We start from the raw sequence: 56,151 nt of genomic DNA, 5'->3' as shown, positions 1-56,151 counted from the left end.
TCGACCGGCCTGTATCTGTAGCGCCGCACCTGTCGCCGGCTGTGGCCGAGGGGCTCCCCCGTCGGCGGTGATCCGTGTCACCGCCGGCGGGGGAGCCTTTTGCTAGCCTCGGGGGAACCCGACGAGACGCGCCGTACCGGGTCAGGACAAGACGACGCACCCCTGTTGAAGCTCTTTCACGGAGGTGCCGTCATGGCATGGATCCTGCTCCTCGTCGCCGGCCTGCTGGAGGTCGGCTGGTCGATCGGGATGAAGTTCACCGACGGGTTCACCCGGCTGTGGCCCAGTGTGGCCACCGGCGCCGGCATCGTCGCCAGCATGGTGCTGCTCTCCTACGCGGCCCGCACTCTGCCGATCGGCACCGCCTACGGCGTCTGGGTCGGTATCGGCGCGGCCGGTGCGGCGGTGGTCGGCATGCTCGTCCTCGGCGAACCGGCGACCGCCGCGCGGATCTTCTTCATTTGCCTGCTGCTGGTGGCGGTCGTCGGGCTGAAGGCCACGTCCGGCCACTGACGGCGCCTCCGCCCACCGGTCGCAGAGCACCGGCCGCAGTCCGGTTACCCGCCCCAGCGCTGGGTCAGTTCGTCGGCGTCCGGCGGGGCCACCGTCGGGAACTCCTCGGTGGGTTCGGTGGTGGGGGGCACGTCGGTGGGGAGCGGGGGCAGGGTCGGCACGCCGGTCGGGCCGGTGGGGGCGCCGGTTCCCGTCGGCGCCCCGCTGCCGGTCGCGGTGGGGCTGCCGGACGGGCCGGTGCTCGGGGACGCCGAACCGCTGGGCGACGCCGACGCGTCGGCGGACGGCGCGGCGGACGGGCTCGGCTCGGCGCCGTCCTGGAGTCGCAGGTCGAAGTCGCGGACGGGGCGGCCGGCCAGCGCCGCCGCGGTGTAGTCGGCCCAGATCCGGGCGGGGAAGTCGCCGCCGTTGACGCGGTCCAGGCCGGCCGCGCCGTAGAGCGGTTCCTGGACCGCGGTCTGCGGGTGCTGGCCCAGCACGGCCACGACGGTGGCCAGTTCGGGGGTGTAGCCGGCGAACCAGGCGGCCTTGTCCTGCTCCGCGGTGCCGGTCTTGCCGGCCGCCGGGCGCCCGGCGGCCTGGGCGGCGGTGCCGGTGCCGCCGTCGACGACGCTGCGCAGGATGTGGGTGGTGGTGTCGGCGGCGGCCCGCCCGACGGCGGTGGTCTGCTCGCGCTTCGGCAGGTCGATCTCCTCACCGGCCTTGGTGACCCGGTCGACCAGGGTGTACGGGAGCTGCCGGCCGTGCCGCGCCAGGGTCGCGTAGACCTCGGTCATGTCCAGCACGCTGGGGGTCGCGGTGCCCAGGGCGATGGCGCCCCGGGAGGCGGCGAGGCCGGGGGCGTCGGCGGGGACCCCGAGGGCGACCGCCGTCTTGCGGACGGTGCCCGGGCCGACGTCGATGCCCATCTGGGCGTAGACCGCGTTGACGGACTTGTCGGTGGCCTCGGTGACGGTGAGCGGGCCGTAGGAGCGGTCGTCCTCGTTGGCGGGGGCGAAGCCGGTGGGCCGGCCGTGACTGACCGTCATCCGCTTGTTCGTGCCGTCGTAGAGGGTGCGGGGGGTGATCGGGGCGCCGTCCTGGGTGACGGAGTGGTGCTCGACGGCGGCGGCGAAGACCAGCGGCTTGAAGGTGGAGCCGACCTGGTAGTCGCGCCGGGTGGCGCTGTTGACGTACTGCTTGGCGTAGTCGATGCCGCCGTAGAGGGCGACGACCCGGCCGGTGGCGGGGTCGATGGAGGCGCCGCCGGCCCGGACGGCGCGGTCCACCGCGCGGGTGTCGTCGAGCCGGTCCATCAGCTGGGTGCGGACGGACTGCACGAAGGCGTTCTGCCGCTTGCGGTCGATGGTGGTGGTGATGCGGTAGCCGCCGGCCCGGAGGGTGTTCTCGTCGACGACGTCGTGCTGGGTGAGGTAGTCCCGGACCGCTTCGACGAGATAGCCGCGCTGCCCGGAGAGGCCGGCGGAGGCGCGGGCCTGGACGAGGGCGGGGAAGGTCATCGCGGTGCGCTCGGCGCGGCTCAGCCACTTCTGTTCGACCATGCCGTCCAGCACGTAGTTCCAGCGGGCCACGGCGCGCGGGCGGTTCTCGGGGTGGGCGGTGATGTCGTACGCGCTGGGGGCGTTGAGGAGCGCGGCGAGGTAGGCGCCCTCGGCGGTGGTGAGGTCGCCGACGTTCTTGCCGTAGTACGCCTGGGCGGCGGCCTGGATGCCGTAGGCGTTGCGGCCGTAGTAGCTGGTGTTGAGGTAGCCCTGGAGGATCTCGTCCTTGGACTCCTCGCGGTCCAGCTTGATGGCGATGAAGAACTCCTTGGCCTTGCGGGTGAGGGTCTGTTCCTGGCCGAGGTAGTAGTTCTTGACGTACTGCTGGGTGATGGTGGAGCCGGACTGTCTGCCCTTGCCGGTGACGGTGTTCCAGGCGGCCCGCAGCATTGCGGCCGGGTCGACCGCGGACTCGTCGGCGAAGTCCCGGTCCTCGGCGGCCAGTACGGCCCGCTGGACGGTCCTGGGCACCTGCCCGAGCGGGACGTTCTCGCGGTTGACGTCGCCGTCGCGGGCCAGTTCGGTGCCGTCGGAGTAGAGGTAGACGTTGCTCTGCGCCTTCGCGGCGCTGTTGGCGGGCGGGATGCCGACGAGGAGGTAACCGGCGGTCAGCCCGCCCACGATCAGCAGCAGGAGGAGCAGTACGCCGCCCACCACCGTCCGCCAGGTCGGCAGGAGCCGGCGCCAGCCCGTGCGCCGGGGACGGGCGACGGCTGCCTCGTCGGTCTCGTCGGTCTCGTCGGTCTCGGCGTGCTCGCTGCCCGTGCCGTCGTGCCGCGCGTCGTCGCTCATGTCTGTGTGACTCCTCGGCCACCGCCGGAGGTTGTACCGCGGCGGAGCGGTGTCGTGTCAGGACCGGTGTGGTTGCCGGGCGGGTGCGGTACCGGGCTGCGGGTCGCACGGACCGCGGTGCGGGGCGGCGGTGCGGTGTGCCGTGCGGGGTTTCCTGCGCTATGCCGGAAAAGTCAGCTGATGCCCGAGAGGAAACTTTCGCATCATCCGTCCCGTTCACCGGGGGTGGCACGCACCCGCGTCCGCCCGTCGAGCGGCCGAATGGCACCCCTGCCTCACCCGGACGAGTGATAAATCGATGGTGCCCACCGCGGGCGGACCCTAGGCTCCGATGCCCGCCGTCCGCACCGCCCCGGACGGACCGGCCCGGACGGAGCGACCACGCACGGACCGGCCACGAGCGGATCGACCACGATCGGGGGGAGCAGGGCGTGTTGTACGTCGCGGTGGCGGCCGGCAGTTTCCGGCGGTACGCCACCTACCGCGCCGCCACCGTCGCCGGCATCGTCACCAACACCGTCTTCGGCTTCATCATCGCCTACACCTACCTCGCCCTGTGGGACCAGCGGCCGCACCTGGGCGGCTACGGACCGGCGCAGGCGCTGACCTTCGTCTGGGCCGGGCAGGCCCTGCTGGCCGTCGCGCTGATCGCCACCGGCGGCCTGGACGAGCTCCAGGAGCGGATCCGCAGCGGCGACATCGCGGTGGACCTCTACCGGCCCGCCGACCTCCAGCTGTGGTGGCTCGCCGCGGACCTGGGCCGGGCCGGCCTCCAACTGCTCGGCCGCGGCGTCGCACCGCTCGCGATCGGCGCCCTGGCCTTCCCGCTCGCGCTCCCCGGCGACCCGCTGACCTGGGGCTGGTTCCTGCTGTCGGCGCTGCTGGGCGTCGTCGTCAGCTTCGCGCTGCGCTACCTCGTCGCGCTGTCGGCGTTCTGGCTGCTGGACAGCTCGGGACTGGCCATGGTCAGCGGGCTGTCCTGCATGTTCTTCTCCGGGATGGTGCTGCCGCTGCGGGTCTTCCCCGGCGGGCTGGCCGACGCCGCCCAGCTGCTGCCGTGGGCGGCGCTGCTCCAGGTACCGGCCGACGTCCTGATCGGCGCCCGGACCGGCTCGGCGCTGCTGCGCGGGCTGGCGTTCCAGGCGGCCTGGGCGGCGGCACTGCTGGCCCTGGGGCGGCTGGTGCAGTCCGCCGCCACCCGCAAGGTGGTGGTCCAGGGTGGCTAGGGACGGCGACCTCGGTGCACCGGACGGCCGGCTGCGCGCCCTCGGGCACGGGATGTACGCGTACGGGCTGATCGCCTGGATGTGGGTGCGCTCCACGCTCGCCTACCGGACGTCGTTCGCCCTGATGACGCTCGGCAACTTCGCCGGCAGCGCACTGGACTTCGCCGCGATCCTGCTGATGTTCTCCCGCGTCCGCGCGCTCGGCGGCTTCACCCTCCCCGAGGTCGCCTTCCTCTACGGCACCTGCAGCCTCGCGCTGGGACTCGCGGACCTGGTCGTCGGCAACGTGGAGCGGCTGGGCGCCCGGATCCGCGACGGCACCCTCGACACCCTGCTGCTGCGCCCCGCCCCGGTCTACGCCCAGATCGCCGCGGACCGTTTCGCGCTGCGCCGGCTGGGCCGCACCACCCAGGGGCTGCTGGTGCTGCTGTGGTCGGCCGGTCGGATCGAGGTGGACTGGACGCCGGGCCGGGTCCTGATGGTGCCGCTGATGGCGGTGTGCGGCGCGGTGATCTTCGGCGCGGTCTACACCGCCGGGGCGGCCTTCCAGTTCTGGGCGCAGGACGCCGCCGAACTCCAGAACTCCCTCACCTACGGCGGCAACGCCCTGCTCCAGTACCCGCCGACGGTGTTCGCCCGCGACCTCGTCCGCGGCGTCACCTTCATCGTCCCGCTGGCCTTCGTCAACTGGCTGCCCGCCCTGTGGCTGCTCGGCCGCCCCTACCCCCTCGGCCTGCCGGCCTGGACGGCCTTCCTGGGCCCCGCGGTGGCCGCGCTGATGGTCGCCGGCGCCGCACTGGCCTGGCGGCACGGTGTCCGCGCCTACCGCAGCACCGGCAGCTGACCCCACGACACGAAGCAAGCACCACAACACGAAGCAAGCACTACGACACCAAGCCATCGGAGACATGAGGGAGTTGAGGCCATGGACGCGGTGGGCGGAGATCCGCTGATCGAGCTGGCGGACGTCGAGAAGGTCTTCACCGTCCGCCGCCGGGCGGGCCGCTGGCGCCGGACCCGGCACCAGGTCCGCGCCGTCGACGGCCTCACCTTCCAGGTGCCGCGCGGTGAGATGGTCGGCTACATCGGGCCCAACGGCGCCGGGAAGTCCACCACCATCAAGATGCTCACCGGCATCCTGGTGCCCAGCGGCGGCCGGCTGCGGGTCGCCGGCATCGACCCCTCCCGGGAGCGCACCCGCCTCGCCCGCCGCATCGGCGTGGTCTTCGGGCAGCGCACCACCCTGTGGTGGGACCTGCCGCTGAAGGACTCCTACGAGCTGGTGCGCCGGATGTACCGCGTCCCGGCCGCCGTCTTCCGTACCAACCTCGACCGCTGCGTCGAACTCCTCGACCTCGCGCCCCTGTTGGAGGTGCCGGTCCGTCAGCTCTCGCTCGGCCAGCGGATGCGCGGCGACATCGCCGCCGCGCTGCTGCACGACCCCGACGTGCTCTACCTCGACGAGCCGACCATCGGCCTGGACGTCGTCAGCAAGGCCAAGGTCCGCTCGTTCCTGCGCGAGGTCAACGCCGAACGCGGGGTCACGGTCCTGCTGACCACCCACGACCTCACCGACATCGAGCAGTTGTGCCGCCGGGTGATGGTCATCGACCACGGCCGGCTGGTCTTCGACGGGGACCTGGCCGGGCTGCGGGCCGCCGCGGACGGCGAGCGCACCCTGGTGGTGGACCTGGCCGAGGAACTCCCGCCCATCGAGGGCGTGCCCGGCGCCCGCACGGTGAAGGTGGAGGGCCCGCGGCAGTGGCTGGCGTTCCCCGCGGAGCGCAGCGCGGCACCCGTGGTGGCGGCGGTCGCCGCCCGCTACCCGCTGGTGGACCTCGCGGTGCGCGAACCCGACATCGAGACCCTGATCGCCGAGCTCTACGCGGGCGGCGGCACGGCCCGCTCCGCCCCCGGCACCGCCGCCGGGCCGGACCCGCATCGGACGCCGCCGCTCCGCCCCTGATCCCCACGGACAGGCCCTAATCTGTCCGTATGACTGACGAACGGCTCCCCCAGCTGCGCGCCTCCGACGCCGACCGCGAGCGGGTGACCGAGATCCTGCGGGACGCCCTCGCCGAGGGCCGGCTGGACATGGCGGAGTTCGACGAGCGGTTCGACGCCACCCACAAGGCCCGCACCTACGGGGAACTGGAGCGGCTCACCGCCGACCTGCCGGCGGCCGCGCCCGCCGCGCCCCCGCTGTCGCTCCGCAAGGAGCCGGCGCCGGACGGCGCGGTGACGGCCTGGTCCGCGCGGATCCGCGAGGGCGCCCAGGGCTCCACGACGGGCATCGCCGTCATGGGCGGCTTCGAGCGCAGGGGCCGGTGGACGATCGGGCGCCGGTTCACCGCGATCTGCCTCATGGGCGGCGGCGAACTCGACCTGCGCGAGGCCGACTTCGCCGACCGGGAGGTCCGGATCGACGTCTGGGCGGTGATGGGCGGGGTCAATGTCGTCGTGCCGCCGGGCGTCGAGGTCGAGGTGCGCGGGCTGGGCATCATGGGCGGCTTCGACTCCCGGGAGGACGGGGTGCCGGGCGAGCCCGGGGCGCCCCGGGTGATCGTCTCGGGGCTGGCCCTGATGGGCGGCGTCGGCGTGGAACGCAAGCTGCCCAAGGAGGAGCAGCGGCGCCTGAAGGCCGAGCGCAAGGAAGAGCGGCGGCGGCTCAAGGAGGAGCGCCGGCAGGGCCGCGAACTGGACTGACCGGGGCCGCGGGCTCAGAGCGCGGCGGGCGCGGTCTGCCGCAGGCCGTCCACGTCCACCGCGTCGGCCATCGCGCGGTAGCCGGCGTCGCTGGGGTGCAGATGGTCACCGGAGTCGTACGCCGGCAGCAGCCGCAGCGGGTGCGCCGGATCGCGCAGCGCCCGGTCGAAGTCGACGACGTCGTCGTAGACGGCGCCGGAGCGGATCAGGTGGTTGACCCGTTCGCGTACCGCGTTGAGCCGTCGGGAGTAGCCGCGGTGCCCACCGAAGGGCGTGAGGGTGCTGCCGGTGACCCGCAGCCCGCGTTCGTGCGCCCGCCGCACCACCTCCCGCATGCCCGCCACGACCTTCCGCGGGTCGAGCTGACGCGGTGCCTTGAACAGGTCGTTCACGCCGATCTCGACCACCACCGCCTGCACGCCCGTACGGGACAGCACGTCACGGTCCAGACGCGAGAGCAGGCTGGGCCCGTTGGTGGGGGCGAGGCGGCTGCTGTCGGTGAGCAGGCGGTTGCCGCTGAGGCCGGTGTTGAGGACGCCGTAGCGGGGGGCGCCCGGCTCGTCGCGCAGCCGGGCCGCGAGGAAGTCCGTCCAGCGGTGGTTGGCGCCGGGCGTGGAGGTGATGCCGTCGGTGATCGAGTCGCCGATCGCCACCACCGCGCCGCGTGCCTTGGTGGTCAGCACGTCCACGCCGGTCAGATAGCGCCAGTACGGGCTCTGCTCCGTATAGGCGGTGCCCGCGGAGTCCTCGGTGCGGTCGCCGCGCGCCAGGTAGGACGTCTGCCGGGCGTACGGGTGGTAGGTGGCCGGTCCCGAGGGGGCCGGGGAGTACGTGGTGACCAGCAGGTCGGCGTTGCCGGGCACGGCCAGCCGGACCGGGTCGCTGGTGAGCTCGCCGCCGATCGGGAGCGTCACCGACGGCTTGCCGCCGAAGGTCAGCCGGCGCATGCTGCCGGCCGTGGCGATCGGGCTGCCGCTGCCGGCCGACAGGGCCAGCGAGGCGTGGCTGAGCGGCAGCGGGCGGGTGCCGTAGAGGTTGGAGAGCCGGATCCGGGCGCTGGAGCCGCCGACGCTGGTGTGGACGACGTTCCGGATCGACATCTGCGCGTAGCCGTCCTTGGTGCCGGGCTCCGCCGACGCGACGGCCGCCGACCAGGTGCCGACCCACTGCCCGGAGACCGCCGGCGCCGCCGAGGTCCGCGGCTCCCGCGGCGGGCCGCCCGGGAGGCCGGGGGTGCCGTCGAAACCGGCGAATATCGCCGCCGAGATCAGCACCACCACCGCCGCCAGGCCGGCGAGCAGGGTGTATCCCACGCGTCTGGTCATGCCGGAGGGGTCTCCAGGGGGCTGGCGGAGCTGCGCGCTCCGGGCGGACTGGGGGCACTCCCACCCGGCGGTGGCCGGGGAGGGCGGCGGGCCGCGGACGCCCGGTGAACAGCGTCGCAGCGGTCCGGCCGGTGGTCCATGATCCCACGTACCCCCCACCGGCCGCCCGGCGCCCTGCTCCGCACCGGGTGTCCCGGACGCCGGGAACTCGTGGCGGGTTCCAGGAGTAGGGCACTGTGGGACACATACGGGCGTACGGCCGGTACGGTCGGCGGGGGACACGGCGGGAGCGGTGGAGCGGATGGACGACACGACGACCGAGGGGGCGCGGGCCGTGGAGCCGGTGCCCGCGGCGGGCGGCGCGGGCGGCCGCACGGTGCCCGGCGGCTTCCGCTACAGCGCCGCCGACGCCGAGAAGCGGCAGGCCGTCCGCCGGATGAAGGCCCTGGCCACCGGGCTGCTGGTGGCCGTCGCTGCGGTCTACGCCCTGGCGAAGTGGGCCGGCGCGGCCGGCGCCGGCGGCTGGACGGGCTTCGTGGCGGCGGCCGCCGAGGCGGGCATGGTCGGCGCGCTGGCCGACTGGTTCGCGGTCACCGCGCTGTTCAAGCGGCCCATGGGACTGCCGATCCCGCACACCGCGATCATCCCCACCAAGAAGGACCAGCTCGGGCAGAGCCTCGGCGACTTCGTGGGGGAGAACTTCCTCTCCGGCGAGGTGGTCCGCCGTCGGCTGCGCTCGGTCGGCATCGGCGCCCGGCTCGGCCGCTGGCTCGCCGAACCGCACAACGCCGACCGGGTCACCGCCGAACTGTCCACCGCGCTGCGCGGCGCGCTGACCGTACTGCGCGACTCCGACGTCCAGGCGGTGGTCGGCGAGGCCATCACCCGCCGCGCGGACGCCCAGGAGGTCGCGCCCGGCATCGGCGCCCTGCTGGAGAAGATCGTCGCCGAGGGCGGCCACACCCGGGTCGTGGACCTGGTTTGCGCCCGCGCCCACGACTGGCTGGTCGACCACGGGGACGCGGTGCTCGCCGCGGTCTCCGGCGGCGCCCCCGGCTGGACCCCCCGGTTCGTCGACCGCAGAGTGGGCGACCGCGTCTACAAGGAACTCCTGCGCTTCGTCACCGAGATGCGCGACATGCCCGACCACCCGGCGCGCGGCGCGGTGGACCGCTTCCTGACCGACTTCGCCGGCGACCTGCGCGCCGACCCGGGCACCCGCGAGAAGGTCGAACGGCTCAAGTCCGAGGTGCTGGGCCGCGGCGAGGTCCAGGACCTGATCGCCTCCGCCTGGGGCGCGGTCCGCGCGATGATCGTGGCCGCCGCCGAGGACGAACGGAGCGAGCTGCGGCTGCGGGTACGCGCCGCACTGCTCTCCCTGGGCGGCCGGCTGGCCACCGACGCCCGGCTCCGCGACAAGGTCGACGGCTGGCTGGAGGGCGCCGCGGTCTACGTCGTGACGACGTACCAGGGCGAGATCACCGCCCTGATCACCGACACCGTCGCCGGCTGGGACGCCGAACACACCTCCCGCAAGATCGAGGCCCACATCGGCCGCGACCTGCAGTTCATCCGCATCAATGGCACGGTGGTGGGGGCGCTGGCGGGCTTGTGCATCTATGCGGTGTCCCGGGCGGTAGGCGGCTGAAGCCGCCGGTTTTCCCCACGTAGTTGGCTTCCCCGCCGTAGGGGTTCGCCTTGCTTGCGCCCGACGGCGCTTGTCTTTTGCGCCTGGCGGCGTCGCTTGTTGTCCGCTGCGCGGGGCTGTTGGGTGCGGTGACGGGCCTGCGGGGGTGGTGTGCCGGACTGCTTCGCTTTACGTCCGGCACACCACCCCCTCCGGCCCGTCCCCTCCCGTTGGGGGGTTGGATTTCAGGTGAGTTGGGGCTCATGTCTGGTGGGCCGGTGCCGGCTCTGGACGGATGGGTGACCGCAATTGTCGGGCGACCGGCACGGGACCACTCAGGCCAGCCCCCACTCACCGTCTCTATGACCACCCACGGGAGGGGACGGGTCGGAGGGGCAGGGGGTGTGTCCGGACGTAAAGCGAAGCAGTCCGGACACACCCCCTGCCCCGGAGGCCCGGCACCGCGGCCGATAAGCCCCGCGCAGCGGACCGGCCCCGCGCAGCGGACAACAAGCGAGCGCCGCCAGGCGCTACAAGGCGAACCCCTACGGCGGGAAAGCCGACTACGTGGGAGCCCAGCCAAGTGCAACGACTAGGCTCGGCCGACGTGCGAAAACCGACCTACGGCGGGAAAGCCGAAAACGTGGGGCGCAGGCGAAGCGCAGCGCTCTGGCTGCTGGTCCCCTACGCGTTGTTCCTGCTCGCGTTGCCGGCCGTCAACCGCGTCACCCCGACCGTGCTCGGCCTGCCGTTCCTCTTCTTCTGGATGCTGCTCGCGATCCTGCTGACCCCGGTGTCGGTGTGGTTGGCGCGCCGCGGCGACCTCCGGCGCGGTCACGGCCGGAGCGGCGACGAAGCGACCGGGGGCGGCGCGTGAACGCCACCGTCGCCACCGCGATCTTCGCCGCGTTCATGCTGCTGACTGTCGTCCTGGGGCTGCTCGCGGTCCGCGGCAGAGGGGCGTCGGAGGGGCGGCCGGGCGGGCTCGCCGAATGGTCGGTGGGCGGGCGCAGCCTGGGCACCGTCTTCATCTGGGTGCTGATGGCCGGCGAGAGCTACACCAGCTTCAGCTACCTCGGCGCGGCCGGCTGGGGCTACAACTTCGGCGCCCCGGTGCTCTACGTCGTGGCCTACATGTCCTGCGGCTACGCCGTCGGCTATGTCGTCGGCCCGATGCTGTGGGCCTACGCCCGCCGGCACGACCTGGTCGGCATCACCGACATCGTCGCCCACCGCTACCGCCGGCCCTGGCTCGGCGCCGCCGTCGCCGTCCTCGCCACCGTCTGCCTGCTGCCCTACATCCAGCTCCAGATCACCGGCATGGGCGTGGTCGTCTCGACCCTCTCCTACGGCACGATCAGCCTCAACTGGGCCTATTTCATCGGCTTCGCGGTGACCACCGGCTTCGTCGTCGTCAGCGGACTGCGCGGCAGCGCCTGGGTGTCGGTCCTCAAGGACATCCTGGTCGTCGTCACCCTCGGCTTCCTCGCGGTGTACGTCCCGCTGCACTACTTCGGCGGCTACGGCCCCTTCCTGGACCGCGTCGTCGCCGAGAAGCCGCAGTGGCTGACCTTCCCCGGCCACGCCTCCAACGGCCTGGGCCAGACGTGGTTCGTCACCACCACCGTGATCAACTCCCTGACGGTGGTGATCTTCCCGACGACCGTGGCCGGCTACCTGGGCGCCCGCAACGCCGACGCGCTCCGCCGCAACGCGATGTACCTGCCCTTCTACAACGTCCTGTTGTTCGTGCCGATGCTGCTGGGACTGGCGGCGCTGTTCGTCGTCCCGGGCCTGACCGGCGCCGATTCCAACCTCGCGCTGTTCAAACTCGTCGTGGACTCCCTGCCGGCCTGGGCGGTGGGCGTGATCGGGGCGGCCGCGGCGCTCTCGTCGATCGTGCCGATGGCGGTCTTCATGCTGGTCATCGGCACGATGTGGGGGAGGAGCGTGCTCGGCGCGGTGCCGCGCCTGGCGTCCCGTCAGAAACTCTGGTCGCAGGTGGTCGTGGTGGTCGCCGGGGCCCTCGCGCTGGTGCTCACCTACACCGCGCCCAACACCCTCGTCCGGCTCTCCCTGATCTCCTACGAGGGCATGGCCCAGCTGGTGCCGATGCTGCTCCTGGGGCTGGTGTGGCGGCGGTTGACGATGTACGCGGCGGTGAGCGGCCTGGCGGCCGGCTTCACCGTGGTGTGCGTTCTGGTCTTCGGCGGCCACGATCCCGTCTGGGGTGTGAACGCCGGCATCGTCGGCCTCGCGGTGAACGTGGCAGTGGCCCTGGCGGTCACCTGGCTCGGCCCGCGCGAACGCGGAGACGACCGCCCGGATGCCGAAGTGCTCGCGCTGGACGACGAGTTCCCCCGGGTCGGGGACGCGACCGGTGCCGGTGCCGGGGCCGGGACGGCGGAGGCGAGCGGCCCCCGGTAGGGCCCGCGCCACCCATCGGCCGCAGCCGGCTGCGGTTCACCGCAATGCGTCGCTGAGCACTGCCGTCTACTGCCGTCTATTGCCGTTCACCGTCTGGAGTGAATCCTCGAACTGGTTGTCGCGGGCGGTCGCGGGTGCGGTTACTCTGGAACGGACGGTCGGACCGGCATCGGGCCGCCGACCGAGAGCAACGAGAGTGACGAGAGCAACGCACGCGCGGGGGAGCGCGGAAGGGGGGAGCCGGATGTACCGCATCGTCGATGCCTGGCGGCTCTACACCAGCGCGCTGTTCTTCCTGCTCGTCGGACTCCTGCTCGCCCAGAGCGGTCTGACGACGTCCCTCGCCGCCGCCGCGACCACCGCCGCGGTGCTGCTGCTGTGCAGCGCCCTCGCCCTGGCCGCCACCGCCCGCCCGGTCCCACCGGGCCGCATACGCACGGCCATCCGCGACCGCGAGCGCCGTACGGCCTTCCTGCCGCAACGCGACCCGGACGCCGCCGGCCGGCCGCGCCCGCGAGCACCGGGCCGCGCCCTCCCGGCGGCCGCGTAGCCGCTCCGGCGCACCCCCGACGCCCGACTGCTCTCCGGCACCTGCCCTGGCCGGCCCTCACCCTGCCCCGGCCCGTGCCCTGACCGGCGACGTCCCCCTCCCGACCTGTCCCACCGCTGCGCCGGTGCGTGCCCGCGCGGCTCGTCACGCCGTCTCTCCATTCCGGCACGACGAGACCCGTGGAGGGCTCACCCATGTCCGTTTTCGACATCCTCGGCGAGGCGCTGACGCGCGGCGCCCAGCTCATCGAACCGCTCTTCGGCACCGCGGCCACCGCCGCCGCCATCGTCCTGTTCACCCTCGGCGTCCGCGCCGCCCTGCATCCGCTCGCCCGCGCGGCGGCCCGCGGCGAGAAGGCCCGCGCCGCCCTCGCCCCCCAGATCGCCGCCCTCCAGCGCAAGTACGGCGGTGACCGGGAGCGCCTCCAGCAGGCGATGAGCGACCTCTACGCGAAGTCCGGCTCCTCACCGCTGGCCGGCTGCCTGCCGAGCCTGCTCCAGATCCCGGTCTTCTTCGTGATGTACCACCTCTTCTCCACCGGCAGCGGCACCCTGCTGAACCACACGCTGCTGGGCGCGCCGCTCGGCGGCACCTGGCGCCGGGCCCTCGCCGACGGCGGGATGGCCGGCCCTCAGGGCCTGGTCTACCTCGCGCTCTTCGCCCTGATCGCGGCCGTCGCCACCTGGAACTACCGCCGCGCCCGGGCAGCGGCGGCCGCCGTCCCGACCCCCGCCGCGGGTACCGCGGCCCCGGGCCTGGGCGCCCTCGGCAAGCTGATGCCGCTGCTCTCGTTCGGCACGCTGATCACAGTCGCGGTGGTCCCGCTGGCGGCCGGCCTCTACATGGTGACGACCACGACCTGGACGGCCTGCGAACGCGCCCTCCTCCACCGCAACCGGAAGCCCGCGGCCGACGGCGACCCGGCGGCAGCCGGCAAGACGACCACCGCCCGCCGGACGACGCAGCGTAAGACGACCGGGGGCCCCAAGCCGGCGGCGAGCACCACCGGGCAGCCGCAGCCGCAGTCGACGTCGCAGGCGCAGCCCACTTCCACCTCGGCCCCATGCTCCCCCTCCCCGGGGGCGCGGGCGGGGCGGCGGGGTGGGCCCAAGTCCCGGGCGGCGCGGCAGAAGGCGGCCCGGGCCAGGGCCAATGCCGCGGCGCAAAAGGGCGGTTCGGACGCGTCGGGCGCCCCGGGCAAGCCGAACACCGCGCCGCGCGCTGACAACCGACGGCCCGACGGCACCCCGATCGTTACTACCGCTCAGTAACGGTCCAGTCCGTGAACGGGGTCTTGCGGAGTGGACCCCGTTCTCGGAGGATCAGCCAAATCGCTCGATGGCCGTCCCCCATCGGCCGGTCCGGGAGCACCCTCCCGGACCGACCCTTCGACCACGGGAGTTGTGACGATGAAGCTGCTGCGTGTCGGACCGGTGGGGGCGGAGCGCCCGGCGCTGCTCGACGAAACCGGCCTGCTGCGGGACCTGTCGGGCCTGGTCACGGACATCGACGGCGCGCTGCTCGCGGACGACGCGGCCCTCGCCCGCGTCCGGGCCGCCGCGGCCGCCGGCGACCTGCCCGTACTGGACGACGCCGGGCTCCGCATCGGCCCGCCGGTCGCGCGGATCGGCAAGGTCGTGTGCATCGGGCTGAACTACCACGACCACGCCCGGGAGACCGGGGCCGCCACCCCCGAAGAGCCGATCGTCTTCCTGAAGGCCCCGGACACCGTCGTCGGCCCCGACGACACCGTGCTCATCCCGCGCGGCAGCGTGAAGACCGACTGGGAGGCCGAACTGGCGGTGGTCATCGGCCGGACCGCCCGCTATCTGGAGAGCGACGAGCAGGCACGGGCGGCGGTGGCCGGTTACGCGGTGGCGCACGACGTGTCCGAGCGCGCCTTCCAGATCGAGCGCGGCGGCCAGTGGGACAAGGGCAAGAACTGCGAGACGTTCAACCCGCTGGGCCCGTGGCTGGTGACCGCCGACGAGATACCGGACCCGCAGGCACTGGGCATCCGGCTGTGGGTCAACGGCGAGCTGAAACAGGACGGCACCACCGCCGAGCAGATCTTCCCGGTGGCCGAAGTGGTCCGCTACGTAAGCCAGTTCATGACCCTGTACCCGGGCGACGTGATCAACACCGGCACCCCGGCGGGAGTGGCGATGGGCCAGCCCGACCCCAAGCCGTATCTTCGGGCCGGCGATGTGGTGGAACTGGAGGTCGACGGGGTGGGGCGCCAGCGGCAGGCGCTGCGCTTGGCTTGATTCCCACGTAGTTGGCTTCCCCGCCGTAGGGGTTCGCCTTGCTTGCGCCCGACGGCGCTTGTCTTTTGCGCCTGCGGCGTGGTGTTTGTCCGCTGCGCGGGGCTGTTGGGTGCGGTGACGGGCCTGCGGGGGTGGTGTGCCGGACTGCTTCGCTTTACGTCCGGCACACCACCCCCTCCGGCCCGTCCCCTCCCGTTGGGGGTTGGATTTCAGGCCAGTTGCACCATCTGTCTGTGGGCCGGTGCAGGCTCTGGACTGAGGGGTGACCGTCGATGACGAGCGACCGGCACGGGACCACTTACGCCAGCTCCCACCTACCGTCTCTATGACCCACCACGGGAGGGGACGGGTCTGCGGGGCAGGGGGTGTGTCCGGACGTAAAGCGAAGCAGTCCGGACACACCCCCTGCCCCGCAGACCCGGCACCGCACCCGACAGCCCCGCGCAGCGGACCGGCAATGCGCCGCAGGCGCAAACGACGCCGCACCCGGCAACGTACGACCAAGCCCCGCGCAGCGGACCCGCCCCGCGCAGCGGACCGACAACGCCCGCGAAGCGGGCCGGAAAACGCGCCGTCAGGCGCAACGGCAAGCGCCGTCAGGCGCAACAAGGCGAACCCCCACGGCGGGACAGCCGGCTACGTGGGGCGCGGCCCCGCCAGGCACCGTCCTCGTTGTCGAACGTGTCGAAGACCAGGCGCCGTTCCTGCGCTTCCAGGGTGCGGATTTCGTCCTCTACGGCCGGGCGCAGACCGGGGCGCTCATGCGCCTTCCCCGATGCGGACCGTGCGGCCCTCGGCCGCCGAGGTCCTGGCGGCCTCCAGGACGCGCAGCGCGGCCGCGGCCTCGGCGGCGGTCACCGGCGGTGCGCCGCCGTCCCGCAGGGCGCGGACGATCGCGGCGTAGTACGCGGGGTAGTCGCCGGGCAGCGTCGGCACCGGGTCGCCGCCGCCCATCCGCGGGGACGCCCCGGCGCCGAGCCGGCCCCAGCAGGCCCTCGGCTCCACGCCCCACTCCGTCTCCCCGTCGCCGGGGCGACGGCCCTCGCGCAGTGCCGCCTCCTGCGGGTCCAGGCCGTGCTTGGTGTAGCCCGCCTTGTCGCCCAGTACCCGGAAACGGGGGCCCAGGAGGGGGGCGGTGGCGCTCACCCAGAGGTGGGAGCGGACGCCGTTCGCATGGGTGACGGCGAGGAAGGTGTCGTCGTCGGCCTCCGCGCCCGGGCGGCGGACGTCGGACTCGGCGTAGACCGAGGCCGCCGGGCCGAAGAGGGTCAGCGCCTGGTCGACGAGGTGGCTGCCGAGGTCGTAGAGGAGTCCGCCCAGCTCGGTGGGGTCGCCGGACTCGCGCCAGCCGCCCTTGGGCTGCGGCCGCCAGCGTTCGAAGCGGGACTCGAAGCGCTGCACCGCGCCGAGCGCGCCGTCCGCGAGGAGCCGGCGCACCGTGCGGAAGTCGTTGTCCCAGCGGCGGTTCTGGAAGACCGAGAGCAGCAGGCCGCGGCGGTCGGCGAGCGCGGCGAGCTGTTCGGCCTCGGCGGCGGTGGCGGCCAGCGGCTTGTCGACGACGACGGCGGCGCCGGCCTCCAGGGCGGCGGTGGCGAGCGGCACATGCGTCTTGTTCGGCGAGGCCAGCACGATCAGGTCGAGGTCGCCGGCGGCGGCCCGGTCCAGGACCTCCTGGGCGGTGGCCACGGTGCGGACCTGCGGGTGCTCGGCGCGAGCCCGGGCCTGCCGCTCGGGGCTGCCGGTCGAGACGGTGTCGAGCAGCAGCCCGTCGGTGGCGGCGATCAGCGGGGCGTGGAAGACCGAGCCCGCCAGGCCGTAACCGATCAGGCCGACGCGGAAGGGGGCGGTGCGGGCCGCGGCCGCGGTGGTGGCGGGGGCGCTGGGTGCTTCGGGGTCGCTCATGTCCTCCACTTTCGCAACGCTGTTGCCAAAGTGCAAGCAGTGCGGAGAATGGGAGGGTGAGCAGCAACGATTCCGATCACCCGGACGGCGGCGAGCGGCGGGAGGGCGCGCCGGGCCCGTCGGCCGCCCCACCCGCCCCGGCCGGTCCGACCGCCCCCGCCCGGCCCGCCGCCTCCGCCTCCCCCGGCGCCAACCTCCTCGCCCTGCGCGGGCACAACACCGCCCTGGTGCTGGGCCTGCTGCGCACCGCGGGGGAGGCCGGCGCAAGCCGGCTGGAGCTGGCCGAGCGGACCGGGCTCACCCCGCAGGCGGTCAGCAAGATCACCGCGCGGCTGCGCGCCGACGGCCTGGTCGCCGAGGCGGGCCGCCGCGCCTCCACGGGCGGCAAGCCCCGTACGGTGCTGCGGCTGGTCCCCGGGGCCCGGCACGCCGTCGGCGTCCACCTCGACCGCGACGAGATCATCTGCGTCCTGGCCGACCTCACCGGCCGGCCGGCCGCCGTGCGCCGCGCGCCCCTGGACTTCGGCGCCGGCGCCGGGTCCGTCCTGGCCACCGCCGCGCGGCAGGTCGCGGCGCTGCGGCAGGCGGCGGGCGGGCCGCCGGTGCTCGGCGCGGGCGTGGCCTGCCCGGGGCCGCTGGACCATGCGACCGGCGTCCTGCGCCAGGTCACCGGCGCCCCCCAGTGGGACGGCTTCCCGCTGCGGGACGCGCTCGCCGACCGCCTCGGCCTGCCCGTCGTCCTCGACAAGGACACCAACGCGGCGGCCCTCGGCCTCAGCCGCGCGCCCGAGGACGACGGCGGCGCCTCGTTCGCCTACCTCCACCTGGGGACGGGGCTCGGCGCCGGGCTCGTCCTCGACGGCGGCCTCTACCGCGGGCCGCACACCGGGGCGGGCGAGTTCGGCCACCAGGTGGTGCAGCTGGACGGGCCGCGGTGCGGCTGTGGGCGGCGCGGCTGCGTCGAGGCGCTGTGCCTGGCGGCGGTGGCCCGCGGCGATCTCCCGGCGGCGGCCCGGGTGCTGGGCGTGGCCGCGGCCAACCTCGTCGAACTGCTCGACATCGACCGGGTGCTGCTCGGCGGCCGCACCGTCCTGGCCCACCCGGAGGTGTTCCGGGACGGCGTGGCCCGCGTCCTGGCCGACCACGCGGCGCTGCGCGGCCGGCCGGGCGCGGCCGCAGGCGGCGGTCCCGGGGGCGCGTCCGCGATACCGGTGGCGCCGGCCCGCGGCGGCCCCCGCACGGTCGCGGACGGCGCGGCGGAGCTGGTGCTGAAGGGGTTGTTCCGGTAGGGGCGGTCGGTCCCTGATCGGGGCGGCTGAGGCGGACGGTGGGGGAACTCCCGTACATCGGAGGTGGGTTGGAGTGCCGCGTCGTACCGCCGGTACTGCCGCGCCGTAGGGGAACCGGCCACCCCCGAGGGTCCCCGCGCCCCTCCACCCACCCTGATGCGAAGATCCCCGGGTGGAGTTCCCGTACGGCCAGGATCCTGGCGCACCCGTTCGGTCCGGCATTCCCGAGCACGGACGCATCCCCAAGTACTACGCGGCGAAGGTCGATCTCGCCGCCCTGTTGGAGGAGTTGGGCGAGGGCGAACCGCTGCCCGCCGAGCGCGAACTGGCCCTGCGCTTCGAGGTGTCCCGCGAGACGCTGCGCCAGGCGCTCCGGGAGCTGGTGCTGGAGGGGCGGCTGCGCCGGATGGGGCGCGGCACCGTCGTCGCCGGCCCCAAGATGGAGCAGCCGCTCTCGCTCGCCAGTTACACCGAGGGCGTCCGCCGCCAGGGCCGCCGGCCCGGCCGGCACCTCGTCTCGCTGGACCGCTTCCCCGCGCCGCCGGCGCTCGCCCGCGATCTGGGGCTCGCCGCGGGCGACGCGGTGTGGCACATGGAGCGGGTGCTGCTCGCCGACGACGAGCGGGTCGGCCTGGAGAGCACCTATGTCGCGGTGTCCCGGGTCCCGGACCTGGCGGCCGACTTCGAGCCGGACTCGTCCTTCTACGCGTACCTCCGCGAGCGCCTCGGCACCGCCTTCGGGGACGCGGACGAGCGCCTGGAGACCGTCCTGGCCACCCCGCGCGAGGCGCTGCTGATCGGCACGCCGGGCGCGCTGCCGATGCTCCTCATCCACCGGCTGTCCCGGGACACCGAGGGCCGTCCGCTGGAGCGGGTCCGGTCCCTCTACCGGGGCGACCGGTTCTCGTTCACCACGCATCTGGGCGGCGGCGGTGCGCAGGGGCGGGACGACGGCCCGTAGGGGGGCGGGGGAGGGGGCCCGTAGGGGGTGGGTGGGCCCCTGGCCGATTCCTACCCGGTGGGTGGCGGTGGGTAGTTCGGCTTGATGTTACGAAAAGATAACGGGTCTAGGCCAAGTTTGAAGGCGTGTTAACCGGCTCGTCGCCGAACCTTCCCCTCCGCGCCACCCGGCGCCGCGACCGTCTGGGGCATGCGAGTCATCGTCGTCGGAGCCGGCGTGCTGGGAACAATGCACGCCTGGCACGCAGTTGAACGGGGCCACGAGGTCCTCCACATCGAGCGGGAGGCCGAGGCCCGCGGCGCCTCGGTCCGCAACTTCGGGCAGATCTGGGTCAGCGGCCGGGCCGGCGGCGAGGAGCTGGACACCGCGCTGCGCGCCCGCGAACTCTGGGAGGGCATTGGTGCCCGCGTCCCCGGCATCGGCTTCCGCGCCATCGGTTCGCTGACCGTCGTCCGCAACGACGCCGAGCGTGCCGTCGCCGAGGCCGCCACCCGCCGCCCGGACGCCGCCGCCCGCGGCTACCGCCTCCTCGACGCCGCGCAGGCCCGCGCCCGCAACCCCGCCCTGCGCGGCGACTTCACCGGCGCGCTGTGGTGCGAACGCGACGCCGCCGTGGAGCCCCGGGTCGCCCAACGCGCCCTGAAGGACGCCCTGCTGGCGTCCGGCCGGTACACCTACCTCGGCGGCCGGGAGGTCCGCGACGTGGTCGGCGAGCACGCGGTCCGCGACGACCACGGCACCACCCACCACGGCGACACGGTGATCCTGTGCACCGGCGCCTGGCTCGGCGGGCTGGTCCGCGAGCTGGTCCCCGACCTGCCGGTGCGCCGGGTGCGCCTGCAGATGATGCAGACCGACCCGCTCGGCGAGCCGCTGACCACCTCCGTCGCCGACGCCGACAGCTTCCGCTACTACCCCGCCTACCGCGGCGACGCCCTGGACGCCCTCAACGCCGGCCGGCCGCAGGCCCCGACCGCCGCCGCCCACAAGATGCAGCTGCTGATGGTCCAGCGCGCCGACGGCGGCCTGACCATCGGCGACACCCACGAGTACGAGGCCCCGTTCGCCTTCGACACCGTCGAGGAGCCCTACGAGCACCTCACCGGCGTCGTCGAGGCGATCCTGGGCCGCCCGCTGCCCCGTATCCGCCACCGCTGGGCCGGGGTCTACGCCCAGTGCACCGACCCCGGCCGGGTCGTCCACCGCCAGCAGGTCCGCGACGGCGTCTGGCTGGTCACCGGGCCCGGCGGACGCGGTATGACCTGCTCCCCGGCCATCGCCGAGACCACCGCGAACGCACTGGGATGGTGAGCCCGTTGACGCACCCCGACCACACGCCCGGCAACACCGGCACCCCCGACACCCCCGGCACCTTCCGTCCCGACGACATCCGGCTCGTCGTCCTGGACATGGCCGGTACCACCGTCGCCGACGACGGCCTGGTGGAGCGGGCCTTCGACGCCGCCGCCCGCCACATGGGCGTCGAGCCCGGCAGCCCCGCGCACGCCGAGCAACTCGCCTACGTCCGCGCCACCATGGGCGAGTCCAAGATCTCCGTCTTCCGGCACCTGTTCGCCGCCCCCGACGGCGACCCGCACGCCACCGAGCAGGCCGCCCGGCGCGCCAACCGCGCCTTCGAGGCGGCCTACGGCGACCTCGTCGACGACGGCCGGATCGCCCCCGTCCCCGGCGCCCGCGCCGCGATCGAGGCCCTCCAGGCCGCCGGCCGCACCGTCGTCCTCACCACCGGCTTCGCCCGGGTCACCCAGGACGCCCTCCTCGACGCGCTCGGCTGGCGCGACCTGGTCCGGCTCACCCTCTGCCCGGCCGACGCCGGCGGCCGCGGCCGCCCGTACCCGGACATGGTGCTGGCCGCCCTGCTGCGCACCGGCGCCGCCGACGACGTCGCGCAGATCGCGGTGGCCGGCGACACCTCCTACGACATGATCGCCGGACGCCGCAGCGGCGCGTCGGTGGTCGCCGGGGTGCGCACCGGCGCCCACGACGCCGCCCAGCTGTCGGCCGCCGGCGCCACCCACGTCCTGGGCTCGGTCGCCGAACTGCCCGCGCTGCTGGGAGTGGTGTGAGATGCCCGCCGCCACGGCCCCCGCCCCTGCCACGACCGCCGCCCCGCCCCCGGCCTCCGGCATCCGCTTCGACCACGTCACCGTCGCCTACGGGCGGCACGGCGAGCACACCGTCCTGGACTCGCTCGACCTGACCGTCGAACCGGGCGAGGTGCTGGCCCTGCTCGGCCCGTCCGGCTCCGGCAAGACCACCGCGCTGCGGGCGGTCGCCGGATTCGTCCGCCCGGCCTCCGGGCGGGTCCTGATCGGCGGCCGGGACGTGACCGACCTGCCGCCCCACAAACGCGGCATCGGCATGGTCGTCCAGCAGTACGCGCTCTTCCCGCACATGAAGGTCGCCGACAACGTCGCCTTCGGACTGAAGGCGCAGAAGGTCCCGCGCGCCGAGATCCCCGGCCGGGTCGCCGAGGCCCTGGAACTGGTCGGCATGGCCGCCTACGCCGGCCGGCACCCCCGGGAGCTGTCCGGCGGCCAGCAGCAGCGGGTCGCCCTCGCCCGCGCGCTCGCGATCCGCCCCGGCGTGCTGCTGCTCGACGAGCCGCTGTCCGCGCTCGACGCCCGGCTGCGCTCCGGCATGCTCACCGAACTCGCCCGCCTGCACCGCGAGTTGCCGGACGTCTCGATCCTCTACGTCACCCACGACCAGGTCGAGGCGCTGACCCTCGCCGACCGGATCGCCGTCCTGGAGTCGGCCCGGCTGCGCGAGTGCGGCACCCCGCAACAGCTCTACCGCAGCCCGCGCACCGCGTTCACCGCGTCGTTCGTCGGGACCGCCAACCTCCTGCCGGTCACCGTGCGCCGGGCCGGCGGCGTGGAGTTCGCCGGCCGTCCGCTGGCCGCCCGCACCGGGGACGCGACCCCGGGCGCCACCGCCACGCTCTGCGTCCGCCCGCACCTCCTCGGCCTCGGCGCGAGCCCCGACCCGGACGGCAACACCCTGCACGGCACCGTCACCGAGGTCCAGTGGCGCGGCGCCACCCACCGGCTGTACGTCGAGGTGGCGGGCCACCGCGTCCTGGCCGATCTGCGGGAGCTGCGCGAGACCCCGCCACCGGGCACCGAACTCGCCCTGCACTTCGCCCCGCAGGACGCGGTCCTCGTCCCGGCCGGCCTCCGGGCGGACGTCCCGGTGGACGTCCCGGATATTCCGGACGGCGGGGCGGACCATGTCTGACCGCACCCCGGCGGCCGGCGGGCCGAACCGCGCCCGGACCGCCGCCCTGTGGGCCCTGCCGCCCGTCGCCGCCCTCGCACTGGTCTTCCTCTACCCGCTCGCCCTGGTCGTCCGTCAGTCCGTCACCCCGGAGAACGGCGGCGGACCGACCACCGCCCCGTACACCGCGGTCCTGGCCACCGCCTCCTTCCGGGACGCGCTGGCCAACACCGTGCTGATCGCGGCCGGCGCCACCCTCGGCGCGCTCCTCCTCGGCCTGCTGCTCTCCCTGGTCATCGCCTTCGTCCCGTTCCCCGGCGGCCGGGCGCTGGCCCGCTTCGTCGACCTCTTCCTGGCCTTCCCGTCCTTCCTGATCACCCTCGCCCTGCTGTTCCTCTACGGCACCGCCGGCATCGCCAACGGACTGTGGACGGACGTCACCGGTGCCGCCCACGGGCCACTGGACTTCCTGCACACCCCCTGGGGCGTGCTGCTGGCCGAGGTCACCTACTTCACGCCGTTCGTGATGCGCCCCCTCCTCGCCGCGTTCGCGCAGGTGGAGACCGCGCAACTGGAGGTCGCCGGATCGCTGGGCGCCGGGCCGTGGCGGATCGTGCGGACGGTGATCCTGCCCGAGGCGCTGCCCTCGCTCGCCGCCGGCGGTGCGCTGGTCCTCGTGCTGTGCCTGAACGAGTTCGGGATCGTGCTGTTCACCGGCGCCAAGGACGTCGTCACCCTGCCGGTGCTCGTCTACTCCAAGGCGATCCTCGACGGCGACTACACCGGCGCCTGCGTCGTCGCGGTCGTCAACATCGTCCTGTCGGCCGCTCTTTACGCCCTCTACCGCGCGGTGACGGCCCGCACGGCCGGCGCCGCCGCCCGCCGCCGGCCCGCACCGGCCGCGACCGCCGCCCCCACCGCCGTTTCCACCGGAAACGCCCCCGCCCCGGCCCCCGTACCCGCCCTCGCCGCAGGAGGCGTCGACCGTGCTCGTCCATAGCGCAGCCGCCCGCCGGATCATCCGGGCGGTGTTCCTCCTCGTCTTCGTCCCGGTCTTCGCCCTCCCCCTGCTGGTGATCGCCGCCGCCTCCTTCGCCGACGGCTGGAGCGGCGCCCTCCCCTCCGGCCCGACCCTGACGCACTATCAGGACATCGCCCGGGGGGACGCGCTGACCGCCCTCACCACCAGCGTGCTCACCGCCCTCGCCGCCGGCGTCGCGGCCCTGACCGCCGGCACCTGGGCCGCCCTGGCCGCCGAGAAGCTCGGCCGGCGCGGCCGCCGGCTCCTCGACGCCCTCTTCCTGCTGCCGGTCGCCGTCCCCTCCGTCGTCGTCGGCCTCGCCCTCCTCGTCGCCTTCTCCCGCCCCCCGTTCCTCCTCAACGGCACCCCGCAGATCGTGATCATCGCCCACACCGTGCTGGTCACCGCCTTCGCCTACCAGTCCGTGACCGCCGCACTCGCCCGCCTCGACCCGGCGTACGAACAGAGCGCCGCCGCCCTCGGCGCCCGCCCCGCCCACGTCCTGTGGCGGATCAAACTCCCCCTGCTGCTGCCGTCGCTGACCGCGGCCGCGGGCCTGTGCTTCGCCCTGTCCATGGGCGAGTTGAGCGCCACGATGATGCTCTACCCGCCGGACTGGATGCCGCTGCCGGTCCAGATCTTCGCCGCCACCGACCGCGGCGCCCTCTTCACCGGTGCCGCACTGGCCGTGGCCCTCATGGCCACCACCCTCCTCGTCCTGCTCGGCGTCTCCCGCGTCCGCACCAGGGCCACCTACCGCTGAACCCCTGCGCCACCCCCGCCCCGCCACCCGCCCCGTTCCCCAGGAGCACCCGCCATGCCCAGCCGCCCGCACCGCCTCCTCACCGTCGGCGCCACCGTCCTCGTCCTCGCCGCCACCGGCACCGCCTGCGGCGCCTCCGCCGCCGACCCCCACGCCAAGGTGATCACCGTCTACAGCGCCGACGGCCTCAAGAGCGAGAAGGGCGACGGCTTCTACGACAAGGTCTTCAAGGACTTCCAGCAGCAGACCGGCATCAGGGTCGACTACGTGGAGTCCGGCTCCGGCGCCGCCGTCCAGCGCCTGGCCCGGGAACGCGCCAACACCAAGGCCGACGTCGTGGTCACCCTGCCGCCGTTCATCCAGCAGGCCGACGACAAGGGCCTGCTGGACATCTACCGCCCGCACGGCTCCGAACAGGTCGCCGCCGCCGACAAGGACCCCAACGGCAAGTGGGTCTCCGTCGTCAACAACTACTTCTGCTTCATCTACAACAAGAAGGAGCTGAAGCAGCCCCCGGCCACCTGGCAGGACCTCACCGACCCCCGCTTCGCCGGCAAGCTGCAGTACTCCACCCCCGGCGTCGCCGGCGACGGCACCGCCGTCCTCGTCAAGGCCCTGCACGACTTCGGCGGCCAGGGCCCGGCCATGGCCTTCCTCAAGAAGCTCCAGGCCAACAACGTCGGCCCGTCCTCCTCCACCGGCCAGCTCGCCCCCAAGACCGACAAGGGCGAACTCCTGGTCGCCAACGGCGACGTCCAGATGAACTACGCCAACCTCAAGACCATGCCCGACCAGGGCATCTTCTTCCCCGCCGGCAAGCCCGGCGCCCGCCCCGCCACCTTCGCCCTCCCCTACGCCGCCGGCCTGGTCAAGGACGCCCCGCACGCCGCCAACGCCCGGAAGTTCCTCGACTACCTGCTCAGCAAGCCCGTCCAGCAAGAGGTCTCCGCCATCGGCGGCGGCTTCACCTCCCGCAAGGACGTCAAGGCCACCGACCCCAACGCCACCGCCCTCGCCAGGATCATGAGCGGGGTCGACGTCTTCCAGCCCGACTGGCACGACATCGACAAGAACCTCGACACCTACATCGGCGCCTGGAAGACCGCAACCGGAAGCTGACCCCCGCCGACCAGGGCCGGCGGGCCGCCGCTGACTTAGGCTGGGGCCGTCGGCCGCCCTCCGAGGGGCCGGCCGACGGCCTGGCCAAGCGGCCGGCTCTGGTCGACACGCACCGCAGGAGTGGCAGTGGCAGAGCGCAAGCCGATCGAGTCCTGGCTCACCGACATGGACGGTGTCCTCATGCACGAGGGCGTGCCGGTCCCCGGCGCGGACGCCTTCATCAAGCGGCTCCGAGAATCGGGCAAGCCCTTCCTCGTCCTGACCAACAACTCCATCTACACCCCCCGCGACCTGCACGCCCGCCTCGACCGCATCGGCCTGGACGTCCCCTGGGAGTCGATCTGGACCTCGGCGCTGGCCACCGCGCAGTTCCTCGACGACCAGCGGCCCGGCGGCACCGCCTACGTCATCGGCGAGGCCGGCCTGACCACCGCCCTGCACGACATCGGCTACATCCTCACCGACCACGCCCCCGACTACGTCGTCCTCGGCGGGACTAGCACGCCCAAAACGTATTTGGGCCTGACCTGCGGAAACGCTGCTGTGGCAGCCTCCGGGGGGCTTGCTCTGGCCGCCTGACGGTCTGCCGGACCGGCCAGAGCCAGTGGCGGTCAGATGAAGTCGACCAGGTCCGCGATGGAGTCCTTGACGTGGGTCGGACGGTAGGGAAACTTGTCGATGTCCGCTGGGGCGGTCAGTCCGGTGAGGACGAGGAAGGTCTCCATGCCTGCTTCCAGCCCGGCCAAGATGTCAGTGTCCATTCGGTCGCCGATCATCGCGCTGGTCTCGGAGTGCGCGCCAATTGTGTTGAGGCCCGTACGCATCATCAGCGGGTTCGGCTTGCCCACGAAGTAGGGTTCTTTGCCCGTCGCCTTCGTGATGAGGGCGGCAACTGCCCCCGTCGCGGGAAGCGCACCTTCAGTGGAGGGCCCGGTCTCGTCGGGATTCGTCGCGATGAATCGAGCGCCATCGTTGATCAGCCGGACAGCCTTCGTCATGGCCTCAAACGAGTAAGTTCGAGTCTCACCCAAGATCACAAAATCGGGTTCGGTGTCCGTGAGGACGTAGCCCACATCGTGCAGAGCGGTGGTCAAGCCCGCCTCACCGATGACGTATGCCGAGCCGCCGGGATGCTGGTCATCAAGGAACTTCGCGGTGGCGAGTGCGGACGTCCAGATCGACTCCACGGGTACGTTCAACCCAATCCGGCTCAGCCGGGCGTGGAGGTCACGCGCCGTGTAGATCGAATTGTTCGTAAGGACCAGGAACGGACGGCCTGAGTCGCGCAGCTTCGTAATGAATGCGTCTGCGCCCGGCACCGGGATGCCTTCGTGCATCAGCACCCCGTCCATATCGGTGAGCCACGACTCGATGGGCTTGCGCTCCGCCATGCTGTTCTCCTGTACGCATGAGCTTGCTGGGGTGCCGGAACGACCTCGTGCCGACGCCCCCAGCCTAGCCAGACCCAGCCCGAACCCTCCGAGGACGCCATCCTTTGTGGCGGTGCACAGCGGCAACGGAAGGATCAGTAGAGTCGGCGCTTCGACGAAAGCCAGGGGAGGAGCCCCCTGCTCATGCGCCCGTAGGCTTCGTCAGTCGCCGAGTGTGCCGACCGGCCGCGTCGGGTCCTCTGATGGAGTCACGATGAAGTCGAAGGCACCAAAGACGAGGCCGAAGCGGCGCATGAGCGCGACTGCACGCTCCCGCACTCCAGATGGGACGGCCGTGGGTTTGTAGGTGTTGGTTGCGTAGTCCGTCCGCCAGTCGATCCGACCGGCCGCCGAGCCTGCATGGATCTCAACCGCGAAGAAACGCGAGCCGACCACGGTCAACCGGACTTCATGCGACTTTTCTATCCACTCCTGGAATATGTGGGCACAGAGCCTCACCGAGTCGTCGAACTCGGCTGGATCGACCACCACCGTGTCTACAGGGGCGCCAAGCGACTTGGTGATGATCGGGCCGCCAACGTCAGCGGCAAACTTGCGGCCGGCCGCAGGGTTGTTCGTCACGATCGTTCGCGGCGGGTTAAGGCCGAGCTGGTCAGCCACGCGGAGTTGCCAAGGTTTGTAGTTGGCCTGCTGGTCACGTGCCGGGTGGTTGATCCACAGACACGGCAGAGATGCGACGACTCCGAGGAAGCCCGCCCGGGACTGGGCGGCGGCGAACCGCCGCCCAGCCTCGGACATGCCAGTCGCTTTACTCGTAGAACTGGGCCTGGCCGCTGTCCTTCAGGGACTGAAACCAGCGCTTGGCGATCGGGTGCCAGTCGCTTGACGCCCGGGGAATCGGCGGTGCCTTGCCGGCCCCCGCCTTCACCAAGGCCGGACCGTCCGGCTCGTTGCGCCGTCGGCGCTGATCGCTGCGTTTCGGGACAGGGCCCGGCATGGTGTTACCTCCTCCAACAGCGATAGTTGACCGAGTCCTGCCAACGTCGATAGCGTCATGACGGGCCTCGGGGGAGCCCGTCAGTGCAGTGCGTATTCGCAAATCGCTGGCTGCTTTCCCCTTCGGGCCGTCAGGTACCAAGACACAGGGGGAACATGAACGTCAAGCGTTCACTTATGACTGCCGCCGCGGTCATTGCGGTGTTGAGCACTCCCACAGCTGCCGCCCAGGCAGCCGCCTCAGGCGACCCCGTGGTGAAACGAGGGTGCACTACAGGTGACGCAGGAGCGTCAGGCGGGGCGGTCATCTACAACTGGCACGACCCGATGTCAACGCTCAACGTCAAGTTGGATCTGGCAGACGGCAAGGCTGACGGGCGCTACGCAGCGATTCGGGTCCTCGTACTGGGAATGAACGGCACCTCAAAGCAAGGTGCTTGGAATAAGGTCTCCGGCGCCGGGAAGCACAAGGAGGGATGGGTGTCAGTCAAGTACAGTGGCGGCATCAAAAATATCGGCATCCAGGTTGCCACATTCAAAGGTAACCATCTAATGGGTTACTGTACCGATTGGGGCAATCCCGACTAAGGGCCTGCGGCCCCGACTTCGGTGCATCACCGCCGCGAGGATCCATGATTGAGCGCACATAATTTCTGGTCTGAAGGTTCGTACAGATCGGGAATGAAAGCGCCGCGCCCCGTCGCCATCAGCGCGGCGGGGCGCGCATCACATTCTTCGCCGCGTCCCACAGTAAACGTGTCGGGTCGCCTCTCCCCTGGTTCGTGGGCGCCTTCGCCGAAAAACCGGGTGGGTCAGGCCCAGGGCGCTGGTCCTAACGACCTTGAAACCCGTACAGAATCCGAGCCGCTATTACACTTCGGTCTTTTCTCGAAAAGTGACCTGGGCCACCCCCCAGGTTAAATCGTACATTTGAGGCGCCTCGGATTTCGTCTTCTTCGCGGTTTAGCAAGAGGACGCCATGAACACCGCGCGCTCGCTCACGCCAACTCTCCCGGATGCCGCGCCTCCGGCCTCCGCCTGGACACCCACCTCCGCCGGGCCGCCGCGCCCTCAGCGCTGGACTTCCGCGCGTGATGCCACCCGCACAAAGCCTGAAGGTTCGCCGGGTCGTGGTCGTCGCCGGGATGAAGAAACACCTCTAGTGGATGGCGATACATCAGGGCAACGCCGTGTCAATGAGGCGAACTTCAGCCTTCGCCCCGAGATTGGTGGTGGAGTGACAGGCGCAGGTGCCACAGTGAGCCGTCCACCGACCCCAGGCACGTGAAAGCGAGGCACCATGCCGACCAGTGAGGGAACTGTCGCCAACGACTGCCAGTGCGGTCCCGGCTGTAGCTGCGGGTGCCAGCAAGGCGGCCCCTGCCAGTGCGGTGGAGGCTGCGGATAAGGCCACCCCCAAGGCAGAGTCTTTCCAGCGACCCCGGCCGGAACCGAACCGGCAACCCCCGACCGACAATCGGGCGCTCTCCCACTGAGCTACGGGGCCTGGGGCTCAACTCCCGCGCGTCATCCTGGAAGACACCGGGGCGCGCGGGAGGAGCCGGGCGGGCGCGATGCTCGCGCCTCCACGTCGGACGCTGGAGTCCGCGGCACGGAACCCGCCTGCATAAGCATTAACTGGGGGCCATGACACCCTCGTCCGCCAGGCGGTGGGCCGACCTCTCACCCAGGGGCCAAGTAACTGCCCTTTACCCCTTCTTTCTCATACGGGTAAGAGAAAAGAAGGAACCAGGGACAGTTTTTGTGCCCCGAACGCACCCGTTCAGTCGCTTTCCGTCCACCTGGCGGCAACACGAAGTGAGGGAGTCGCACCCTTGACGGGGCGGCTCCCTCACGGTGTGGCGTGGGTCTCAGTTTTTACGTGTCAGGGCACCCCGGCGCTATGCGGCTTGGGATGCGGCCTCGGGCTCCCTTGGCCGGTGCAGCTTGGCCCAGTTGATGGTCAGGCAAGGTTCGGTGACCGCTTGTGCGTTGTTCCCGTTGCTCTTGTCGTCGACCTGGCCTTTCGGGCCTCGATGCGCTCGCCGGACGAGGGTGCCACAGCCCCCGGTTAACGCTCATGACGGCGGACCTCGTGCGACGGACCTGGACCACATCGTCCCGGGTGACACCCGAATCGGCTCCCAACCATGGGGCGGCGTCCTCGATCTCGAAGCAAACAAGCGCCAAGGAAGGAATGAGTTGAGTGGATCTCCAGGCGATGACGCTTGAGGAGCGGATCGAGTGGGAGATAGAGCGTTCGCCGCTCCGAAGTGACGAGTGGGTCACCGACCTGCTCTCGCGCTTCGGTATTATCCGCGCATGACGAGACCGCCCCGGCCATAAGGTCGGGGCGGTCTCGTTGTTTGCGGCTACCTCCACACAATCTCAAGCAGGTCCGCACGGAACTCTCCACGCTGGGCGCCGCCCTTGCCAGCCGGCTTGACCACCACAGCCTCGATGTTTTTCAAGATCTCTTCCCGCTTCATGTCCACGGTGTAGTCCTTCCACTCCCGGACGATGCGCGCCGCCGCGGACCCGGCCCGAACCGGCGCGGCCGAGAGGGTGGAGACCTTCTCCCTGGTCTCCCTCTCCTTGTCCTCAAGGCGGCTGATCTCGCGTGCGAACTCTGCCAGGGACAGCTTGTCGTCGGCGCGCAGCTGCCGAGCCTCTGCCTTGTCGGCCTCGATCTGCTTCAAGGTGGCCTTGGCCTTGATCAGCTCGGAGTCCTCCTGTTCGGCAGGCTTCACGTGTTGGGCCTGCTTCCTCAGGTTGCCGAGAAGGATCTTCTCCACGTAGTCCTCCATCGGCGGGCCGCTGCGCGACAACTTCCCGCAGCCGCCATCCGCCTTGCGGCAGTAGTAGTACCCGTACTTCTCGTAGCTCTTGGTGCCTCGGGTGTACATCCCAGAGGACAGGCCGGTGCCGCACTTGGCGCAGCGGGCAATGCCCGTCATCAGGCGCTTGGTGACTGTGCTGCCGACCTTCCGCCCCTTGCCGGTGTTTTTGCGGGCATCGAGGACGTCAATCAGTTCGCGCCACTCCTCAGGGGTGAAGATCGTTTCCCACTGCCCCTTGATGGGTGTCCCGTCCGTGCGCTCGACTAGCCACTCAGCGGGGTCGACTCGGCCAGAGCGTTCGCGGACCTCCTGCGGAATGTAGGCGCGGTAGCCGCACAGACGCGGGTTGCGCAGTACATACCTGACACTGCTGTATCCGATGGTCTTGCCCGGCGGAGTCTGCGGGCTTCGTACCTTCAGCTTTGCCCATTCCTCATGGACGGTGGCGACCTTCTTGCCTTTCAGGATGTCTTTGCGCGCTGCCCGAAGCAGTTCCGCTTCCCGCTCGTCAACGTGTTCAGCGTCCTTCCAGCCGAAAGCGCGCTGCCCCTTGTGGGGCTTTCCCGCAGTGGCATCTGCGAGCTTTTGGCGGGCGACTCGGCGCGCGGCGTCCGCAGAGAACTTGTTGGCAATGGTGACGTAGATGCGGGCTTGGAAGCGGCCGTCGTTGGTCGTGAGGTCGAAGTCGCCAGTGGTGGTGGCAAAGATCATCGGCCTACGAGCCTTCTCGTAGATATCGATGCAGCGCTCAACGACGGCGCCCGCTTCATCGCCACCAACCCCGACGAGACCGGCCCGTCGCGGGAGGGTGCGCTGCCCGCGACCGGATCGGTGGCCGCGCTGATCACCAAGGCCACCGGCGTCGAACCGTACTTCGTCGGCAAGCCCAACCCGCTGATGATGCGCCACGTCCTCAACGCCATCGGCGCCCACTCCGAGACCTCCGCCATGATCGGCGACCGGATGGACACCGACGTCGTCGCCGGCCTGGAGGCGGGCATGCAGACCTTCCTCGTCCTCACCGGCCTGACCCGCCCCGAGGGTATCGAGCGCCACCCCTTCCGCCCCTCCCACGTCGTCGACTCCATCGCGGACCTCGTCGACCTGGTCTGACCCGCGGTGCGGCGCCGCCCCGCGGCACCCGAACGGCGCAGCCCCGCCCCGCCCCGGATGCGCCCGGCGGCGGGGCGGCGGACCTTCGGAGGTAACCGGAGGTACACCATGCGCTCACCGCAGCTCACACTCTGTGCCGCCCTCGCGGCGTGCGCGGTGACGACGGCACCCGCGTACGCCGCCGCCGGACCCCCCACCCGCACCCCCCACGCCGCCGTCGCCCCCGCCCCCGCCCGCCCTGCACCCGCCGGCCTCGGCGCTGGCCGGGCCGCGGACCCGGCCGGAACGGCACCCGCCGTGCATCTCGCCCCCGCCCCCGCCGCCCGGTCCCGCCTCACCCCCGGCCGCGTCACCGCCCACCGCGAACTGAGCAGCACCTCCGCCGTCGCCCTCGTCCTGGCGGGCGGCGCGGTCCTGGTCATCGCCGGCCAGCTGCTCCGCCTCAGACTCCGGCTCCGCCGCGAACGCCAGGGGGGCGGCGGTGCCGACGACGAGTGAGGAGACGGCGGCCCCGGAGCACGCCGTGGGGGAGGACGCCACGGGGGAGGGGCCGCGACGTCCCGCGCCCCCGGCACCCGTCGGCCCCCGCCTCCTGCCGGGCCTCGTCGGCGCCGCGCTGCTGGTGGCGTGCTGGCTCTGCGGCGGCGGCCCCGACCTGCCGGACGGCGGCCCGGCCGGGCTCCCGGTGACCGGCGACGCCGCCGCCGTCGGCCGCCCCGTCGCCCACGCGTCCGCACCGCACCCCCGAACCCCGGTGGGCCGCGGCGCCGTACCGCAACACGACTGAGGCCCCCCGCGATGCGAGGGGCCTCAGTCCTACGTGCGCCGCCAGGGACTCGAACCCCGGACCCGCTGATTAAGAGTCAGCTGCTCTAACCAACTGAGCTAGCGGCGCGCGCTGACGGAGAAAACTCTACACGAACTCCGGGGGTGCTCCGTACCCACGCCTACGCCCACCACGCCTCGGGGCCCTGTGATCCCCGTCACCGACCTGGGGCTGACGCCCCGGTGGAGGGCGCCCGGGTGGAAGGTGCCCCGACCACCTCTACCGCATCACGGGGCCGCCCGGCCCGAGGCGAAGATCGACTGCGGGGCGACGGCCGCGGAACGGGCCTCGTCGCCCGCAGCGCGGTCGTCCGTCCGGCCGCCCCGTCGGCATGCGGTACCGCCCGCCCGTTGAGAGGCTGGGGTCGGCGCCCGGGGGCGCGGCGCGGCCGTGCCGGGGCGTGCGGCCCCCACGAGCAGCCGGCCCGGAGGTGAACGGGAATGACGGTCCCGGGAAGCACCGCCCGTGCCGCCGTGAACTCCGCCCGCCGACCTGCCCGGACGACGGTCCGGCGACCGCCCCCGCCGACCGCCCGCGGATCATGGCGTCCATCACTCCTCCGCCCTCGCCTGCAACCCCATCCCGCGAGCCGACGTCTGCTAGGACGCGAGCCCCGACCCGGGGCCCCGGGACTCGCCCCTCTTCGGAAAGGTTGATCGTCGTGGTGTCGACAGCCAAGCGCACCCTCGAGATGCAGCTCCTCCTCGGGCCGGACGAAACGGTTCCGGTGGCCGGCCGGTTCAGCTACCGCAGCGACCGCCCCTACGAGGTCGAGGTCGCGTTCCTCAGCCGCGGCGAGACCGTCGCCACCTGGCTGTTCGCCCGCGATCTGCTGTTCGCCGGGCTGCGCGGGGAAGCCGGGGAAGGGGATGTGCGGGTGCGCCCCGCCGGCCGTGCGGGCACTGCGCGCCATGTGCGCATCGAACTCGCCACCGACGCCGGCTTCTGCGAACTGGCGGTGCGCGCCACGGAGCTCACCGCCTGGCTGGAGCAGACCGCGGCGATCGTCCCGCCCGGCCGCGAGGCCCGCTCTCTCGATATGGACGCCCACCTGGCCCGCCTGCTGGCGGGGAAGTGCTGATGACTCCCACTCCCATGACGACGACGCCCGACACCCGCCTCGCCCTACGCGCCGGTGCCGCCGCCGGAACGGGCGGGTCGGTCGCCACCGCGACCGCCGACCCGGCCGTCCGCATCCCGGCGCAGGCCGGCCCGCCCGGTGCCGCCGACGCCGCGCCCGCCTGCCCCGACGGCGACCCCTCCGGTGCCCCGGCCGCGCACGACCCCTGTGCGCACGGCTTCCTCCCGGAGCGGCCGCCCGTGCGGTCCATGATCGGCACCTGGACCCGGCTGGACGCCATGGCCCGCGAGGCGGCCGTCGCGACCGGCCGCGGGGCCGCCGCCGAGGTCGTCGACCGCGCCGACCGCGCCGAGGAGTTGACCGCCCTGCGGCAGCGCGTCTCCCGCCTCTCGCCGCGCAACGCGGAGGCCGCCGCGATGCGCGTCGCGGTCATCGCGGTGTCCTGCGGCTGGGGCGCCCTCGACCCGCAGGCGCCGGCCGCCCGCGAGGTCGCCAACGAGGCGTTCCTGGAACTCTGGGCGGCCATCGCGCACCGCATCGACCACGACCAGTTCGTCGCCCTGCCCACCCTCGCGCTCCACAACTGGGCCCCGGAACGCAAGCCGCGCCGCCACATCCCCATCGACCAGCTGGCCCGCACCGAACAGCTGGTGCCGATCGTGCGCTGGGCCCCGGAGGGCCAGCCGCTCAGCCGCCTGGACCGGCTGATGCTCGCCGCGACCCGGCTGGAGGCACACGGCATCTGGCTCTTCCGCCTGGCCGACACCCTGGCCGGCCGCGCCCCCGACGACTCGTCCACCCCGACGGCGCTGCGCCGCCTGGTCCGCATCCAGCACGCCCTGCGCGCCCAACTCCACTCCGAAGCCACGGAGTTGGCGGCCGCCCCGGTCAACGGCCAGCAGCGCGCGGTACTCGGCGCGCTCGCCGAGCAGGGCGCCCTGGAACCGCCGGTCCTCCAGGCCGCGGACGCCGTCCTGGGCATCGGCGGGCGCCGCCTCGGCGAGGGCCGCCGCCAGCACCTGCGCCGCCACCTCCCGGCCCAGCACCGCGCCTGGCTCAGCGCCATGGACCGGCACTGCGCCCCCGTCCGCACCCTCGCCCACCGCGGCGGCCCCGACGCCGCCGTCTACCGCGAGGCCCAGGAATCCCTCATCGCCCTGCGCCGCACCTACACCGCCCTCGTCCACACCGCCGCCGCCCCCGCCCCGGGCCCCCTCCCCGAGGCAGCCTGACCCCGAGCCGGGGCGCGGGGCCGGGCCCGGGGAGGGGCCGGGCACACACGAAAGAAACCGCCCGAAGGCATGCGAAAGGGGCCCCGAGGGCCCCACGTAACACCGAAAGGCCCCCACCGGAGTGGGGGCCTTCGACCGTCTGTGCGCCGCCAGGGACTCGAACCCCGGACCCGCTGATTAAGAGTCAGCTGCTCTAACCAACTGAGCTAGCGGCGCCTGCTGACGAAAGAAATACTACCTGGTCGAGAGGGGTGCTCATGACCACCCGCCTGGCCATCCGCCTGGCCACCCTCGTGATCATGCCCCGCGGGGCCCCGCCCGGTATCGCTTCCGCCCTCAGATCGCCAGCGACAGCAGGACCGGCGCGGCCTTGCGGTTGAGGGTGTCGGCGGCCTGCCGCAGACGGTGGGCGTGCTCCAGCGGCATGGACAGCGCCAGGCAGCCGACCGTCTTGCCGGCGGTGATCGGGACGGCGGCGCAGACCGTGCCGACCGCGTACTCCTGGAGGTCCAGGACGGGGACGGTCGGCGGCTGGCTGTCGAGCTTGTGGAACAGCACCTTCTCGTTGGTGATCGTCCGGGAGGTGAGCCGGGCGGTCTTGTGGCGTGAGAGGTGGTCCATCCGCCCGTCGTGGTCGAGCTGCGCCAGCAGGCACTTGCCGACCGCGCTGGCGTGGGCCGTGCGGCGGAACTCGGCCCACTCGTTGACCTTGGGCGCCAGTGGCCCGTCGGCGTAGTGGAGGATCTTCACCTCGCCGTCGATGTACCGGCTGATGTAGACCGCCGCCCCGACCGAGTCGCGCAGCTGGTCCAGCGTGCGCTGCAGCTTGTCGCGCAGGGCGCGGCTGCGGTCGGCGCCGGATCCCAGCAGGAGCAGCGACTCGCCGACGACATACGCGCCGTCGGAGAGCTGTTGCGCGTAGCCTTCGCGGCGCAGCATCGACAGCAGCTGGGTGAGGTGGGCTGCCGGGAGGCCGGTCTCGCGGGCGATCTGTGCGTCGGTCACGCCGTCGGCGTGCCGGGAGATCGTCTCGAGTACGCGCAGGGCGTGCTGCACCGAATGGAACGGCGCGGTCGGCTCGGGCTTCAGCGCCACGGTGTCCCCCTAGGAGGTTGGTACCGCTTGCGTCGTGACCGTCGTGGCGGGTGCGACCGCGTGGAACGCGGGCCGCTTCCGGACAACGGGCTCGTATCACGATAGCGGTCAACGAGCCCGGATGGAGGGGGTCTTGACCGAAAACCGGATTGGTTCACGCGTCTGTGCAGGCGCCCTGCACTCTGGCATATGCCCAGGTCATGAGCTGGTCGAGGAATCTCCCCCGGACCGGCGACAACGGCGTACGGAGGGCGGGTGATTGGCCGGCCGAGGACGGGCGTTGACGGCCGTTGGTGACGCGCGGAGTTGACGCACCGTCGGGTTTTCGCCGGGGCTCGCACGCCCCGTTCTTCCGCTTGCTGTTCGTCTTTCCGCCTGGGAGTCGTTCGCCTCGTCCAGCGCATCCGTCACATCCGCCGCAGGGGGCGCAGCGGTCGCAAATGTCTCAAACTCGCGGTGGGAGGGGCTCGGCACCTCGCCATCGGGGAGGCGGGAAAGCGGACGGGGCGTGCGGGAGCGGGCACCACGTGCCGCGCTCCCGCACGCCCCGGACGGCCCCGCCGGGGCCACGCCCGCCACGCCGCCTACAGCACCGCGCTCAGGAACTCCCGGGTCCGCTCGTGCTCCGGGGCGGTGAAGATCTGCTCCGGCGGGCCGAACTCGATGACCCGCCCGGCGTCGAACATCATCACGCAGTCGGAGACGTCCCGGGCGAAGTTCATCTCGTGCGTGACACAGAGCATGGTGATGTCCGTGCTGTGCGCGATGTCCCGCAGCAGGTCCAGCACGCCGGCCACCAGCTCCGGGTCGAGGGCCGAGGTCACCTCGTCCAGCAGCAGCACCTGCGGGCGCATGGCCAGCGCCCGGGCGATGGCGACCCGCTGCTGCTGGCCGCCGGAGAGCTGCGAGGGGTACTTGTCGAGGTGGGCGGTGAGGCCCACCAGGTCCAGCAGTTCGCGGGCGCGCTGTTCGGCCGCGTCCTTGTCCAGGCCGAGGACGTGCACCGGGGCCTCGGTGATGTTCCGCAGCACCTTCATGTTGGGGAAGAGGTTGAACTGCTGGAAGACCATCCCGATGTTCTTGCGGATCTCCCGGCTGTAGCGGTCGCTCGCCGGGACGAGCCGGCCGCCCTTCTCCTCGTGGGTCAGATACCGGTCGCCCAGCCTGATGGTGCCCTCGTCCGGCTTGAGCAGCGTCATCATCAGCCGCAGGATCGTGGTCTTGCCGGAGCCGGACGGGCCGATCAGCGTGACGTGCTTGCCCGGGTAGACCGTCATGTCGAGCGCGTCCAGGACGGTGTGCGTACCGAACCGCTTGGTGACCGCTTCGAAACGGATCAGCTCGGTCTCCCCGGAGGACGCGGGCTCGCCGGCGGTGGACGGGGTGTTCGGGGTGTCGCGGTCAGCGGACAAGGCGGCGCTCCAGGGCTCGCAGGAGAAGAGAGGCGGGGTAGGCGATGGCGATGAACGCGACCCCGACGACCGTGTACGGCTCCACGGTCTGGAAGGTCTGGGAGGAGAACTGCCGGGCCTCGCCCAGCATCTCCAGTACGCCGATGGCGAAGAGCATCGGCGAGTCCTTCAGCATCGCGATGACGTAGTTGCCGAGCGCGGGCGCCACCCGGCGGACCGCCTGCGGCAGGATCACCGCCGTCCAGGTGCGGCGGCGCGGCAGGCTGAGCGCGATTGCCGCCTCCCACTGGCCGGCCGGCACGCCGTCGATGCCGGCGCGGTAGACCTCGGCGGTGTACGTCGAGTAGTGCAGGCCCAGCCCGATCACGCCGGTGGCCAGGGCGCTGAGCGTGACGCCCCACTCGGGCATCACGTAGAAGAGGAAGAACAGCTGCACCAGCAGCGGGGTGTTGCGCACGAACTCGGTGACCGCGGTCACCGGCCAGCGCACCACCTTCAGGGACGAGCGCTGCGCCAGCGCCCACACCAGGCCGAGCGCGAAGGCGATCAGCGAGCCCAGCACCAGGGCCTGCAGCGTGACCAGCACGCCCTTCCAGAACGTCGGCAGAAAGGCGCCGACCGCGGACCAGTCGAACGTCATCGGGCCTCACCTTCCGCGGGAGCGGCGGTACCGGTGACCGCCGGACCGGTGACGGGGCCGGGCTGTCGTCGCCGTCGCAGCCGCAGCGGCGACCGCCCGGCCGGCGCCTGCCCGACGCCCGCCTTGGCGTGCCGTTCCACCGCCCGCATCCCGCGGGTCAGGACGAACGCCAGGACGAAGTACATCACCAGGATGATCGTGTAGACGGGGGCGCTCTGCGCGGTGGCGTTGCGCACCAGGGAGGCGCCGAAGGCGATGTCGCCGACGCCCAGGATCGACACCAGCGCGGTGCCCTTGAGCAGCTCGATCAGCAGGTTGTTGAACGGCGGGACCATGCCCGGCCACGCCTGCGGCAGGACGACCTTCCGCAGCTGCTGGGCCGGCGAGAAGCTCAGCGCGAGGCCGGCCTCGCGCTGGCCCGGCGGCACCGCGGCGATCGCGCCCCGCACGACCTCGGAACCGTACGCGCCGTACGTCAGGCCCAGCGTCAGCACCGCGGCCCACATCGGGGCCAGCTGCCAGCCGAACCCCATGGGCAGCACGAAGAACATCCAGAACATCAGGATCAGCGCGGAGGTCCCGCGGAAGATCTCGAAATAGGCCCCGGACAGGAACCGCACGATCCACCGCCGGTGGGTGCGCGCGAGCCCGATGCCGAAGGCCACGACGGCGCCCAGCGCCGCGCTGCAGACGGTCAGCTGGACCGTGACCCACACGCCCTTGAGGAGGAGTTCCCACAGGCCCCAGGTGATGTCAGTCATGGCCGGCACTTCTCCTTGGCGGTGATCTTCGTCATCTGCTGCGCGGTGAAGCCGAAGGGCCGCATGAGGTCCAGGAGTTCCCCGGAGCGCTTCATCTTGTGCAGCTCGCGGTTGAACGCGTCGCGCAGATTGGTCTCCGGCGTCCGGAACGCGAAGCCGCCGACGTCGATCACCGGCTTCCCGTCCACGTACGGGGTGACCTCCGGCGTGGCCTCCGCCCGGGTGGTCCGCGACTGCCGGACGACGTTCCGCACCGTCACCGCGGTGCCGACGAAGACGTCCACCCGCCCCTGCTCGACCGCCAGCAGCCCCGCCAACTGGTCGGGCAGCGTGGTCATGCGCGTGACCCCCGCCGCCTTGGCGTAGTCGATCTCGGCGTAGCCGACACCGGTCGCCATCCGCGCCCCGGTCCGCGCGATGTCCTTGTAGGTGCGCAGCTTCAGCGGATTGCCCTTGCGGACGATGAAGGCGTCCCGCATCTGGTACTCGGGATCGGCGAAGATCACCTGCGCGCAGCGCTCGGGGTTGATGTACATCCCGGCCGCGACCACGTCGAACTGCTGGGAGTTCAGCCCCACGATCAGCGAGCCGAAGTCGGTGGGGAAGGGCTCGACGCGCGGGACGCCGAGCCGCTTGAAGATCACCCGGGCGATGGTGGGCGCCGAACCGGTCATCCTGCCGTCGGTGCCGATGTAGCCGTACGGTTGCTCGCCGGCCAGGCCGAGGGTGACCGAGCCCTTCTTGCGCAGCCGCTCCAGCAGCTGCCCGCCGCCCGCCGCCGCCGCGGTCGGGACCCGGCTGCAGCCGCTCGCCGCGCCGATCGCCCCCGCCGCGCCGAGCGCCGCCACCCCCGCGAGCAGCGACCGGCGGCCAAGACCGGGGGGCCGATGTCCTGTTATCTCGCGTCTCCGGGTGGTGAGTCGTATGGGGTGTGGTCCTTGATTGTCTGAGGACGTGCTCTGTGGTGGAGCCATGGGCGCGTGGCTACCCGAAGCGTTCACGCCTATGCCGATCGTTTCGAGCCCTTCACACCGCCGCAGGAGATGTTCCGTACGCCGGTAATGCCCCCTACGCTCGGGATATGACCGATCGCTTCATCGAAGTCTCCCTGGACAAGCGCGGCGTCAGCTGCACGGCCAAGTTGCTCGACGATCGTGCCCCGCTCACCTGCGCCGCCGTCTGGGACGCGCTCCCGCTCGGCGGCGACGTCTACCACGCCAAGTACGCCCGCAACGAGATCTACGCCCTGGTGCCGCCGTTCGCGCCCGAGGAACCGCCGCTGGAGAACCCCACCATCACCCCGATCCCCGGCGACCTGTGCTACTTCACCTTCAGCGACACCCAGTTGGGCACCGCCTCCTACGGCTACGAGCGCGAGGCCAGGCACCGCGGCCGCGCCACCGTCGTCGACCTCGCGCTCTTCTACGAGCGCAACAACCTGCTGATCAACGGAGACGCGGGCTGGGTGCCCGGCATCGTCTGGGGCGCGGTCGTCGACGGCCTGGACCGGATGGCCGACGCCTGCCAGGACCTCTGGCGCGCCGGCGCCCTGGGGGAGACGCTCAACTTCCGACGGGCGTGACGGGGCTTCGCGGTGTGCCTTCCCCGGGGAAGGCACACCGGGGGCCGAACGCTCCCGGGGAAGGCGGGACCGCGGGGCTGCCGGAACACCCTCCGGAATACCTTCCGCCCCCCTCGCGTTGTGGCCCCGAGGGGGCCCCGCCGCCCCCTACGGGAAGTGTTCGCCCCCTCCCTAGGTGACCCGCCCGCCCCCCCCCGCGCCTACGGACCCCCGCCCCTACGGAACCGCCGGCCGCGGGATTTCCGCCGCCCCCGCCTCGTACAGCGCGTGCGCGGCGCGCAGCACCAGCGCGTCCGCGTGCCGCGCGCCGACCAGCTGCACCCCGATCGGCAGCCCGTCGCCGTCCACCCCGCAGGGCACGCTCGCGGCGGGCTGCTGGGTGAGGTTGAACGGGTACGTGAACGGCGTCCAGCCCGTCCACCGCGTGTGGCCGGAACCAGGCGGTACCTCCCGGCCGGCCGCGAACGCGGTGATCGGCTCCGTCGGCGTCACCAGCAGGTCGTACACGCTGTGGAAACGGCCCATCGCCCGCCCCAGCGCCATCCGCACGTCCACCGCCGCCAGATAGTCCAGCGCGCTGTAACGGGCCCCCTCCTCGCAGATCTCCCGCAGGCCCGGATCCAGCAGCTCCCGGTCGGCCGCCCCCAGCGGCTGCACCAGCCGGGCCGCGCCGCTGAACCACAGCGTGTGGAACGCCGCCACCGGATCCGCCACCCCCGGATCGATCTCCTCCACGTCCGCGCCCAGCTCCGCCAGTGTGTCCACCGCCCGGCGCACCGCGGCCGCCACCGCCGGCGCCACCGGCACGTCCCACCCCAGCGACGGGCTGTAGGCCACCCGCAGCCCCGTCACCTTCCCGGCCAGCGCCTCCCGGAACGACCCCGCCACCGGCGCCAGCTGCGACCAGTCCCGCCAGTCCGGGCCGCAGATCACGTCCATCATCAGCGCCGCGTCCGCCGCGTCCCGCGTCATCGGCCCCACATGCGCCAGCGTCCCGAACGGGCTCGCCGGATAGTGCGGCACCCGCCCGTACGTCGCCTTCAGCGCGAAGATCCCGCAGAACGACGCCGGGATCCGCACCGACCCGCCGCCGTCCGTGCCCAGGCTCAGCGGCCCGGCGCCCAGCGCCACCGCCGCCGCACCGCCCCCGCTGGAGCCGCCCGCGGTGCGCCCCGGGTCGTACGGATTGCCCGTCACCCCGTGCCGCGGACTGTCGGTGACACCTTTCCAGCCGAACTCCGGGGTGGTGGTCTTGCCGACGAACACCGCACCGGCCTCCCGCAGCCGGGCCACCGACGGCGCGTCCTCGTCCCATGCCGCGCCCTCGGCCCGGACCGTGCGCGAGCCGCGCAGCGTCGGCGCGCCCCGCATCAGCAGCAGGTCCTTGACGGTGACCGGCACCCCGTCCACCGGCCCGGCCGGCGCGCCGCTCCGCCAGCGCTCCGCCGACGCCGCGGCCTGCTCGAGAGCCTGCTCGGCGTCGATCCGGGTGAAGGCGTTGACGGCGGCCTGGGCGGCCTCGGCGCGCTCCAGCACGGCCCGGGTCGCCTCGACGGGGGAGAACTCGCCCGAGGCGTAGCCGGCGAGCAGACGGGTGGCGGTGAGGTCGGCGAGGCGGGTCGGTCCGTTGGTCATGCGTCCTCCGAGCGTCGGCCGCCCCGGGCGGGGCGGCGGGCGGGGCGCGGACCGCCGCGGGCCGGGCCCGGACGGCCCGCGCGGTCAGGTCACCGGTACGTATCCGAGGCGTTTGTCGACCACGTTGCGCAGTGGCTCGCCGGCCGCCCACCGGTCGAAGTTGTCCTGGAACTGCGCGGCGAGCGCGTCCCGCCAGCCCAGGGTGTCGCCGCTCATGTGCGGCGAGACGATCAGGTGCGGCACGTCCCACAGGGGGCTGTCCGAGGCCAGCGGCTCGTCCGCGAAGACGTCCAGCGCCGCGGCCGCGATCCGCCACTCCCGCAGCGCCGCGACCAGCGCCGCCTCGTCGACCAGCGGCCCGCGGGCGACGTTGACGAAGCGGGCCCGCCGCGGCATCAGGGCGAACGCCGCGGCCCCGAACATCCCCCGGGTCTCCGCCGTCAGAGGCGCCGCGCACACCACCCAATCCGCGTGCGGCAGCAGCCCGTTCAGGGCCCCCGCGGCGTGCACCCGGCCGAACTCCGGATCACCGGTCCGCTCCCGGCGGCCGACCAGGTCGACGCCGACACCCAGTGCCAGCAGGGTGCTGCCGACGGCCCGGCCGATCGGCCCCGACCCGACCACCACCGCGCGGGTCCCGGCCAGCCGCAGCGTCTCCCGGTGCTGCCAGCGCCGCTGCCGCTGCAGCTCCCAACTCCCGTAGAAGTCCTTGGCCATGGCGATCACCAGTCCGGCGACGTACTCGGCGATCGGCTGCTCGAAGACCCCGCGGGCGTTGGTGACGACGGTGTCGTCGGCGATCAGCGCCGGGCACAGCAGCCGGTCCACGCCGGCGCTGGCGGTGTGCACCCAGCGGGGCCGCGGGCCGTGGGCGGGCCAGCTCTCCCGGATCGCGTCGGAGGTGAAATCCCAGGCCAACAGCGCGTCGGCGGTGGGGAGTAGGCCGGCCAGGGTCGTCTCGTCGGCGAAGACGATCTCGGCCCGGCCGGTGAGGCGGTCCAGCCGCGGGGGTGGCTCGGAACCCAGGACGAGAAGGGTGGGGACGGTGGTGCCGCCGGGGGCGTCGGTGCTGCCGGTGCTAACGGACATAGGCCAGAGAAACCGTTCTGAAAACGAGTGCCCCGTATCGCGGAACAGGGCGCCGACAGATGCCTGAGATGCGAGGATTGACCACGCTAAGAAGTCGTATCTACCGTGTCAACAACGGCTCTGTCCCGACGTCCCCGGCTTGTCCGGCTGCATCACCTCCCCGGCCACTGGCCGTGCCCTTCCAGCCCTTCGTGCCTTTCTAGGGGCCTTCATGGACGTCTCTTTCCTGGGTGGCCCACAGCCGCAGCTCGGCGTGGGTGTCGTCGCCCCCTTCGACTTCGCGCTCGACCGCGAGCTGTGGCGCTGGGTCCCCGACGACGTGTCCCTCCACCTGACCCGAACTCCCTTCGTGCCCGTCGAGGTCAGCCTCGACCTGGCCCGCCTGGTCAGCGAGCACGAGACCCTGCATGCCGCCGTCCAGGCGCTGTGCGCGGTGTCGCCGCAGGTCATCGCCTACGCGTGCACGTCCGGCAGTTTCGTCGGCGGCACCGCGGGCGAACGCGCGATGTGCGCGGCCATGACCCAGGCGGGGGAGGTGCCAGCCCTGACCACCTCGGGCGCCGCGCTCGAGGCCCTCCACGAGATCGGCGCCCGGCGCATCGCCGTCGTCACCCCGTACACCAAGTCCGTCACCCGATCCCTGGAGGAGTACCTCGCCGAGGCGGGCATCACCGTCACCGGCCGTGCCTATCTCGGACTCACCCGGCACATCTGGAAGGTCCCCTACCGCGATGTCGTCGACATGGCCCGTGCGGCCGTCGTCGGAGCCGCCGACGCCCTCTTCATCAGCTGCACCAACCTCCCCACCTACGACGTCATCCCCCAACTGGAGGCCGAGCTGCGGATGCCCGTGCTCTCCGCCAACCAGGTGACGATGTGGGCCGCGCTGCGCGCCATCGGCGTCCGCGCCGTCGGCCCGTACCAGGCGCTGCTCGATCCCGTGGCGCGCAGCGGCCCGGCGGCCATGACCGGCACCCAGCCGCCGCCGCGGAGCGCACCGAGACCCACTCCCGAGGCCGCCCTGGCCGGCCCGCCGGCCCCGCCCGACGCGGATCCCGGCGACGGCCCCGAGCCGCCCCCGTACCTCCCCGACGACCCGGGCCGCCGGCCCCCGGTCTGAGCCCGGTCCGCCGCACCACCGCACACCGCACCCACCACCCGCAAGGGAGACCTGCATGGCATCGGTCGGCTTCCTCTACCCCGGCCACTCCGCCGAGGACGACTACCCCCGGCTGGAGGCACTCCTGGGCGGCGCGGTCCGCCTGCCGCTCGTCCACACCGACATCGGCGAGGACGCCCACCGCGTCGACGCGCTGCGGGAGATGGGCTCGGCGGCCCGGCTCGCGGCCGGCGTCGGCGCACTGCGGGACCGCGGCGCCGAGGCCGTCGTCTGGGCCTGTACGAGCGCCAGCTTCGTCTACGGCTGGGAGGGCGCCCAGGAGCAGGTGCGGGAGCTGTCGGCCGCCGCCGGGCTGCCCGCCTCCAGCACCTCCTTCGCCTTCGCGCACGCCGTCCGGGCCCTCGGTGCCCGGCGGGTCGCGATCGCCGCCACCTATCCGACCGATGTCGCCGAGTGCTTCCACGCGTTCCTCAAGTCCGCCGGCATCGAGGTCGTCGCCACCCGCGGCAGCGGCGTCATCACCGCCGCCGAGGTCGGCACCTGGGGCCGCGACGAGGTCCTGGAGCTGGCCCGGGCCGGCGACCACCCCGACGCCGAGGCCGTCCTGCTCCCCGACACCGCCCTGCACACCGCCGCCCATCTGCCCGCCCTCGAAGCCGCGCTCGGCAAACCGGTCCTCACCGCCAATCAGGTGACGGTCTGGGAGGGCCTGCGACTCCTGGACCGCCCCCTCGCCTGCCCGGAACTGGGCACGCTCTTCTCCCGCCCGGCACGCGCCTAGGCTCTGGTCGACGGGCCCGCACGGGCCCGTCCCGCCCGCCACCCCGCCGTGCCCCCGGTCACCCGTTCGGACGCCTCGCCCCACCGGGAATAACCGGAGAATTGCTCCGGTTACCCTCCTCGCAGACCCGCAGTCCGGGCCCGCAGACCAACGACGTCAGAAGCGCGACGCGAGGAGGACCCGCACCGTGAGCGGCGAAGACCAGCAGACCCCGAGCACCGACGGCACCCCCGGGGACGACGGCATACGGGGCACCGCCCTCGGCACCGCACCCGTCCCCCTGTCCGTGCTCGACCTGGTGACGGTCGGCGCCGGCAGCACCGCCACCGCCGCGGTCCGCACCGCCGTCGACCTCGCCCGCACCGCCGAACGCCGCGGCTACCACCGCTACTGGGTCGCCGAGCACCACTCCATGCCCGGCGTCGCCTCCTCCTCGCCCGCGGTGCTCCTCGCCCACCTCGCCGCGCACACCGACCGCATCCGGCTCGGCTCCGGCGGCGTGATGCTCCCCAACCACGCCCCCCTGGTCATCGCCGAGCAGTTCGGCACCCTGGAGGCGATGGCCCCCGGCCGCGTCGACCTGGGCCTGGGCCGCGCCCCCGGCACCGACGGCGCCACCGCCGCCGCCCTCCGCCGCACCGAGCGGCTCCATGAGGGCGCCGATGACTTCCCGCAGCAGCTGGCCGAGTTGGCCCGTTTCCTCGACGACGACTTCCCCGACGGCCACCCCTACGCGCGCATCCACGCCGTCCCCGGCCCGGTCCAGTCGACCTCGCCCGGCGGCGTCCAGTCCCCGCACCGCCCGCCCCTGTGGCTGCTCGGCTCCTCCGGCTTCAGCGCCCGTCTGGCCGGCGCGCTCGGCCTGCCGTTCGCCTTCGCCCACCACTTCTCCGCGGCCAACACCGTCCCCGCCCTGGACCTCTACCGTTCCTCGTTCCGCCCCTCCGAGGTGCTCGCCGAGCCCTACGCCCTGATCGGCGTCTCCGCACTGGCCGCCGAGGACGAACAGGAGGCGCTCCGCCAGGTCCGCACCGGCGCCCTCGCCATGGTCCGGCTGCGCACCGGCCGCCCCGGCCTCGTCCCCACCCCCGAGGAGGCCGCCGCCCACCACTTCAGCGCCGTCGAGCAGGACTTCGTCGACAGCTGGCTCGGCAACGTCCTCCACGGCACCCCGGACGCCGTCCGCCAGGGCCTCGACGACCTCGCCAAGCGCACCGGCGCCGACGAGCTGATGATCACCGCCAACGCCCACACCGGCGAGGTCCGCCGCCGCTCCTACGACCTCATAGCCGACGCCTACGGGCTCCCTCGGGGCTGACGCCCGCCCGGCACCCGGTACGGGGCGCGCCGCGGCTCAGCCGCAGGCGCGCCCCGCGTCCAGCAACGCCTCCACCCGGTCCGGGGCCACCGGCCGGGAGTACAGCCAGCCCTGCCCGGTGTCACAGCCGATCCGGCGCAGCCGCTCGGCCTGCTCGGCGCTCTCCACGCACTCCGCCGTCACCGTCAGCCCCAGCCGGTGCGCCAGCGCGACCAGCGCCTCCACGATCACCTCGTCCGCCGGGTTCGGGTGCTCCTGCGACCGGAAGCCGTGCACGAACGACCCGTCCAGCTTCAGCACCGACACCGGCAGCCGGCTCAGATAGGCGAGGTTGGAGTAGCCGGTGCCGAAGTCGTCGATGGCGATCCGCACCCCCATGTCGCTGAGCGCCTGCAGCGCCTGCAGCGGCCGGCCCGCCGACCCCATCACCGCGGACTCGGTCAGCTCCAGCTGGAGCAGCCGCGGCGGCAGCCCGGTCTCCGCCAGGATTCCGGCGACGTCCGCGACCAGGTCGGAGTCCCACACCTGACGCACGGCCACATTCACGCTGACGAACAGCGGCTGGCCTCCGGGGTGCGCCAGCTGCCAGGCCCGCGCCTGATAGCAGGCGCGCTCCAGTACCCAGCGGCCCAGCTCCACGATCGCGCCGTTCTCCTCGGCCAGCGCGATGAACCGATTCGGCGACAGCACCCCGAACTGCGGGTGCCGCCACCGCACCAGCGCCTCCACCCCTTGCGCCCGGCCGTCCCCCAGCCCGACCAGTGGCTGGTACTCCAGCGTGAACTCCCCGCGGTCCACCGCCGGCCGCAGTGTGCTGGACAGCGCCTGCCGGGTCATCCGGTGGGCGTTGCGCTCCGGGTCGAAGAGCGTCCACCGGGCTTTGCCGTCCTCCTTCGCCCAGTACAGCGTGGTGTCCGCGGCCTGCATCAGACCCGTCGCGGTGGTCCCGCTGGCCGCCCGCTCCACCACGCCGATGCTCGCCGACACCGACATCCGCTGCCCGGCCAGGTCGAACGGCCGCTGGAGCGCGTCCAGTACGGACTGCGCCAGCTCCGCCAGCTGGTCGGTGCCGGTGGAGTCCTCCACCAGCAGCGCGAACTCGTCCCCGCCCAGCCGCGCCACCAGATGCCCGCCGCGGCCCGGCCCGCGCTCCGCGGCCCGCTCCGCACAGCGCGTCAGCCGCTGCGCCACCGCGCTCAGCAGCCGGTCGCCGACCCGGTGTCCCAGGGTGTCGTTGACCGCCTTGAAGCCGTCCAGGTCCAGGTAGCACAGCCCGATCCGGCCGGTGCCGGACCGCTCGAACGAGGCCGCCTCCAGCGCCGCGGAGAGCCGCTCGAAGAACAGCGTGCGGTTGGGCAGCCGGGTCACCGGGTCGTGCATCTGCAGATGCCGCAGCCGGGCCCGCAGATCGTGCCGGTCGCTGATGTCCGCCGCCGACAGCAGCACCCGCTCCTCGCCGCCCAGCGGCCCCTCGGTCACCGGCTCGACGGTCACCTCCACCCACACCGAGCTCCCGTCGGAGCGTTTCAGCCGCCGGGTGCAGCGCAGCCGCTCGCTGCGGCCGCACAGCACCTCGCGGTACGCGCTCCACACCCGCGGGTCGGCGCCCAGGTCGGTGAGGTCGGCGGCGGTGGCGGCGACCAGCTCGTCCGGGTCGGTGCCCACCAGGGCGCCCAGCGCGGGATTGGCGGCGAGCACCAGCCCGTCGCGGTTGAGGACGGCCATCGGCAGGCTCGCGGCGAGGAAGGCGGCGCGGTAGTCGCCGAGGGAGGCCGCGGTGCCGTCGCAGCGCGCCGAGGCGTCGCAGGGCGGAGAAGCGGACCGGTCGGTCGGGTCTTTGGTCGAACCATCACGCTCCGTCACTGACGGCAGTGTCGCTCCGGACGTGCGGCCCGTGCTGTCGGGGTGTCCGCTCACTGCTCGCTCCCGCATGGCGCTTGTCTCGTGACGGAGGGGGGACCTCGCCCTGGAAAGTGTGGCGATCATAGAGGCTGGCACGAGGGCCGATCCAGCGACGAAGCCGTGACCATCCGCACGCATGACGGAAGTTCAGCCAAATCTGTCCGGCTCTGTTCGCCCCTATTGCACCTTTAGTCGCTTGTGACTTTGCGTTACGAGACAGGGGAGGTGTCCAGGTCACCCCTTCGGGCTGCCATATCAGGACGAAGAGCATGAAATCACCTCAGGGTAAGTGGGTGTCCCGATTCCACCCCTGGAGGTCCACGTGCCGCGCGCTCAGACACCCCCCGGGGTGGACCGCCGACGCATGCGGCGCGTCGCAGCGATCGCCACCTCCCTGAGCGCGCTCATCGCCACCTCCATCGTCACCGGCCCCGCCACCGCCTCCGAAGCCGCCCTCTCCTGCGCCCTGGGACGCACCGACGCCCACCACTCCGAAGGCGTCGACAGCTGGAACGGCGCCTACCCCCGCCCCGACCGCCGGCTCGACGCGGTGATGATCTACCTCTCCTTCCCCGACGCCCGCCCCACCGCCACCCCGCAAGAGCTCTCCGGCGACTACTTCCCCGCCACCGACCGCTTCTTCGCCCGCGCCTCCTACGGCAGGTTCCGCCTCCGCACCCACGTCCACCACCACTGGGTCCGCATGCCGCACCCCTCCACCTGGTACGGCATACAGCGCGACTGGGACTCCGGACGCCGCTCCGCCTACCTCCGCGACGCGGTCGCCGCCGCCGACCCCGCCATCGACTTCAGCCGCTACGACCTCATCTACCTCGCCGCCGACCCCGGCGCCCCCGGCGTCGACTCCGACGCCACCAAGGTCGTCAACCTCGACCAGCCGATGCACGCCGACGGCGCCGAGCTCAGCCGCTTCGTCACCGTCTTCGAGCACAGCCCGCCGGACCGCAACGTCCTCGCCCACGAAACCGGCCACGTCTTCGACCTGCCGGACCTCTACCACCGCCCCGAGAACGGCCACGGCGACTGGGACACCTACGTGGGCGACTGGGACCTCATGGGCAGCCAGTTCGGACTGGCCCCCGACCCCTTCGCCTGGCACAAGTGGCGCCTGGGCTGGATCACCGACAGCCAGGTCGACTGCGTCTCCCTGGACCGTCCCCGGATGCACGCACTGCGCCCCCTCTCCGCGCCCGACGACCCCGCCGGCCCCCGCCGCCCCCGCCTCCTGGTCGTCCGCACCGGGCCCGAGACCGCCCTCGCCATGGAAGCCCGCGCCGCCGAGGGCAACGACCGCTCCCTCTGTACCGAGGGCGTCCTCGTCTACCGCGTCCGCAGCTCCACCGCGTCCGGCTCCGGTCCGGTCCGGGTCCTCGACGGCCACCCCGGTACCTCCGCCTGCTGGGGCACCTCCGTCTACCCGCCGCTCGCCGACGCCCCGCTCGGCGTGGGGGAGAGCCTCAACGACACCGAGGACGGCGTACACATCCAGGTTGAGGGCCGGTCCGGCGACGGCGAGTGGGCGGTCAAGGTCACCCACAGCACCGCGTAGTGCACGGCAGTGGGGCCCACGCACGCCGAAGGCCCCCACCGGAGTGGGGGCCTTCGACCGTCTGTGCGCCGCCAGGGACTCGAACCCCGGACCCGCTGATTAAGAGTCAGCTGCTCTAACCAACTGAGCTAGCGGCGCCTGCTGACGGAGGAAACATTAGCATCCTGGCCGGGGAGGGCAAAAACCGCTTCCCCTCAGCCGCCCGTCGGTCCCGTATCCACGCCCTGAACAGCCAATTCGTGGTGTTCGCGGGCAGTCTCCCGATCGGCCCCCAGCCCACCCCGCGCGGCCCGCACACAGGCCCACAACAACACCTCGGGCCCCGGCAGCCACGGCTCCCGCACATCCGGCGCGACCAGCCAGCGCGAGGCGGCGGGGGCGCCCGGGTCGCCGGCGGAATCCGGGTCGCCGGCGGAGGTCGGGGCGTCACCGTAGGCCGGGCCGGCCGTCGCACCCGCCTCACCCGCGCCGGCCGCGACGTCGATCGGCCACCCGGCCCCCGACGCCGTCCACCCGTACCCCTCGCCGGGCCTGAGGGCGGCGAACCCGCGTCCGGTCAGCGGCCCCCGCCGGCCACCCGCGGCGTGGGGGTGCAACGGCGGCACCGTCACCGCGTCCCCGCTGCCGTGGCACAGCAGGGGCGGCACCGCGCTGCCCCACTCCTCCCAGGCCAGCAGCGCGGGCAGCCGCTGGGCGGTGCCGGGGGCCGCGAACAGCAGGATCCGGCCGCGGTGCATGGCCACCGGCCCCGAACCGGGGCCGGCCGACCACAGCCGGTCCACCATGCGCCGTCCGAAGAGCGCCGGGGCGTTGATCACGTCGAAGACCGTGCCGCACGGCAGCGTGCTCGGCGCGGTGGGCCGCTCCGCCCACAGCCGGTGCAGACCCTCCGGATGCGGGCTGGTGGAGGCGAGCCAGTCGGCCCCGGCGAGGGTGACGTACGCCGTGGTGGGGAAGGCCGGGTTCCGGGGAGTCTCAGGCAGCCATTCGCTCATGGGACCGGTCTATCGACTCCCCGCGCCGCGCCAGAGCTGATTGCCGGAAACCGGGACAGCGCGGCGCGACGGGGAGTATCTTCCCCTCCCTGCATATGCCAGGGGCTCATGATCTTGACCCAAGGGCCAGGAGCGACCCCTGAGGTTCGTGTGACACCTCAGTCGGCGTCCGGCGGCACCGTGCTGCCGCTGCGCAGCAGGCTCCGGCCGAACTCGACCATCTTCTGCGCGTAGTCCTCGGTCCAGTCGGCCCGCTCGGCGACCTCCGCCAGCGGCAGCCGGTCGAAACGACGGGGGTCGGCCAGCTGGGCCGCGGCCATCGCCTGGAACTCCGTCGCGCGGTCGGCGGCCGCCCGGAAGGCGAGCGTGAGCTCGGTCGCGCGGCCGAGGAGCGCGCCGGGATCGTCCATCGACTCCAGCCCGAAGAAGTGCTCGGGGTCGGCGGTGGCCTCGGGCGGCTCGAACAGCAGCTGCGCGGGCCTCATGCGGCGGGGGGCGGGCGCCGTACCGCGGGGATCGGGAGCCGGCTGCGGCTCGGACATGTACCTACCTCCATCGTTGTCTGCCGCATTCCATTGTCCCGCCCGGCGCAAGGGGGCCGCGACGCCGCGGAGATCCGTCGGAAGCGCCCTAGGGGCGGAGGGGGATCCGGTGCTCCGCGAGGTGGGACAGGACGGCGTGGTTGGCCTCCCAGCCGTCCGGGAACTTCACGGTGACGCCCAGTCGGACCGGTTCCGTGGCGGGGTGCTCGTCGAGGAGTTCGGCGACGCCGGCGCGGCAGACGACGATGCAGGCGTGCCGGTGCCGGGAGGCGAGTACGCACAGCCGTCCGGTCTCCAGGTGGAAGGCGGTCGCGTCGGGGCGGCCGGAGAGCGGGTGCAGGACGACGGTGACGTCGAACTCGCGGCCCTGGAGGCGGTTGGCGGTGTCGACGGTCACGCCGGTCACGCCCAGCTCGGCGAGGGCGGCGCGGACGGCCGCGGCCTGGTCGCGGTGGGCGGTGCCGACCGCGATCCGGGCGGCGGTCAGGGGCGCGGGCGCGTCGGACTGCTCGCTGGTGGCGGCGCCGCCGCGGTCCAGGAGGCGGCGGACGACCCCGGCCAGGGCGTGCACCGCCTCCGGATCGGTGCGCGGGGTGTGCCGGGCGGGCAGTTCCAACAGCCCCCAGCCGGACTCCGCGGCCTCGTCCAGGACGCGGTCCACGGCCGAGCCGTCGCCCGCGACGCCGAACGCCAGCCGCCGGTCGCCGGGCCCGGTGCCGCTGCGGAACGGGGTGTACGGGTAGAACGCGCCGGACACCAGGGGCGCGGCGGAGGCCGGCAGCCGCCAGGAGACGGGGAGGCGGTGCTGCGGCAGGTCCGGGTTGTGGGCGAGGAGGGTGGAGACCGCGCTGGCGGAGGGGTCGTAGGAGAGGCCGGCCCACTGCTCGGCGCCGACCACGCTGAACGGGTCCAGCTGGCCCGGGTCGCCGACGAAGAGCGCCCGCTCGAAGAGCCCGGCGACGCTCAGCAGCGCGTCCGAGCGCATCTGGTACGCCTCGTCCACGATGGCGTGCCCCCAGGGCTCCTCGACCTTGGTGTAGGCCCACTTGGCGGCGGTGGAGACGACGACGTCCATGGCGGTGAGGTCGGCGATCCGGGCGGAGGTGCGGACGGCGGGGAGCTCCGCGAGGGCGGGGTCGTGGGCACCGGGTTCGCTGGAGTGGAGCCGGCCCACGGGGAGGTCGGGGTCCTTCGCGGCGAGGCGCAGGACGAGGTCGTCCACCTGGGCGTTGGTCTGCGCGACGATCATCAGCCGGCGGCCCGCGGCGGCCAGTTCGCGGGCGGCGCGGACGACCAGGGTGGACTTCCCGGCGCCCGGCGGGGAGTCCGCGACCACGCCGCGGCGGGTGCTGTGCAGCGTGTCGCGGAGGATCGCGTCGGTGGCCTCGGCGGCCGCCGCGGCGGGGTCGGCCGGCGGCGGCGCGGACAGGGGCGGCGGGGGCGGAGGGGGCGTCATACCGGGTCGCTCTCCGGGGAGTTGGTGGTCGGTGGTCGGCGGCAGGGGCCGGCGTGCGGACGTACGGCCGGGAACCGGTGGCGGAGCCCGCCCGTCACGAGAAGCCGGCTCCGCACGGGAGGCCCGCCCGTCACGGAGGGCCCGCCCCTCACGGGAGGCCCGCTCCTCACAGGAAGTCCTCCGCGGTCACCGCGTCCGCGGCCGGTGGTGGCGCGTCGTCGGTGACGGCCGGCGGGCCGCCGTGTGTCCAGGGGGTGTCCTCCGGTTCCGGGAGGGCGGGGCCGCCGCGCGGGGCGTGGGCGAAGAGGGTCCAGCACACGGTGTCACCGGGTTCCGGGACCGTGCCCGGTTCGGGGGTGCGGGCGCGGCCCATGCCGCCGGTGAGCCGGAGCACCGGCGCGCCCGGGTCGTCGTCGGCGTGGGCGACGAACTCGGCGGTCTGGGTGCGGCCGTCGGCGAGCGCGCGGTGGAGCCGAACGCCCTCGTCCAGTGCGGGGCGGTCGCCGGTGCGCAGGGTCACCAGGGGGCGCGGCATCGGCCGGGCGCCCTCGGAGAACGCCGGCTCGACGGCGGTGACCGTGCCCTGCAGCGCCTCGCCGGCCAGCCGCCGGGCGGCCATCACCAGGGGGTCGTCCAGGGCTTCCTGGGCGTAGAGTTGGGCCTGTGCGGCCTCGCGGGAGGCGAGTTTCCGGGCGGCGGTGACCGCGTCGTCCCGGGTGGGCTGCGGGGGTTCCCCGGCGCGGATCCGGTCGCGGTGGGCGGTGTACGACCAGCGGTCGCGCTTCCACCGGTCGGGGACGCGGGCGCCCTCGGGGAGCGCGCGGAGCAGGTCGAGGCCCTGCCAGACGGCGTCCCAGGTGGGCCGCAGCCGGCTCTCGACGAGGGCGCGGATCTCTTCCGCGGCGCCGGGCAGTCCGGCGTCGTGGCGGGCCATGGCGGGGGCCAGCAGCCGGTTGTCGAAGGCCGGGTCGGTGGCGGGGCCGGCGGGCGGGCAGTGCAGTTGGCCGTCCGCGTCGCGGGCTGCCTCGGCGAACGCGGCGGCCTCCTGGGCCGGGACGCGTTGAAGCGCCGGCGCGTCGCGCCGACTTCCGGGGGTGGAGGTCGGGTGACGGGTGGGCATGATCCAGGCGAGGAGTGCGCCCAGGTGCTGGTCCTCCAGGGCGCTCTGGCCGGTCGCCCAGTGGCGGGTCAGCAGGCCCGTCATGGACTGCAGCAGGCAGGCGCCCGGCACCCGGGCGCGCTCGCCGAGGTGGGTGAACCAGCGGCCCAGCAGCGGGACGTGCGGCGGCGCCGGGTGGGGCGTCTCCGGGTCCTGTTCGGCCGTCCGCCGGAACCGCATCGAGCGGCCCAGCAGCCGGACGTACTCGACGCCGGCGGCGCTGGGCACGATCAACTGCGGGGCGTCCGTGCACAGTTCGACCTGCACCGGGACCTTCTTGCCGGTCTCGGCGTCGGTCTCCTTGCGCTCCTCGTACTCGACGTCGTCGGCGAAGCCCTCCACGTAGGGCAGCACCGCCTCGGCCAGGTCGGCGAGGAAGGCGAACCGCAGGTCGCGGTCGCGGGGCTGGGGGACGGTCAGCAGCAGGGGCTTCTCCCGGTCGGTGCCGACGAGTGCGCCCAGCGGGGCGCCGGCCTCGCCGGCGGTGGTCAACGGGACGAGGACCAGCGGGTGTTCGGCGAGGTGGCGGTGGCGGACCGTGGTCAGCGGCCGGGCGCGGCCGGCGGCCACCGCCTCCATCCGGGCCAGTGTCTCGATGAGCGTCATGCGTCCTTCCCCTTCCCGTCCCGGGGCGCGGGCGGGGCCGCGGCGTCAGCCGCTCCGGTGAATGGGGCCTCCCCTGCTCGAACGGAGTTGAGAGCTTGGGGAACGGTGCTTGCACCGGGAGGTGTGGCGCCGGAGAGGGCCTCGGCGCGCAGTGCGGCGGCGGTGCGGAGGGCCTGGACGGCGGGGTCGCCGGGGTCGGCCTCCGGTGCGCCGGCGGCGGCCGCCAGGGCCTCCTCGATGGTGCGCAGTCCGCCCAGCTCGCCCCGTACGGAGCGGCCCAGGGTCTCCACCGCGCCCTCCTGGCGGGCCCGTTGGCGGCAGTGGAAGGCCAGTTCGCAGGCGGCCAGGCACTCGGGTGCGTAGGCGGCGGGGACCGCTTCGACGGCCTCGGCCAGTTCCGGGGCCGGGCGGGTCGCGGTCCGGCCGTCGTCGGCGAGCCGGAGGTCGAAGGTGGTGCCCGCGGGGAGTGCGGCGGCGATCTCCTCGACGCGGGTGAGCCGGGCCAGCTGGCGGCGGGTGGTGGCGAGCTGCTTGCGGACGTCGACGGGGGCGGCGGTGGGGAGGTTGGAGAAGTCCTTGGGGCAGACCAGCAGTATCCGGTCGCGGACCCGGACGGGGCGGCCGGTGTGCGCCGCGGCGTGCGCCGCGACCGCCTCCAGGGCGAGGACGTACACGGCAGCCTGCCGGGCCGCGGCGCCCACCTTGGCGGCGTCCGCGGCGCCGTCGATCAGGGGGAAGGACTTGATCTCGACGACGGTCCAGGTGCCGTCCGGGTGCACCACCACGGCGTCCGGCTCGACGTAGGCGGGGGAGCCGGCGACGTCCATGGCCAGCAGCGGGTGGTCCAGCAGCGCCCAGCCGCCGGCGGCGGCCGCCTCGCGCAGTGCCAGCGCGGTGCGGGCCGCCCGGCCCTCGGGCCCGGCCGCGGACAGGTCTGGGCGGGCCACCGCGTCGTGCTCCGGGACGGCGGTGCCCGGTGCGAGCCGCTCGCACAGCAGCCGCAGCAGTTCCGTGCCGCCGTCGGCCTTCACCCGCGCCTCGAAGGAGTTGCCGCGGGCCAGGGCGAACTGCGACTGGCCGTAGGCGGCGGGCGAGCCGAGCGCGCGGGCCAGCGCGCCCTTGTCGACGCCCGCACCGCCCAGGAGTGCCCGGCGTCGGCAGCCGGGGTTGGCGGCGAGCGCGGCGAGTGCGCGGGCGTCCAGCGACCGGGGGCGCACGCCGGGGCCGCGCAGTTCGGTCAGGCGCTGCCGCAGACCGGGGACGTTCGTCGTGGCCGCCGCGGGCCGGCTTTCGCGGGAAACGTTCACCTGCCGAAGTCTGGCATCCGGGGCCCCGGTCCGGGCACGGTCCCCCGAGCCCGCGCGAGGCCCCGGCGGGCTCCGCGACGGGTGCGCGATGATGGAGGGGCCGCGGTCAGCGCCGCCCGCGCCCAGCCAAGCACGACGAGAAGCCGGCATCGATCCCGGCGAGAGGTACGACCCATGGCACCGCGCATATTTCTGGCCCGGCACGGACAGACGGAGTGGTCCGTCTCCGGCCGGCACACCGGACGCACCGACATCCCCCTGCTGGACGAGGGGAGGCGGGGCGCCAAGCTGCTGGGCGAGCGGCTGCACCGCGCCCCCTTCGACGGCCTGCCGGGCGTCGAGGTCCGCACCAGCCCCCTGGTGCGCGCCAAGGAGACCTGCGAGCTGGCGGGTTTCGGGGAGCGGGCCGAGGAGTGGGACGCGCTGCTGGAGG

50 protein-coding genes, 4 tRNA genes, 2 pseudogenes and 1 riboswitch (2 of these 57 cut by a window edge) are annotated in these 56,151 nt (G+C 73.1%); of the genes and pseudogenes, 33 read left to right on the top strand and 23 right to left on the bottom strand.

Annotated elements, in window-relative coordinates; all coding sequences use genetic code 11:
- Both B073_RS0132510 and B073_RS0132505 read left to right on the top strand, forming a co-directional pair.
- Positions 1-21, top strand: the final stretch of a protein-coding gene (locus B073_RS0132510) for a GroES family chaperonin (protein ID WP_044363777.1). 282 nt of this gene lie to the left of the window's left edge; 21 of the gene's 303 nt are visible here — the last part of the coding sequence; its start codon lies beyond the left edge, outside the window; its stop codon occupies positions 19-21.
- An 80-nt stretch (positions 22-101) separates the two neighbouring features.
- Positions 102-161: riboswitch (guanidine-III (ykkC-III) riboswitch) on the top strand.
- Positions 162-192: 31 nt separating this feature from the next.
- On the top strand, positions 193-513 hold the full coding sequence (locus tag B073_RS0132505) for a DMT family transporter (protein ID WP_018542256.1): 321 nt from the start codon (positions 193-195) through the stop codon (positions 511-513).
- Positions 514-557: 44 nt separating this feature from the next.
- Here the strand turns inward: B073_RS0132505 and B073_RS0132500 are convergent, their stop codons facing one another.
- Positions 558-2,846: a transglycosylase domain-containing protein gene (locus B073_RS0132500; protein WP_018542255.1), complete on the bottom strand. Its 2,289-nt coding sequence runs from the start codon at positions 2,844-2,846 to the stop codon at positions 558-560.
- Between the two features lie 431 nt (positions 2,847-3,277).
- Here B073_RS0132500 and B073_RS0132495 point away from each other — a divergent pair, with 431 nt between their 5' ends.
- The 4 genes from B073_RS0132495 to B073_RS0132480 all read left to right on the top strand — a co-directional run bounded on the left by B073_RS0132495 (position 3,278) and on the right by B073_RS0132480 (position 6,778).
- Entirely contained in the window at positions 3,278-4,072 is a 795-nt protein-coding gene (locus tag B073_RS0132495) for an ABC transporter permease (RefSeq protein ID WP_018542254.1), read from the top strand.
- A gap of 52 nt (positions 4,073-4,124) precedes the next feature.
- Positions 4,125-4,916: an ABC transporter permease gene (locus B073_RS0132490; RefSeq protein ID WP_026247933.1), complete on the top strand. Its 792-nt coding sequence runs from the start codon at positions 4,125-4,127 to the stop codon at positions 4,914-4,916.
- 81 nt (positions 4,917-4,997) lie between these two features.
- On the top strand, positions 4,998-6,038 hold the full coding sequence (locus B073_RS0132485) for an ABC transporter ATP-binding protein (RefSeq protein ID WP_018542252.1): 1,041 nt from the start codon (positions 4,998-5,000) through the stop codon (positions 6,036-6,038).
- Positions 6,039-6,067: 29 nt separating this feature from the next.
- Entirely contained in the window at positions 6,068-6,778 is a 711-nt protein-coding gene (locus B073_RS0132480; RefSeq protein WP_018542251.1) for a DUF1707 SHOCT-like domain-containing protein, read from the top strand.
- A 14-nt stretch (positions 6,779-6,792) separates the two neighbouring features.
- On the opposite strand, the gene B073_RS0132475 is transcribed toward B073_RS0132480, so the two are convergent.
- Positions 6,793-8,103: an SGNH/GDSL hydrolase family protein gene (locus tag B073_RS0132475; protein WP_018542250.1), complete on the bottom strand. Its 1,311-nt coding sequence runs from the start codon at positions 8,101-8,103 to the stop codon at positions 6,793-6,795.
- A gap of 301 nt (positions 8,104-8,404) precedes the next feature.
- Here B073_RS0132475 and B073_RS0132470 point away from each other — a divergent pair, with 301 nt between their 5' ends.
- From B073_RS0132470 to B073_RS0132445, 6 genes are all read left to right on the top strand, one after another.
- Positions 8,405-9,751 carry a DUF445 domain-containing protein gene (locus tag B073_RS0132470; RefSeq protein WP_018542249.1) on the top strand — a complete coding sequence of 449 codons (1,347 nt, stop codon included), beginning with the start codon at positions 8,405-8,407 and terminating at the stop codon, positions 9,749-9,751.
- A 586-nt stretch (positions 9,752-10,337) separates the two neighbouring features.
- Entirely contained in the window at positions 10,338-10,607 is a 270-nt protein-coding gene (locus tag B073_RS0132465) for a DUF3311 domain-containing protein (protein ID WP_051094310.1), read from the top strand.
- Complete coding sequence (locus B073_RS0132460; RefSeq protein WP_018542247.1) at positions 10,604-12,157, top strand: sodium:solute symporter family protein; 1,554 nt, start codon at positions 10,604-10,606, stop codon at positions 12,155-12,157. The genes B073_RS0132465 and B073_RS0132460 overlap by 4 nt, the downstream gene beginning before the upstream one ends.
- 244 nt (positions 12,158-12,401) lie before the next feature.
- Positions 12,402-12,707, top strand: a complete 306-nt coding sequence (locus B073_RS0132455; RefSeq protein WP_018542246.1) for a DUF6412 domain-containing protein — start codon at positions 12,402-12,404, stop codon at positions 12,705-12,707.
- A gap of 194 nt (positions 12,708-12,901) precedes the next feature.
- Complete coding sequence (locus B073_RS0132450; RefSeq protein WP_018542245.1) at positions 12,902-13,978, top strand: YidC/Oxa1 family membrane protein insertase; 1,077 nt, start codon at positions 12,902-12,904, stop codon at positions 13,976-13,978.
- A gap of 138 nt (positions 13,979-14,116) precedes the next feature.
- A complete protein-coding gene (locus tag B073_RS0132445) occupies positions 14,117-14,974 on the top strand; it encodes a fumarylacetoacetate hydrolase family protein (protein WP_018542244.1) in 858 nt (285 codons plus the stop codon).
- A 759-nt stretch (positions 14,975-15,733) separates the two neighbouring features.
- On the opposite strand, the gene B073_RS0132440 is transcribed toward B073_RS0132445, so the two are convergent.
- A complete protein-coding gene (locus tag B073_RS0132440; protein ID WP_018542243.1) occupies positions 15,734-16,876 on the bottom strand; it encodes a Gfo/Idh/MocA family oxidoreductase in 1,143 nt (380 codons plus the stop codon).
- A 56-nt stretch (positions 16,877-16,932) separates the two neighbouring features.
- Between B073_RS0132440 and B073_RS0132435 the strand changes: the two genes are divergently transcribed.
- The 9 genes and pseudogenes from B073_RS0132435 to B073_RS41910 form a co-directional block, all read left to right on the top strand.
- Positions 16,933-18,165 carry an ROK family protein gene (locus B073_RS0132435; RefSeq protein ID WP_018542242.1) on the top strand — a complete coding sequence of 411 codons (1,233 nt, stop codon included), beginning with the start codon at positions 16,933-16,935 and terminating at the stop codon, positions 18,163-18,165.
- Positions 18,166-18,337: 172 nt separating this feature from the next.
- The gene (locus B073_RS0132430; RefSeq protein WP_018542241.1) at positions 18,338-19,126 is read left to right on the top strand and encodes a GntR family transcriptional regulator; all 789 of its coding nucleotides are present in this window, start codon (positions 18,338-18,340) and stop codon (positions 19,124-19,126) included.
- 189 nt (positions 19,127-19,315) lie between these two features.
- Positions 19,316-20,437 (top strand): TIGR03364 family FAD-dependent oxidoreductase, encoded by a 1,122-nt coding sequence (locus B073_RS0132425; RefSeq protein WP_026247931.1) that lies wholly within the window; start codon positions 19,316-19,318, stop codon positions 20,435-20,437.
- Positions 20,431-21,213: a phosphonatase-like hydrolase gene (locus B073_RS0132420; protein WP_051094308.1), complete on the top strand. Its 783-nt coding sequence runs from the start codon at positions 20,431-20,433 to the stop codon at positions 21,211-21,213. Before B073_RS0132425 ends, B073_RS0132420 begins: the two co-directional genes overlap by 7 nt.
- Position 21,214: 1 nt before the next feature.
- Positions 21,215-22,387 (top strand): ABC transporter ATP-binding protein, encoded by a 1,173-nt coding sequence (locus B073_RS0132415; protein ID WP_018542238.1) that lies wholly within the window; start codon positions 21,215-21,217, stop codon positions 22,385-22,387.
- Positions 22,380-23,366, top strand: a complete 987-nt coding sequence (locus B073_RS0132410) for a 2-aminoethylphosphonate ABC transporter permease subunit (protein ID WP_018542237.1) — start codon at positions 22,380-22,382, stop codon at positions 23,364-23,366. Before B073_RS0132415 ends, B073_RS0132410 begins: the two co-directional genes overlap by 8 nt.
- On the top strand, positions 23,353-24,150 hold the full coding sequence (locus tag B073_RS0132405; protein WP_018542236.1) for an ABC transporter permease: 798 nt from the start codon (positions 23,353-23,355) through the stop codon (positions 24,148-24,150). Before B073_RS0132410 ends, B073_RS0132405 begins: the two co-directional genes overlap by 14 nt.
- Before the next feature lie 54 nt (positions 24,151-24,204).
- The gene (locus B073_RS0132400; RefSeq protein WP_018542235.1) at positions 24,205-25,269 is read left to right on the top strand and encodes a 2-aminoethylphosphonate ABC transporter substrate-binding protein; all 1,065 of its coding nucleotides are present in this window, start codon (positions 24,205-24,207) and stop codon (positions 25,267-25,269) included.
- Positions 25,270-25,395: 126 nt separating this feature from the next.
- A pseudogene (locus B073_RS41910) lies at positions 25,396-25,773 on the top strand (TIGR01457 family HAD-type hydrolase); the annotation flags it as partial.
- Positions 25,774-25,880: 107 nt separating this feature from the next.
- On the opposite strand, the gene B073_RS0132390 reads toward B073_RS41910, so the two are convergent.
- Both B073_RS0132390 and B073_RS41905 read right to left on the bottom strand, forming a co-directional pair.
- Positions 25,881-26,660 carry an HAD-IIA family hydrolase gene (locus B073_RS0132390; protein WP_018542233.1) on the bottom strand — a complete coding sequence of 260 codons (780 nt, stop codon included), beginning with the start codon at positions 26,658-26,660 and terminating at the stop codon, positions 25,881-25,883.
- A 201-nt stretch (positions 26,661-26,861) separates the two neighbouring features.
- Complete coding sequence (locus B073_RS41905) at positions 26,862-27,458, bottom strand: hypothetical protein (protein ID WP_051094304.1); 597 nt, start codon at positions 27,456-27,458, stop codon at positions 26,862-26,864.
- Between the two features lie 354 nt (positions 27,459-27,812).
- Here B073_RS41905 and B073_RS46870 point away from each other — a divergent pair, with 354 nt between their 5' ends.
- Positions 27,813-28,244: a hypothetical protein gene (locus B073_RS46870; RefSeq protein WP_158690280.1), complete on the top strand. Its 432-nt coding sequence runs from the start codon at positions 27,813-27,815 to the stop codon at positions 28,242-28,244.
- An 848-nt stretch (positions 28,245-29,092) separates the two neighbouring features.
- Here the strand turns inward: B073_RS46870 and B073_RS0132370 are convergent.
- Both B073_RS0132370 and B073_RS0132360 read right to left on the bottom strand, forming a co-directional pair.
- Positions 29,093-29,163, bottom strand: a tRNA-Asp gene (locus B073_RS0132370).
- 865 nt (positions 29,164-30,028) lie between these two features.
- Positions 30,029-31,207, bottom strand: a complete 1,179-nt coding sequence (locus B073_RS0132360; protein WP_018542230.1) for a recombinase family protein — start codon at positions 31,205-31,207, stop codon at positions 30,029-30,031.
- A 36-nt stretch (positions 31,208-31,243) separates the two neighbouring features.
- Here B073_RS0132360 and B073_RS41890 point away from each other — a divergent pair.
- The 3 genes and pseudogenes from B073_RS41890 to B073_RS0132345 form a co-directional block, all read left to right on the top strand.
- Positions 31,244-31,609 (top strand): annotated as a pseudogene (locus tag B073_RS41890) (HAD hydrolase-like protein); the annotation flags it as partial.
- Positions 31,610-31,717: 108 nt separating this feature from the next.
- Positions 31,718-32,107 (top strand): hypothetical protein, encoded by a 390-nt coding sequence (locus B073_RS48890; RefSeq protein WP_037813432.1) that lies wholly within the window; start codon positions 31,718-31,720, stop codon positions 32,105-32,107.
- Entirely contained in the window at positions 32,091-32,396 is a 306-nt protein-coding gene (locus B073_RS0132345) for a hypothetical protein (RefSeq protein ID WP_158690279.1), read from the top strand. Before B073_RS48890 ends, B073_RS0132345 begins: the two co-directional genes overlap by 17 nt.
- Positions 32,397-32,430: 34 nt before the next feature.
- Here B073_RS0132345 and B073_RS0132340 read toward each other — a convergent pair.
- Positions 32,431-32,504, bottom strand: a tRNA-Lys gene (locus tag B073_RS0132340).
- Positions 32,505-33,096: 592 nt separating this feature from the next.
- On the opposite strand from B073_RS0132340, the gene B073_RS0132335 reads away from it, so the two are divergent.
- Together B073_RS0132335 and B073_RS0132330 are read left to right on the top strand one after the other, a co-directional pair.
- The gene (locus tag B073_RS0132335; protein ID WP_018542227.1) at positions 33,097-33,516 is read left to right on the top strand and encodes an SsgA family sporulation/cell division regulator; all 420 of its coding nucleotides are present in this window, start codon (positions 33,097-33,099) and stop codon (positions 33,514-33,516) included.
- On the top strand, positions 33,516-34,748 hold the full coding sequence (locus B073_RS0132330; RefSeq protein ID WP_234025222.1) for a hypothetical protein: 1,233 nt from the start codon (positions 33,516-33,518) through the stop codon (positions 34,746-34,748). The genes B073_RS0132335 and B073_RS0132330 overlap by 1 nt, the downstream gene beginning before the upstream one ends.
- A gap of 142 nt (positions 34,749-34,890) precedes the next feature.
- On the opposite strand, the gene B073_RS0132325 is transcribed toward B073_RS0132330, so the two are convergent.
- The 6 genes from B073_RS0132325 to ehuB all read right to left on the bottom strand — a co-directional run bounded on the left by B073_RS0132325 (position 34,891) and on the right by ehuB (position 39,504).
- Positions 34,891-34,964, bottom strand: a tRNA-Lys gene (locus B073_RS0132325).
- 120 nt (positions 34,965-35,084) lie between these two features.
- Positions 35,085-35,843 (bottom strand): IclR family transcriptional regulator, encoded by a 759-nt coding sequence (locus tag B073_RS0132320; RefSeq protein ID WP_018542225.1) that lies wholly within the window; start codon positions 35,841-35,843, stop codon positions 35,085-35,087.
- A gap of 584 nt (positions 35,844-36,427) precedes the next feature.
- Positions 36,428-37,255 carry an ectoine/hydroxyectoine ABC transporter ATP-binding protein EhuA gene (gene ehuA, locus B073_RS0132315; protein WP_018542224.1) on the bottom strand — a complete coding sequence of 276 codons (828 nt, stop codon included), beginning with the start codon at positions 37,253-37,255 and terminating at the stop codon, positions 36,428-36,430.
- Entirely contained in the window at positions 37,245-37,895 is a 651-nt protein-coding gene (gene ehuD, locus B073_RS0132310) for an ectoine/hydroxyectoine ABC transporter permease subunit EhuD (protein WP_018542223.1), read from the bottom strand. Before ehuD ends, ehuA begins: the two co-directional genes overlap by 11 nt.
- Entirely contained in the window at positions 37,892-38,656 is a 765-nt protein-coding gene (gene ehuC / locus B073_RS0132305) for an ectoine/hydroxyectoine ABC transporter permease subunit EhuC (protein ID WP_037813464.1), read from the bottom strand. The genes ehuD and ehuC overlap by 4 nt, the downstream gene beginning before the upstream one ends.
- The gene (gene ehuB / locus B073_RS0132300) at positions 38,653-39,504 is read right to left on the bottom strand and encodes an ectoine/hydroxyectoine ABC transporter substrate-binding protein EhuB (RefSeq protein ID WP_018542221.1); all 852 of its coding nucleotides are present in this window, start codon (positions 39,502-39,504) and stop codon (positions 38,653-38,655) included. The genes ehuC and ehuB overlap by 4 nt, the downstream gene beginning before the upstream one ends.
- A gap of 233 nt (positions 39,505-39,737) precedes the next feature.
- Between ehuB and B073_RS0132295 the strand changes: the two genes are divergently transcribed.
- Entirely contained in the window at positions 39,738-40,238 is a 501-nt protein-coding gene (locus tag B073_RS0132295) for a DUF3830 family protein (RefSeq protein WP_018542220.1), read from the top strand.
- Positions 40,239-40,454: 216 nt separating this feature from the next.
- On the opposite strand, the gene B073_RS0132290 is transcribed toward B073_RS0132295, so the two are convergent.
- Both B073_RS0132290 and B073_RS0132285 read right to left on the bottom strand, forming a co-directional pair.
- The gene (locus B073_RS0132290; RefSeq protein ID WP_018542219.1) at positions 40,455-41,873 is read right to left on the bottom strand and encodes an amidase; all 1,419 of its coding nucleotides are present in this window, start codon (positions 41,871-41,873) and stop codon (positions 40,455-40,457) included.
- A gap of 84 nt (positions 41,874-41,957) precedes the next feature.
- Entirely contained in the window at positions 41,958-42,962 is a 1,005-nt protein-coding gene (locus B073_RS0132285; protein WP_018542218.1) for a D-2-hydroxyacid dehydrogenase, read from the bottom strand.
- 211 nt (positions 42,963-43,173) lie between these two features.
- Here B073_RS0132285 and B073_RS0132280 point away from each other — a divergent pair, with 211 nt between their 5' ends.
- From B073_RS0132280 to B073_RS0132270, 3 genes are all read left to right on the top strand, one after another.
- Positions 43,174-44,082, top strand: coding sequence for an aspartate/glutamate racemase family protein (locus B073_RS0132280; protein ID WP_018542217.1), 909 nt, complete (start codon positions 43,174-43,176; stop codon positions 44,080-44,082).
- A gap of 55 nt (positions 44,083-44,137) precedes the next feature.
- Positions 44,138-44,863 (top strand): aspartate/glutamate racemase family protein, encoded by a 726-nt coding sequence (locus B073_RS0132275; protein ID WP_018542216.1) that lies wholly within the window; start codon positions 44,138-44,140, stop codon positions 44,861-44,863.
- A 187-nt stretch (positions 44,864-45,050) separates the two neighbouring features.
- Entirely contained in the window at positions 45,051-46,181 is a 1,131-nt protein-coding gene (locus B073_RS0132270) for an LLM class flavin-dependent oxidoreductase (RefSeq protein ID WP_018542215.1), read from the top strand.
- 36 nt (positions 46,182-46,217) lie between these two features.
- On the opposite strand, the gene B073_RS0132265 is transcribed toward B073_RS0132270, so the two are convergent.
- Positions 46,218-48,044, bottom strand: coding sequence for a putative bifunctional diguanylate cyclase/phosphodiesterase (locus B073_RS0132265; protein WP_018542214.1), 1,827 nt, complete (start codon positions 48,042-48,044; stop codon positions 46,218-46,220).
- 403 nt (positions 48,045-48,447) lie between these two features.
- On the opposite strand from B073_RS0132265, the gene B073_RS0132260 reads away from it, so the two are divergent.
- Complete coding sequence (locus B073_RS0132260; RefSeq protein WP_018542213.1) at positions 48,448-49,653, top strand: M6 family metalloprotease domain-containing protein; 1,206 nt, start codon at positions 48,448-48,450, stop codon at positions 49,651-49,653.
- 64 nt (positions 49,654-49,717) lie between these two features.
- Here B073_RS0132260 and B073_RS0132255 read toward each other — a convergent pair.
- From B073_RS0132255 to B073_RS0132230, 6 genes are all read right to left on the bottom strand, one after another.
- A tRNA-Lys gene (locus B073_RS0132255) sits at positions 49,718-49,791 on the bottom strand.
- Positions 49,792-49,847: 56 nt separating this feature from the next.
- The gene (locus B073_RS0132250) at positions 49,848-50,648 is read right to left on the bottom strand and encodes a bifunctional DNA primase/polymerase (RefSeq protein WP_018542212.1); all 801 of its coding nucleotides are present in this window, start codon (positions 50,646-50,648) and stop codon (positions 49,848-49,850) included.
- 158 nt (positions 50,649-50,806) lie between these two features.
- Complete coding sequence (locus B073_RS0132245) at positions 50,807-51,190, bottom strand: hypothetical protein (protein ID WP_018542211.1); 384 nt, start codon at positions 51,188-51,190, stop codon at positions 50,807-50,809.
- 88 nt (positions 51,191-51,278) lie between these two features.
- Complete coding sequence (locus tag B073_RS0132240) at positions 51,279-52,646, bottom strand: AAA domain-containing protein (protein ID WP_018542210.1); 1,368 nt, start codon at positions 52,644-52,646, stop codon at positions 51,279-51,281.
- A gap of 166 nt (positions 52,647-52,812) precedes the next feature.
- A complete protein-coding gene (locus B073_RS0132235; protein ID WP_018542209.1) occupies positions 52,813-54,411 on the bottom strand; it encodes a hypothetical protein in 1,599 nt (532 codons plus the stop codon).
- Positions 54,408-55,718 carry a hypothetical protein gene (locus B073_RS0132230; RefSeq protein ID WP_018542208.1) on the bottom strand — a complete coding sequence of 437 codons (1,311 nt, stop codon included), beginning with the start codon at positions 55,716-55,718 and terminating at the stop codon, positions 54,408-54,410. Before B073_RS0132230 ends, B073_RS0132235 begins: the two co-directional genes overlap by 4 nt.
- Before the next feature lie 174 nt (positions 55,719-55,892).
- Here B073_RS0132230 and B073_RS0132225 point away from each other — a divergent pair, with 174 nt between their 5' ends.
- Positions 55,893-56,151, top strand: the start of a protein-coding gene (locus B073_RS0132225; RefSeq protein WP_018542207.1) for a histidine phosphatase family protein. It continues 335 nt past the right edge of the window; only the first 259 of its 594 coding nucleotides appear in the window; the start codon lies at positions 55,893-55,895; the stop codon falls past the right edge of the window.

Origin of the sequence: Streptomyces sp. MspMP-M5, from assembly GCF_000373585.1 — a bacterium.
Lineage (GTDB): Bacteria > Actinomycetota > Actinomycetes > Streptomycetales > Streptomycetaceae > Streptomyces.
This window is presented reverse-complemented; position numbering and strand designations above follow the sequence as displayed.

What these genes read in the sequence shown, in the direction of transcription:
- B073_RS0132505 (WP_018542256.1), top strand. Translation starts at nt 193, where the DNA reads ATGGCATGGATCCTGCTCCTCGTCGCCGGCCTGCTGGAGGTCGGCTGG.
- B073_RS0132500 (WP_018542255.1), bottom strand. Translation starts at nt 2,846, where the DNA reads ATGAGCGACGACGCGCGGCACGACGGCACGGGCAGCGAGCACGCCGAG.
- B073_RS0132490 (WP_026247933.1), top strand. Translation starts at nt 4,125, where the DNA reads ATGTACGCGTACGGGCTGATCGCCTGGATGTGGGTGCGCTCCACGCTC.
- B073_RS0132485 (WP_018542252.1), top strand. Translation starts at nt 4,998, where the DNA reads ATGGACGCGGTGGGCGGAGATCCGCTGATCGAGCTGGCGGACGTCGAG.
- B073_RS0132480 (WP_018542251.1), top strand. Translation starts at nt 6,068, where the DNA reads ATGACTGACGAACGGCTCCCCCAGCTGCGCGCCTCCGACGCCGACCGC.
- B073_RS0132475 (WP_018542250.1), bottom strand. Translation starts at nt 8,103, where the DNA reads ATGACCAGACGCGTGGGATACACCCTGCTCGCCGGCCTGGCGGCGGTG.
- B073_RS0132470 (WP_018542249.1), top strand. Translation starts at nt 8,405, where the DNA reads ATGGACGACACGACGACCGAGGGGGCGCGGGCCGTGGAGCCGGTGCCC.
- B073_RS0132455 (WP_018542246.1), top strand. Translation starts at nt 12,402, where the DNA reads ATGTACCGCATCGTCGATGCCTGGCGGCTCTACACCAGCGCGCTGTTC.
- B073_RS0132450 (WP_018542245.1), top strand. Translation starts at nt 12,902, where the DNA reads ATGTCCGTTTTCGACATCCTCGGCGAGGCGCTGACGCGCGGCGCCCAG.
- B073_RS0132445 (WP_018542244.1), top strand. Translation starts at nt 14,117, where the DNA reads ATGAAGCTGCTGCGTGTCGGACCGGTGGGGGCGGAGCGCCCGGCGCTG.
- B073_RS0132440 (WP_018542243.1), bottom strand. Translation starts at nt 16,876, where the DNA reads ATGAGCGACCCCGAAGCACCCAGCGCCCCCGCCACCACCGCGGCCGCG.
- B073_RS0132425 (WP_026247931.1), top strand. Translation starts at nt 19,316, where the DNA reads ATGCGAGTCATCGTCGTCGGAGCCGGCGTGCTGGGAACAATGCACGCC.
- B073_RS0132420 (WP_051094308.1), top strand. Translation starts at nt 20,431, where the DNA reads ATGGTGAGCCCGTTGACGCACCCCGACCACACGCCCGGCAACACCGGC.
- B073_RS0132415 (WP_018542238.1), top strand. Translation starts at nt 21,215, where the DNA reads ATGCCCGCCGCCACGGCCCCCGCCCCTGCCACGACCGCCGCCCCGCCC.
- B073_RS0132410 (WP_018542237.1), top strand. Translation starts at nt 22,380, where the DNA reads ATGTCTGACCGCACCCCGGCGGCCGGCGGGCCGAACCGCGCCCGGACC.
- B073_RS0132400 (WP_018542235.1), top strand. Translation starts at nt 24,205, where the DNA reads ATGCCCAGCCGCCCGCACCGCCTCCTCACCGTCGGCGCCACCGTCCTC.
- B073_RS0132390 (WP_018542233.1), bottom strand. Translation starts at nt 26,660, where the DNA reads ATGGCGGAGCGCAAGCCCATCGAGTCGTGGCTCACCGATATGGACGGG.
- B073_RS41905 (WP_051094304.1), bottom strand. Translation starts at nt 27,458, where the DNA reads ATGTCCGAGGCTGGGCGGCGGTTCGCCGCCGCCCAGTCCCGGGCGGGC.
- B073_RS46870 (WP_158690280.1), top strand. Translation starts at nt 27,813, where the DNA reads ATGAACGTCAAGCGTTCACTTATGACTGCCGCCGCGGTCATTGCGGTG.
- B073_RS0132360 (WP_018542230.1), bottom strand. Translation starts at nt 31,207, where the DNA reads ATGATCTTTGCCACCACCACTGGCGACTTCGACCTCACGACCAACGAC.
- B073_RS48890 (WP_037813432.1), top strand. Translation starts at nt 31,718, where the DNA reads ATGCGCTCACCGCAGCTCACACTCTGTGCCGCCCTCGCGGCGTGCGCG.
- B073_RS0132330 (WP_234025222.1), top strand. Translation starts at nt 33,516, where the DNA reads ATGACTCCCACTCCCATGACGACGACGCCCGACACCCGCCTCGCCCTA.
- ehuD (WP_018542223.1), bottom strand. Translation starts at nt 37,895, where the DNA reads ATGACGTTCGACTGGTCCGCGGTCGGCGCCTTTCTGCCGACGTTCTGG.
- ehuC (WP_037813464.1), bottom strand. Translation starts at nt 38,656, where the DNA reads ATGACTGACATCACCTGGGGCCTGTGGGAACTCCTCCTCAAGGGCGTG.
- B073_RS0132295 (WP_018542220.1), top strand. Translation starts at nt 39,738, where the DNA reads ATGACCGATCGCTTCATCGAAGTCTCCCTGGACAAGCGCGGCGTCAGC.
- B073_RS0132290 (WP_018542219.1), bottom strand. Translation starts at nt 41,873, where the DNA reads ATGACCAACGGACCGACCCGCCTCGCCGACCTCACCGCCACCCGTCTG.
- B073_RS0132285 (WP_018542218.1), bottom strand. Translation starts at nt 42,962, where the DNA reads ATGTCCGTTAGCACCGGCAGCACCGACGCCCCCGGCGGCACCACCGTC.
- B073_RS0132280 (WP_018542217.1), top strand. Translation starts at nt 43,174, where the DNA reads ATGGACGTCTCTTTCCTGGGTGGCCCACAGCCGCAGCTCGGCGTGGGT.
- B073_RS0132275 (WP_018542216.1), top strand. Translation starts at nt 44,138, where the DNA reads ATGGCATCGGTCGGCTTCCTCTACCCCGGCCACTCCGCCGAGGACGAC.
- B073_RS0132260 (WP_018542213.1), top strand. Translation starts at nt 48,448, where the DNA reads ATGCGGCGCGTCGCAGCGATCGCCACCTCCCTGAGCGCGCTCATCGCC.
- B073_RS0132250 (WP_018542212.1), bottom strand. Translation starts at nt 50,648, where the DNA reads ATGAGCGAATGGCTGCCTGAGACTCCCCGGAACCCGGCCTTCCCCACC.
- B073_RS0132245 (WP_018542211.1), bottom strand. Translation starts at nt 51,190, where the DNA reads ATGTCCGAGCCGCAGCCGGCTCCCGATCCCCGCGGTACGGCGCCCGCC.
- B073_RS0132240 (WP_018542210.1), bottom strand. Translation starts at nt 52,646, where the DNA reads ATGACGCCCCCTCCGCCCCCGCCGCCCCTGTCCGCGCCGCCGCCGGCC.
- B073_RS0132235 (WP_018542209.1), bottom strand. Translation starts at nt 54,411, where the DNA reads ATGACGCTCATCGAGACACTGGCCCGGATGGAGGCGGTGGCCGCCGGC.